Here is a 57,671-nt window from a genome sequence, read left to right as displayed (position 1 = left end):
GCGTGGGCGACCTCGTGCCGAAGAAGATCGTCACGTACGACCACCTGTCGATCGTGCTGAGCGCAGCCGAGTCGGCACAGGGCGTCGCGCTGTGCGCGCCGTTCCTTTGCGCGCAGCGCATCGCGAGCGGCAAGCTCGTGGTCCCGTTCGACATCCGGCTCGCATCGCCGTCGACGTATCACCTGGTCTGCCGGCCTTCGCAGCTCGATGATGCGCGCATCGTCGCGCTGCGTGACTGGCTCGTCGATTCGCTCGCGTAAATGCTCGCGGGGCCTCGTGCGCAGCAGCGCCTCGACCGGGGAAAAGTGCGCCGCATGTCTTGCGCCTCTCGTGTGTCACACCGTAGAGTGCCAGACGTCTCGGGGGAGCAGACGGGCGCGGCGGGCGCTCTGCGGAGGTTCTGCGATGCGACGTTCTTTCGACTACCTGTTCATGGGCGGCGCAGCACGTGCGTGCACGGTGCTCGCATCGATGGCGTGCCTCGGGGTGCTGCTGTCATCTCAGCCGTCCGCGGCCGCGATCTTCTGTACCAGCAGCGCGCAGTGCGATGACGCCGACGCGTGCACCAAGGACTCCTGCAACATCCTTAATCACACGTGCTCGCACGCGGCGAAGAACTGCGACGACCTCGATCCGTGCACGATCGACAGTTGCAACTCGACGACCGGCGCCTGCCTGAACAAGCCCAAGCTCTGCATCGACTTCAATCCCTGCACGAGCGACGCCTGCAACCGCGAGGGTGTCTGCACGTATACGCCGAAGTCGTGCAACGACGGCAACGCCTGCAACATCGACTCCTGCGACCAGTCCACCGGCGCGTGCGAACACGGTATCAAGCTCTGTCTGGACGGCGACCCGTGCACCAACGACGGCTGCGACACCACGACCGGATGCACGTTCACGCCCAAGAACTGCAACGACATCAACGCGTGCACCATCGATTCGTGCGATTCGTCCGATGGCTCGTGCAACCATACGCCCAAGCTGTGCTTCGACTCCAACTCCTGCACGAACGACAGCTGCGACACGCTCGAAGGATGCCGCTTCACGCCGAAGAACTGCAACGACGGCGACCCGTGCACGGACGACCTCTGCGAGCAGGGTCAGTGTTCGAACCCGCCGAACCAGAACTGCGTGACCACGACGCTTCCGGCGGCTGCCTGCGGAGACATGAACGGGGACGCCAACATCACGTCGGCCGACGCGCTGCTGCTGCTCAAGATCGCCGTCGCCACCGACGACTGCGACCACTGCGTGTGCGACGCGAACGGCAGTGGCGATGTCACCGCCGGCGATTCGCTGCTGGTGCTCCGCTACGCCGTGAGTCTCCCGGTCACTCTCGACTGCCCGTGCGCAAACAGCTGAGCGACTGCGTCCGCACAGTCGAGGAGACGCCATCGCATGCACCGCGCGCAAGCGCGGTTGCAGCGATTGCGATTGCTGCGCGGCCCCGAAGTTGCGTAGACCGGGAGCATGCAGCAACTGACTTGTACCCAGCCCGGCACCGTCCTGTGGCAGAACATTCCCGAACCGGCGCTTCTCGGAGATCGTGAAGCGCTGGTCCGCCCGCTTGCCGTCGCGCGCTGCGACATCGACCTGTTCCTGACGTCGGGCTTCATCCCGTCGCAGGGACCGTTCGCCCTCGGCCACGAATGCGTGGCTGAAATCGTCGCGCTCGGAGCGGCCGTGCGCGGCCTTCGAGTGGGCCAGCGTGCAGTCGTTTCCTTTCAGATCAGCTGCGGCGCGTGCGGATCGTGCCGCGCCGGCAGCACCGGCAACTGCGACGAGTTCCCGGTGCTTTCCGACTACGGCATGCAGCCGCTGTCGGGCGTCGAATACGGCGGCATGCTCACCGATCTGGTCCGCGTGCCGTTTGCGGAGGCCATGCTCCAGCCCGTGGCCGACGGCCTCGATTCGGCGGCGCTCGCGAGCGTGTCCGACAACGTGCTCGACGGCTACCGCGCGGTCGCTCCGCATCTCGCCGCACAGCCGGGCGCCGAAGTCCTCGTCGTCTGCCACGGCCTCAAGAGCGTTCCGCTGTACGCCGTGCAGGCTGCGCTCGCGCTCGGCGCCGGCCGCGTCGATTTCGCGTCGGACGATCGCGAATCGCTCGAGCTCGCCGAGCGCCTCGGCGCAAAACCGATCCTTACGGATTATACCAAGCGCGCGGGACGCTACCCGATCGTCGTCGACTCCGGCCTGACGCCGAACGGGCTTCATTACGCAATCGCATCGACGAGGCCCGAAGGCATCTGCCACAGCACCAGCTTTTATGCCGGCGGCAGCATGCCGATGCCGCTCGGCAAGATGTACACGCTCGGCATCCGCTTCTTCATCGGACGCGCGCACGCGGTGGCGCTGCTGCCCGAGGTGCTGCCGCTGATCGAATCCGGCCGCCTGCGCCCGCAGGACGTCACGACACGCGTCGTGTCATGGGATGACGCACCGCGAGCGTGGCTCGAGCCGGCCATCAAGCTGGTCGTCACACGCGCAAACTGAACGGAAAAATCGGGGACAGACACTGATTTCGGGAAATCAGTGTCTGTTCCCCGATTTCCGATTCCTCCGGATTGCCGGGAGGCTTGAAATTCCACGGTATTGTGGGAAAAAAGCCTGTTCATTCCCTTCATCCGGAGCATTCGTGGCGGACTCGCAAACACTGGTCTCGGTGGTTATCCCTGTCTTTAACGGCGAGGGGACGATCCGTCGCGGGATCGAATCGATCTTCAACCAGACCCATCCGAACATCGAGATCGTCGTCGTCGACGACTGCTCGAAGGACTCGACCCGCGAGATCCTGAAGTCCTTCGGGAGCCGCATCAACGCGATCTTCCATCCGAAGAACCGCGGCACCGCCGGCGCGTACAACACCGGATCGCAGGCCGCCAAAGGCCGGTTCCTGCTGCTGATGGCGAGCGACTGCTACCTGACGCAGTCCGATTACATCGAGCGCGGCCTCCAGCATTTCGCCGATCCGACCGTCGCCGGCGTGATCGGCCAGGGCATCTTCGACAATCCGGACCGGCTCGACACGATCCAGCGCATCTTCACGCTCGTCAACGTGCTCGACGTCGTCGAGCAGCACGACGAGGACGTCTTCGAGGTCGCGTTCATCGAAACGCGCTGCGATCTGGTGCGCAAGGAAGCGCTCGAAAAGATCGGCTTCTGGTTCGAAGGCCTCTACAACTCGACCGAAGACCAGGACATTTCCGCCCACATGCGCGAGTTCGGCTACCGCCTGCTGCAGGACAAGCGCATGAAGTTCTCGCTCGATTTCGGTCAGACCGAGGACAACCTCTACAAGGTCTTCAAGAAGCAGTACAAGTACGCGCACGGCCAGGGCTACATCTTCCTGCGCTACGGGCTCGGCCATCACACGATGACCGGCGACCAGCACAACCGCCGCATCCGCATCCGCCACCGCCTGATTCAGATCGCGATGGCGCCGCTCGTGCCGCTGCTGCTGCTGCTGTCGACGATGAGCCCGACCGCAGGGCTGCTTCTTGGCGTCATCGTCGTGGCGCGCGGCGCGCACTACTGGAACTGCGCACGCGGACTGCTGACCGGCATGAACCGCCTCGTCGGTGCAATCGTCGGGATCGGCTGCGATGTCACGTACGGAACGAGCTTCCTGACGTCGCTCGTGTACTGGGCGCTCAAGGATCGCTCGATCGTGCGCTTCGGCAAGCCCGCACCGTCCCAGCCTGCCCGTCCCTGATCGAATCCGGTACAAAGTCCCGGTCCGCAGACGGACTGCAGGACCATAGAGGAAGGGTGACGAAAATGGCGACGACGATTCTGAGAATCGTATCGGTTCCTCTGATCGGATTGTGCGCCCTCGCGGACGTGACGGCGGTTCCGTCGTACGCGGGCCCGCTGAGCTCAGCCGGCCCATCGCTGTCCGAAGTCGTCGACGGCGCGTGCTGCACGCACGAGGGTCTCTGCTACGACTTCACCCCGCAGCAATGCGAGGGTTTCGGCGTCTACCAGGGTGACGGCACGATCTGCGACATCGGCGTCTGTCCGGATCTTTCCAACGGCGCCTGCTGCACGCCGGACGGGCTCTGCTACGACTTCACTCCACAGCAATGCGAAGGTTTCGGCGTCTACCAGGGTGACGGCACGATCTGCGACATCGGCGTCTGTCCCGGAATCACAACCACCACGCTTTCCGATGACACAATCTGCGGGGACGCCGACATGGACGGACAGATCAAGGCGAGCGACGCACTCGTCGCGCTCCGGGCTGCGATCGGCAGCGCGCAATGCATTGTCGAGCGATGTGACTACGACGGCAGCGGCAAGGTGAGAGCTGCCGATGCGCTCGCGATCCTCAAGAGAGCGGTGGGCCAGCCGATCGTGCCGATGTGTCCCGGCGTCTAGAGCCGGGCGGCTGTCGGGGCTAGGCTCGGTCCGCGGTCTGGAGGCCGCCCCGATGCCACCGAGCAACCCTCTCGCCGTCCGTTCCAGCAACCCCGTCCTGAACGCCAGCACGTTCGGCAACCGTTCGACCATTGCCGGCACCGCCGGAGCAATGACGATCGACGGAACGGTCAACAAGACCGCGCTCAGCCTCGTCATCCTGCTCATTACCGCGGCCTGGGTGTGGACGCTCGGAACGGCTCAGACCCTCGAAGGTCCTGCGAACCTCGCTGCCGTCGCGCCATGGACGATGGTCGGCGTCGTCGGCGGCTTCATCGTCGCGATGGTAACGACGTTCAAGCGCGAATGGTCCCCGGCCCTCGCTCCGGCGTACGCCGCGCTCGAAGGTCTCGCGCTCGGCGGAATTTCTGTCGTCACCGAGGCCCGCTATCCGGGCATCGTCAGCCAGGCTGTCTTTCTCACGTTCGGGACGCTCGGCGCGTTGCTGCTCGCGTACCGCTCCGGCTTCATCAAGGTCACCGACAACCTGCGGCTCGGAATTTTTGCGGCTACCGGCGGCATCGCGCTCGTCTATCTCGTCGGTTTCATCATGAGCTTCTTCGGCACCGGCATACCGATGATTCACGGCAGCGGCATGGTCGGCATCGGCTTCAGCCTCGTCGTGGTCGGAGTTGCGGCCATGAATCTCGTGCTCGACTTCGACTTCATCGAGCAGGGCGCCGCGGCGGGCGCGCCGAAGTACATGGAGTGGTACGCGGCATTCGGCCTGATGGTCACGCTCGTGTGGCTGTACATCGAGATCCTGCGCCTGCTCTCCAAACTGCAGGAACGCCGGTAAGGTCACGGATGGCGATCGCCGGCGGACAAGACCCCGCTCCCCCCGGCGCGACCGGCATTGCGATCGGCCAGCGCTACGTCAGTGACGCCGAGCCCGAGCTCGGGCTCGGCGTCGTCGTCCGTGTCGATGAGCGCGTCGTCGATCTCGCGTTCGCTGCCGCCGAAGACGTTCGCACGTACGTCGCAAAGTCCGCGCCGCTGCGGCGTGTGCGCTTTTCGATCGGCGACTCGCTGACGGACGACCGCGGCGCCGTCCACGTCGTCGAGTCGGTCGAGAAGCGCGACAACCTGCTCTACTACCGCACGCGCGACGGCGAGCTGCCGGAGTCGCGCGTAGCGGCAGGAACGACAGTCAGCGGCCCGCGCGAGCGCCTCGCGTCGGGGCGCGTCGATGCATCCCTCTTGTTCGATCTTCGCCGCGAAACGCTGTCCAAGCTCCATGCCGTGCGCAGCTCGCCGGTGCGCGGGTTTGCCGGACCGCGCATCGAGCTTCTTCCGCATCAGTTCTTCGTTGCCGCCGAAGTCAGCTCGCGCCTCGTGCCGCGCGTGCTGCTCGCCGACGAGACCGGTCTCGGCAAGACCATCGAAGCAGGCCTCATCCTGAGCCGGCTCGTGCTCGCCGGGCGCGCGCAGCGCGTGCTCGTGCTGGTGCCCGACTCGCTCGTGCATCAGTGGCTCGTCGAGCTTCGCCGGCGCTTCCAGCTCCGCTTCTCCGTCTACGACGAGGAGCGCTGCACGGCGGCCGAGGACAGCGAGCCCGGCTCGAACCCGTTCACGCAGGAACAGCTCGTGCTCGCCGGATTGTCGCTGCTGACCGGTTCGGAGTCGCGCATGCGCCAGGCGGCAGAAGCCGGCTGGGACATCGTCGTCGTCGACGAAGCCCACCATCTCGAATGGTCGCGCGAGGCGCCGGGGGCGGGCTACGTCGCAGTCGAAACCGTCTCGCGCGAAGCCGGCGGACTGCTGCTGCTTACCGCAACGCCCGAACAGCTCGGCGCCGAGGGGCACTTCGCAAGATTGCGGCTGCTCGATCCCGATCGCTACGGCGACTACGAACGCTGGAAGCACGAAGCCGAAGGATTCCGCGAAGCCGCGCGCGTTGCCTCCGCACTGATCGGCGACCGCCCTGTCGCACCCGAAGATGCAGCCGAGCTCGCGTCGGCGCTCGGCGTCAGCCCGGACGACGTGCTCCGGCGCAGCGAGGACCGTGCGTCGCGCGATCGCCTGCTTGCCGAGCTGATCGACCGCCACGGTCCGGGTCGCGTGATGTTCCGCAACACGCGCTCGGCCGTGCGCGGCTTCCCGCGGCGCGAGGTGCATCTTCATCCGCTGGCCGGCGGCGACGACGCTACCATCGCCGAGCGCCTCCGGCTCGAGATCGCAAGCGATCTCGCCAGCAAAGAGATCGCTCGCGATCTCGCCCGAATAGAGATCGCTCGCGATCTCGCCCGAATGCAGCTCGCGGGCGATCCGGCGAGGCACGACGGCAGCTTCGATCTCCCCGGCGAAAGCGAAGCACCGGACGCATCGCCGTCATTGTTCGGCGACCCGCGCATCCAGTGGCTCGCGAGTCTTCTTGCGCCCGACGGCCCGCGCAAAGTGCTCGTCATCTGCAGCAGCCGCGCGAAGGCCGAAGCGATCGAAGCTGCGCTGGCCGCGCGCATCCGCGTCGCAACCGCGCTGTTTCACGAAGGCCTGACGCTGCTCCAGCGCGACCGCGGCGCGGCGTGGTTTGCCGAAGAGGACGGCGCGCGCCTGATGGTCTGCTCGGAGATCGGCAGCGAAGGCCGCAATTTCCAGCACGCGCAGCACCTCGTGCTGTTCGACGTACCGCTCGACCCGGACGTCGTTGAACAGCGGATCGGTCGCCTCGACCGCATCGGCCAGCGCGGCACGGTCGAAATCCACATTCCGTACGTTGCCGGCAGCGGCGCCGAGGCATTGGTGCGATGGCTCGACGAAGGCGTCGGCGCGTTCCGGCGCACGAGCCTCGCGGGCCGGCCTCTTCTCGAGATGTTCGGTGCGCGCGTGCGCGATCTCGCGCTCGACGATTCGCCCGGCGATCCGCAGCGCTTCACGTCGAGAGTCGACGCGCTGGTTGCCGAAACCGCCGCAGCGGCGAAGGAGCTTGCCGAGCGCGTCGAGCAGGGCCGAGACCGGCTGCTCGAGATGGCCTCGCTCCGGCGCGAGATCGCCGATCCGCTGATCGACGCCGTCCGCGAGCTCGACGGCGACATCGCGCTCGAGGACTATTTCCTGCGCCTGCTCGAGCATTTCCATGTCTACGCCGAAGAGGTTGCTCCGCGCGCGTATCTGCTCAATCCCGACGGCACGCGCAGCCCCGAGTTCCCGAGCCTCGACCACGGCGAGACCGTGCTCGCGTTCGATCGTGAGACTGCGCTCGTGCGTGAGGATCTGGAATTTGCGACGCGCGATCATCCGCTGCTCGGCGATGCCATGGAGTTCCTGCTCGCATCGCCGTCGGGTAACGCGTCGTTCGCGCTGCTCGACGACACGTGCACTCCGCGCATGTGGCTCGAAGCGCTGTACGTGCTCGAGCCGGTCGCGCCGGCGCGTCTTCATGCCGACCGGTTTCTCGCACCGGTGCCGGTGCGCATCGTCGTCGACCAGCATCGCAAGCAACCGGAGAGCACCAGCGAGGATCCGGCCGAAGTCGATCTCGCCGACGGCAGCGGCATCTGGGTCGCCGGGCGCCAGAACATTCTCGCTCCGCTCGTCGCGCGCATGATGGCCCATGCCGAGGAGCTGGCCGAAGCTCGCGCGGCGGAGATCCGGCGCGACGCGCGCCGGGCGATGGATGCACGCCTCGACGAAGAGCTCGAACGCCTTGCGCGGCTTGCCGAAATCAACGACCACATCCGGCCCGAGGAGACCGAAGCGCTGCGCCTGCAGAAGCGCGAGCTCGAAGCGGCGATCGACGGCGCACGGCTGCGCCCGGACGCGCTGCGGCTCATCTGGCAGGGTCCGACGAAGGACGGCGAGCCGCTCATCGCGACCGGCAAGAGATGACGACGCAGGACGCGCGCTGCAGGCAATGGCTTCCGACGACGGCGTCCGGCCCGACGACCATGTCCGGAAACCGCCAGACCCCGGCACGCCGGTAATGTAGAAAGCCCTCATGGATCTCGATCCGGAGCGTTGTTACCAGGCCATCCTGTCGCGCGACCGCCGCTTCGACGGCCGCTTCTTCACCGGCGTCGTCACCACCGGCATCTATTGCCGGCCGGTCTGCCCGGTGACTCCCCCGAAATTCACGAACATGCGTTTCTATGCGTGCGCTGCTGCGGCCGAAGCGGCGGGATTCCGCCCGTGCAAACGTTGTCGGCCGGAGACTGCGCCGGGAACGCCGGCGTGGGCGGGAACTTCCGCCGTCGTCTCGCGCGGCCTCCGGTTGATCGCGGAAGGCGGGCTCGACGACGGCGACCTCGAAGCGTTCGCGGCGCGTCTCGGAATCGGCGAGCGGCAGCTCCGGCGGCTGTTCGCGCAGCATCTCGGCGCGTCGGCGAGCGAAATCGCGCGCGCACGCCGCGTGCATTTCGCGCGCTGCCTCGTCGACGAGACCGACCTTCCGATCGCCGAGATCGCGCTCGCATCCGGTTTCGCGAGCATTCGCCAGTTCAACCACGCACTGAAGACGACGTTCGGAAAACCGCCGACCGCACTTCGCGGCAGCCGCTCGCATCGCAGGAATGCCGAGTCGTCCAATGGCGCGCTCGTGGTCAAGCTTCCGTTCCGTCCGCCGCTGGCGTGGAGCGCGATGCTCGATTTCCTTGCGCTGCGAGCGATTCCGGGCGTCGAGCACGTGGCCGGCGGCAGCTACCGCCGTACGGTCGAGATCGGCGGCACTTCCGGAATCATCGAAGTGCGGCTCGGCTCGGCCGGCGACGATGCGAACGCAACGCCTGCGAGCACGAAGAATTCACGCGACACGTCGAACCGGCCGCACCACGCGGCGCATCTTCTCGTGCGCGTCGAGCATCCGCACTGCCGCGGCCTGATCGACGTGGTCGAGCGTGTGCGGCGGATCTTCGACCTCGGCGCCGACTCTGCGCTGATCGGCGCCCAGCTCGGACGGAGCGCAAAACTGCGTCCGATCGTCGAATCGCTGCCCGGCCTGCGCGTGCCCGGCGCGTGGGACGGATTCGAGCTCGCCGTGCGCGCGATTCTCGGGCAGCAGATTTCCGTGGAAGCGGCGACCACGCTTGCCGGCCGGATCGCGTCGACATTCGGAACGCCGCTGGCCGCGAGCGATGCTTCGCTGACGCATGTGTTTCCGAAGGCGGACGCGCTCGTCGATGCCGACCTGTCGCGCATCGGCCTGCCGCGCGCGCGAGCCGAAGCGATTCGCGGCGTTGCGCGGGCGATCGCGTCCGGCGAGCTTCGCTTCGATGCGTCGCTCGGCCTTGACGAAGCGGTCGAGCGCCTGTGCGCGCTGCCGGGCATCGGGCCGTGGACGGCCAACTACATCGCGATGCGTGCGCTCGCCGAGCCGGATGCGTTTCCGGAGACCGACCTCGGGCTGCGCCACGCACTCGGCAGTCGCGAAGACCCCGCTTCCATCGGCGAAGTGCGCCGCCAGTCGGATGCATGGCGGCCGTGGCGATCGTACGCAACGATCTATCTCTGGCACAGCCTGAAAACCGGCATCGAATCGAAATCGGGGACAGACACCGATTTCCCGAAATCGGTGTCTGTCCCCGATTTTCGCGAGCGGGCGCGGACCGCGATGGTCGCCGCGCGCCACGCGCAGGAGAACAGCAGATGAACTTTGCATGTACCGAGATGGCTTCGCCCGTCGGCGAGCTTGCCATCGCCGTCGCGAACGGTCGGCTCGTCGCACTGTGCTTCGAGGGAATCTGGGACCGGCGCGTACGGTCGCTCGAACGGCGCTTTCCCGGTGCACGATTCGAAGCGGTCCGGGATCCCGCCGGCGTCCGAAGCAGGCTCACGCAGTATTTCGAAGGCGATCTCGACGCGCTCGCGCCGATCGAAGTCGAATGCTGGGGAACGCCTTTTCAACGGAGCGTCTGGGCCGAGCTGCAGCGCATCCCCGTCGGTGAGACGCGCACGTACAGCGAGGTTGCGCGCGCGATCGGCCAGCCCGCTGCAGTCCGTGCCGTCGGAACCGCCAACGGCGCCAATCCCGTGGCAATCGTCGTCCCGTGCCATCGCGTGATCGGGAGCAACGGAACTCTGACCGGCTTCGGCGGCGGACTCCCGAACAAGAAATGGCTGCTCGACCACGAAGGCGCGCAGCTGCGCGTTTTCCCCGCCGACCCCGCGGAACGAAAACGACGCGCGGCCTGAGACGCGGGCCGTGAGAAACCGGGGACAGACACCGATTTCGCGAAATCGGTGTCTGTCCCCGATTTCGTGTAACTTCCGCGCATCGTGCTTCGTGTACACGACGAAGGAGAACTGCGATGGAAACTGCAATTGCGGCAGAACGGATGGCGCGTGGGACGGCAGAGGCTCATCCACGGCTGACACCGATCGCATGGTCGTGGAACCCGCTTCACTGGCTCGCACTGGCAATCTACCGAAGCATCGGCGCTCCGCTGCCCGCGCAGGTGATCTTCGCTCGGGCACCGCGGCTGATCATCGGACACCTGCTCGTCGTGCTGACGTCGGAGTATGGCCTGACGCTCGACCGTCGCGTGCAGTCACTGGTTCGGGTGTTCGGCTCGCGCATCAACGGGTGCATGTTCTGCGACAATCTGGAGACGCGTCTGGCCATCGCGCACGGATCGCTCACACGCGAGGACGCCGACGCGCTGGCCGAGTATGCCGCCAGCGAGCGCTTCGGCGAACGCGAGCGCGCGGCGCTTCGCTACGTCGAAGAGATCAACACCGTTCGCCAGGCGTCGGACGAGACATTCGAGGGACTCCGGCGCCACTTCTCGGAGCGTGAGATCATCGAGCTGACGTGGCTGAACGCTGTCGGCAACTATCTGAATCTGCAGGCGCGGCCGCTCGGTCTTGCGCCGGATGAAGCCTGCACGATCCCGCCGCGCCGCAAGTGAGCGGCCGTTTACGATCCGGCGGCCTGAAGAATTCTATCGATGCCGCGGTCTCGCTGAGGGTCGCGAGTCGTCAGTCCGCGCTGGCCCTCTGGAATGCAGGCCGCTCCGTCAGCCTTCCCAGGTATGAAAGTGTCTTCGGATAGCTCTCGTCGAGCACGCCGAGGAACTGCGCGGCAGCTAGCGTGAATCCGAGCATGATGTCGGCCGCACAGAACTCGTCGCCAAGAACATAAGGCCTCGTGCGAAGGTTATCCTCGACGACCGAAAGCGCAGATCGTGCGCGCTCGGTCGCCGAATCGATCGCAAGCGGGATCTGATCGGCGTTGCCGAGGTAGAGCCGGTGCCAGATGATCACGCCGAGCGGCGGAAACGCCGTGCCTTCGGCGAAATGTACCCACTGCAGGAATGGTCCGCGTTCGGGCGAACCGATCGGCGGCGCGAGCCGCCCGTCGCCGTATCGCTCGAGGATGTATTCGAGGATTGCGCCCGATTCGCCGAATACCACGCCGCCGTCGTCGAGCACCGGGAACTTGCCGAGCGGAGTCGTCTGCGCGAAGGCCGTCGGCTGCGGACGGAACTCCACGCGCTCTAGCTCATGAGGAATGCCAAGCTCCTCGAGCAGCCAGCGGATGCGAACCGAGCGGGTCCGGGGCGCGTAGTAGAGCTTGAGCATGGCGTTCTCCTTTCGCCGGCCGACTTCAACGACATCAGCCGAATGGCCGCCGCAGCAGGCCGGCGGCCGGCACCATCGTTTCTACTCTCCAGACGCGAGGAGACTAAGGTCCAGTTTCAGTCCGTGAAGGGGAGCCAACTACGCTGAAGCGTATGACAGGATAAAGCGGGAGGGGCTGCTGCGCCGAGAAGCGGCCGTTCCATCAACTGGCGCCTCTGCCTCCGACGACTTAGCCGCGTCCGAATCCCGAACTACAGCCCGGACATTCGGCTGACAAACCCGACAACAGAATCTGGCCCAGCGCAGGCTCCTCCGTTTTAACTAGCTGGGCTTGCCGATTCTCGAAAGGAAGTGCTACTCATGATCGGTCATTCGCAGATGTAGCGGAAAACACGCCCGGCGCGTTTGCGAATGGCCGGATGCAATATCCAGCGAGAGGGCGATGAGAAAAACGATCCCAGTCTGCCTCTTTGTCCTGGCTCTGAGCTGCCCGGCGACGGCCGGTGAGTTAACGCCGTCACAGGACTGTGAAGCCGCGCGGCACAAGCTCGTTGGTCGATTGGCGGCCTGCTTCGAGAAGGCTCAAAGGAACTTCGTTCGCGGCGGCTCGACGGACACCAACCGACTCGACGACGACGAATTCCAATGTGTACGCCGGTACTCTTCGTCGTGGCTCGACGACGAAACCCGCGCTGCGGCCGACGGTGACTCCTGCCCGACCGCCGCCAGATGGGAGATCAAGGACTTCGTTGGCGTCTGCATGGGTGCGGTAGACGCGGCACTGCACGGGGACGCGTTGCCGCCCGATGTTGCGACCTGCAATGCCGGATTCAGCGACTGCAACAGTTCGCTGGCGACTTGCCTGTCCGCTTGCGAGCCCGGCCCGAGACCGCCGCTTCAAACCGGACAGTCGATCTGTCTCGATACGATGGGGATCACGATTCCCTGTTCCGGCACCGGACAGGACGGGGAACTGCAAAAAGGCGCCGCGCGCAGCTTCGTGGATAACGGCGATGGGACCATTTCCGACAATGCGACGGGTCTGATGTGGGAGAAATTTTCCTCGGACGGCAGCATCCACGACCAGGAGAATGTGTATTCGTGGTCGGATGCCTTTGACGTCAAGATCGCCGGCCTGAATGCGATGAACTTCGCCGGCCACGGCGACTGGCGCATGCCCAACGCGTTCGAGCTCGAGTCGCAGATGGAATACACCCCAGACGATTTCTCACCCTCCAGCGACCCGACGTATGGGCCTGGACCGTACGCTGTGTTTCGGTCGCCCTGTACGCCGGACTGCTCGGTGCTGACCTGCAGTTGCCTGATCTCCCGAGCAGCAAACTGGTCATCGACCACCGACTGGAAAGACACGACAAGCGCGCTCGCGATGTTCGTTCCCAGCGGAGCTTTCTTTCCGTCAGACAAGAACAGCTCGATGCAAGTGCGAGCGGTTCGCAGTGGCTCGTAGCCGACAACGACGGGATGTTGGTGGTGTACACTACTCTGGAGAGAGCACGATGAAGGTAGTGATTCCGACGGCTCTGTTCCTGCTGGCGCTCAGTTCCGAGGCGAGAACGGCCGAGACTATGGCTGAACGGGACTGTGAAATGGCCCGGCACACACTGGTCGGCAAGTTAGCCGCCTGTTTGCAGAAGGCGGAAGACAAGTTCGTCAGGGGCGGCTCCCTCGACGCGGAAAAGCGCGATGAGTCGATTCTTGTCTGCGTCGGCAAGTTCGACGTGTCCTGGGAGAGTGTCGATAGCAAGGCAGCAGCGTCGGGAACACCGTGTCCGAGCGTCGCCAAGGACGAGATTCGCGACTTCGTGGGTTCCTGTCTGTCGGCCGCAGATGCTGCGTTGGCCGGCGGAGTTCTTCCTGTGGACGCCGTCGCCTGTGACGCCGAGTACGCTGATTGCCGCGATGAGCTGCCTCGGTGCTTGACCGATTGCAGCAATAGCCTGAAAGCGACGCTGCAGACCGGACAGTCGAAATGCTATGCGCCGGATGGCTCTGCAATCGCGTGCGGGGGCACGGGGCAAGACGGAGAATTCCGGAAGGGAGTGTCGCATGCCTTCGTCGACAACAGCGACGGAACCATCACGGACGCGGCGACCAGGCTGACGTGGGAGAAGCTTTCGTTCGACGACAGCCTTCACGACTACAGGGATCTCTACAGCATCGAGGAAGCGGTCACCGTGAAAGTCGCGAATCTGAACGCGGCGAACTTCGCGGGCTTCAGCGACTGGCGCGTGCCCAACTATTTCGAGCTGAGGTCTCTTGTGTCGCTGGCTGGGCCCGCTCCCATGGTGTTCTCGGCGTTCGCGTCGGCGTGTACTCCGGGATGCACGTCCGTAACGTGCGATTGCTGGTCTGGCGATCCCCTCTGGACATCGACATCTTCTCGAGTCGAGCCGTTCATGGGCGTGGGGATAGATTTTTCAACCGGGGATAATGTGCAGCTGTACAAACCGTTTTGGCGTCGAGTGGTTCGAGCCGTGCGCGGAGGTGCATGAGTTAGAGCCAATTGGCGACTCGTCACTGCGCCCGGCACAATCTGCCGCCGCGCCATGGCAAAGCAGAAGAAAGACCGGCACCTCGGCCAGACCCCCGCGACCACATGGCTGCGTGCGCGCAGCGTCGAATTCACCGAACACGGCTACGATTACGTCGATCGCGGCGGCACGGCCGAGTCGTCGCGGCAGCTCGCCGTGCCGGAGCATGAAGTCGTCAAGACGCTCGTGATGCAGGACGAGACCGGCAGCCCGCTCGTCGTGCTGATGCACGGCGATCGCGAAGTCAGCACGAAGAACCTCGCTCGTGCCATTGGTGTGAAGTCCGTCGAGGTCTGCCGGCCCGACGTGGCCGAGCGCCACAGCGGTTATCTCGTCGGCGGCACGTCGCCCTTCGCGACCCGCAGGACGATGCCCGTGTTCGTCGAGTCGAGCATCCTCGAATTGCCGCGCATCTTCATCAACGGCGGACGTCGCGGACATCTCGTCTCGCTCGATCCATCGGTGCTGACCGCCGTTCTCGGTGCCACGCCGGTGCGCTGCGCCGCCTGACGAGCTCGATCGTACCGTCGTCGCTTGCCGAATCGCCGATTTGGTCACCGCAGGCCCCGTGCTACGAACTGCGCGGAATCCTGGCAGCCGGAGGTAACGCATGATTCGGTTTCACTTTGCATCCGGATCTCCGTGGGCATGGCGGGTACAGCTCGCGCTCGAAGAGAAAGGTCTCGCGTACGAGGCGAAGCTGCACAGCTTCAGCGCAGGCGATCTCAAAAAACCCGAGTACCTCGCGATCAATCCGCACGGCAAGGTCCCGGTGCTCGAAGACGGCAACGCGGCCCTCTACGAGTCGCAGGCGATCGTCGAATATCTCGAGGAAAAGTATCCGGATCGGCCGCTGCTTCCGTCCGATCCGGCTGCCCGCGCGCAGACGCGGATCGAGGAGCTCGAGTGCACCGTCTACATGAACGACGCGTTCCGCGGCCTCGCGCAGATCGCGTTCTTCACGCCGGAAGACAAGCGCGACCCGAAGACGATGGCCGACCGGCGCAGCGACGTGCGCGCCGAGCTCGCACGGCTCGAAGCACGGGCTGCCGGGCGCGGCGGCGATTTCCTGATGGGCGGCTCGCTGTCCCGTGCCGATACGACATGGACCCCGTTCGTTGAGATCGCCGGACGCGCGGGCGTAAAGCTCGAGGTCGCCGAGACTCCGTGGCTCGCCGCATGGCAGGAGCGCATGCGCGCACGCGACTCGTTCGAGAAAAGCTACCCGCCGCACTGGCGCAAGACATGAGGACGCAAGAGACGATGACCACTGCGACTACCCGCGATCTCGATGCGATCGTCGTCGGCGCCGGGTTCGCCGGCCTGTACATGCTGCACCGCCTGCGCTCGCTCGGGCTCACCGTACGCGCCTTCGAAGCAGGAAGCGGCGTCGGCGGAACGTGGTTCTGGAACCGCTATCCGGGCGCGCGCTGCGACGTCGAGAGCATGGAGTACTCGTACCAGTTCTCGGACGAGCTGCAGCAGGACTGGCAGTGGACCGAGCGGTACTCGTCGCAGCCCGAGATCCTTCGCTATCTGAACCACGTCGCCGACCGCTTCGATCTGCGCGGCGACATCCAGCTCGAGACGCGCGTCGAGAGCGCGGTGTACGACGAAGAGTCGGCGCGCTGGACGGTGCGCACCAGCGACGGCGGACAGTGGTCGGCCCGCTACTTCATCATGGCGACCGGGTGCCTGTCGTCGACCAACCTGCCGAAATTTCCCGGCCAGGACACGTTTCGCGGACAGACGTTTCACACCGGCCGCTGGCCGCACGAAGGCGTCGATTTTTCGGGAAAGCGCGTCGCGGTGATCGGCACCGGCAGCTCGGCGGTGCAGGCGATCCCGCTCATCGCCGAAGAGGCGGAGCACCTGTACGTGTTCCAGCGCACGCCGAATTTCTCGATCCCGGCGCGCAACCATCCGCTCGATCCCGCCGAGGTTGCCCGCATCAAGAAGGACTATGCCGAGCTGCGCAGCCGCGCGGCCGGAATGCCGTTCGGCTTCAACACGCGAAGCGAAGAGGTCGCGGCGCTCGACGTCAGCGAGCAGGAACGACTGGCCGAATACGAGCGCCGCTGGGAGAGCGGAGGGCTTCCGTTCCTCGGCGCGTTCAGCGACCTGATCACGAGCCGCGAAGCCAACGACACCGCCGCCGACTTCGTGCGTGCGAAGATCCGTGAGATCGTACGCGACCGCGAAGTCGCCGATCTGCTGACGCCGCGTACCGTGCTCGGCTGCAAGCGCCTGTGCAGCGACACGCACTACTACGAGACGTTCAACCGGCCGAACGTGACGCTCATCGACGTCACGTCGCGGCCGATCGAAGCGCTGACGCCCGGAGGCCTCACCGCGGGCGGCGTCGAGTATGAAGTGGATGCGATCGTTTTCGCGACCGGGTTCGATGCGATGACCGGTGCGCTGCTCGCCGTCGACATCCGCGGACGGGACGGCCTCGCGCTGCGGCAGAAATGGTCGGAAGGGCCGCGCACGTATCTGGGCCTTGCGACGGCGGGATTTCCAAACCTGTTCTTCATCACCGGCCCGGGAAGCCCGTCGGTGCTTTCCAACATGGTGCCGTCGATCGAGCAGCACGTGAACTGGATCTCCGCTTGCATCGCGTACCTGCGAAGCAGCGGCAAAAGCAGCATCGAGCCGAACCGCGACGCGGAGAACGCGTGGGCCCTGCACGTCAACGAGATCGCCGATGCGACGCTCTATCCGACGTGCAACTCGTGGTACATCGGCGCGAACATCCCCGGCAAACCGCGCGTGTTCATGCCGTACCTGGGATTTCCCGAATACGTCGAAAAGGCCGACGCGATCGCCGCAAACGGCTACGAAGGCTTCGAATTATCGGCACAAAAATAAAGGGGACAGGTACATTTAAAAAACTGCTGCAAATTCGCCCAGCGCGAATTTGCGCGCAAAAATTAAATGTACCTGTCCCCATTTTCTCTGTCAGGGCAGCGCCGCCGTGAACGGGACGTAGGTGAGCTGGGCGGAAGCTCCGATGCTGATCTGGCCCTTCGATCCGCTGTCGCCGCCGTAGGCGGCGCCCGACCAGATCGTGCCCGAGTTCACGTGCACCTGCTGGCGCGGACAGAAGATCGTACCGCCCCCGGTGTTGCTGAGGCCGAGGGCGCAGTTCTCGATGCCGCTCGTCTTGGCCACGTAGAACAGCAGGTGGTTCGCCGTCAGCCCGTTCGTCAGGTTGAAGATCCAGTTCGATCCGGTGTTCATGCGGTCCGAGATGCGGAAGACCATGACCGTGTTCGCGTTTCCGCCGCCATCCAGCGTGATCGTCACGTTGGCGCCGGTGCCGTTGAGGAACTGCGTGTCGTAGACGTTGACTGCGCCGGCGACCGCCGCCGTCACGTTGCGCGTCGTCCCGTTGATGTCCAGATCCTTCAGAAGCGTGCCAAGGTTGATCCCGCCCGCGAGGCCGTCGAGGTTCGCCTTGGTCGTGGGGATGCTCGCCTGCGCGGTCTGGCACCTGGCGACGCGCGGATCGGTGCCGGTCGTGTCGTAGAACGTCGGGTTCGGGTTCTTCAGCACGTGCTGTCCCGGCGCGATCGTCGATATGCCCGGAACGCCGGGCAGGCTCACGCTGCCGACCAAGGTCGAGTTCACGCGGAAGTTGTTCGTGACGATGTCGCCGCCGTTGACGGTGATGAGGTCGGCAAAGACCATGGCCACGCCCGAGTCGTCGTCGGTCGCGACGATGTCACCGCTGAACGACGAGCTCACGACGAAGTTTCCGGTGTTGCCGCACCAGTCGCCGCCGCCGAGCGACTGCATGGCGTTCAGGCTGATGAGCTCGGTGTTGCCGCCGGTCGCGCCGACGACGGCCCAGTCGCAGGCCGCCCCGACGCCGCCATAGATGCCGACGCAGGAGCCGCTCTGGCAAGTGGACGTGGGAGTGCAGATCGTCCCGTCGTCGCACGTGCCGCCTTCGTTGGTCGGCAGGTTCAGGCACGCGCCGGAAGCGTTGCACTGCGGCGCGACGCACGTCGTTGCCGTACCGGTGCACGACGTACCCGGGAGCGCGTACGTGCACAGCAGCGTGCAGCAGTCGCCGCCGTCGCAGTTTTCGAGGCCGGATCGAACGTATCCGTCGCCGCAGGTCGCGGTCTGGCAGTTGCCGACGCACGCGTCGGTGTTGACGGTGTTGCCGTCGTCGCACTGCTCGCCGGCGAGAAGGTTGAGCGTGCCGTCATGGCAGGTCGGCAGCGTGCAGTCGGCATCGCACGTCGGCGTATTGACGCCGCCTTCGTCGCAGCTTTCACCATTCGCATTGTCGATGACGCCGTCGCCGCAGAACGGCAGCGTGCAGTCTTCTCGGCATGCGTTCGGAGTGGTGTCGCTGTTCGCGTCGCCGTTGTCGCATTCTTCCGCTCCCGTACGGACGAAGCCGTCGCCGCAGGTCGCATCGACGCAGTTGCCGACGCACAGGTCGTTGTTGCTCGCGTTGCCGTCGTCGCACTGCTCGCCCGAATCGACGACGCCGTTCGGACACTGCGGGCAGGTTCCATCGATGCTTCCGTCGTCGAACAGATCGCAGTTACGCGAGAGATCCTGCGCGGCGTTCACCGTCCGGCAGATCCGGCAGCGCATGCGGTTGCTGAGACAGGTCGTCAGCGTGGAAGCGTTGAGCGGGAGCGCAAGGCCGTAGCGGTCGCAGAGCTCGCCCGCACCGTCGAGCTCGGGGAAGAACGGTCCCGGAGCTGCAGGGCAGAGCGACTCGATCTTGCCCTGCGCCTTGGAAACGGCCTTGGCGACCGTCCCTTTCGGATCGGCGGTGATTGCGTCGAGGCATAGAGTCAGGCCGGCGGCATCGGTGATCGAACCGTCCTTCAGGCCGGTTTTCATGCAGCCGAGATACTGCTTGAGCATCGCATCGGAGATCCGCGATGTGGCGCTGAGCGTACCCGCGGAGCACTTCGCACTGGGATCGGCAGCAAGCGGCCCGGCGAGCGCGGCGTCGAGATCACTGCCGAAACAATCCGGAACCAGCGCGACGGCTTCGTCTTCGTGCGCATCGCCGACCAGAGTCGAGTCGGTGTATCCGAAATCGGGCGGCACCGGCGAGATGCAGTAGCTCTGCCCCGCCGAATCGACCTTGAGGCGGGCCTTCGCGATGCGCCCCTTGAGATCGGCGAACAGACAATCCTGGGCGGTGGTTCCCGGAGGCAGGGAACCCGCGGAGCCTTTCTTCATGCAGTCGGACGAGTTGCGAATCGTGCTGCTCGTCACTTTGCGGCCGCCGCCTGAAACCTTGTTAAGACATTTCTGCTGACCGGAAGTCTGCTGATCGGCAAGCGAAGTGCCCGAGACCGCCATCAGCGCAAGGATGGCTCCTGAAACCACACGAGAACGGACCATATTGGATTCCCCCAGAACGTGATCGGACGCACGCAGAACCTGACGATCTACCTTGCCACGGAAGCCCTCCATTGGGGAGCGATTAATCGCCGAAGCGGCAAAAAGTCGCCGGCGTTTTTGAAGATGTTCAGGATGGTGCGGACGTGCGCAGCGAGACCCCGGCGCACCGATTCGCGATCAGGCTCGACGTCGAAATGGAGCGAAAAATCGGGGACAGACACCGATTTCGGGAAATCGGTGTCTGTCCCCGATTTCTTCATGGCCGGTCTACGCCGAATCTCGAGCCCGGCGCGAGACCGAGCGCCGACGCGGCCTCGATCGCCGCGATCTTCTTGCCGTCCACACCGAGCTTCGCGATGAGGACGCTTCCCCCGGCAGCTGCGATCTCGACACCGGAGCTGGTGACGGCGAGCACAGTTCCGGGAGCCGAGCGGTCGCGTGACGACGCGATCTTCGATCCGTACAGGCGCACCGAGCGTTCGCCGATCTCGCTGTGGGCTCCCGGCGACGGATCGCATCCGCGGATCAGGTTGTGCACCTGCCGCACCGAGCGCGCCCAGTCGACGTGGGCATGCTCGCTGCGGCACAGCGGCTCGTACGTCGCGAGCGATTCGTCCTGTGCTTTGCCGTTCGCCTTTCCCGCAAGCACGAGCTCGGCGCATTCGACGGTCGCCGTCACGCCCGCGTCGAAAACCTTGCCGTAGTAGAACGAGCCCGCAGTATCGTCGCATCCGATCTCGAGCTCTTTCTGAAGAAGGATCGGTCCTTCGTCGATGCCGTCGTCGGGACGAAAAAGCGTCACGCCGCTCTTCGTGCATCCGTCGATGATCTGCCAGTTGATCGCCGATCCTCCGCGATACGCCGGAAGCAGCGACGGATGAAAACAGATCGAGCCGAATCGCGGGGCATCGAGCACCGCCGACGGAATGATCTGCGTGACGTACGCGAGCACGGCAAGATCGGCCGACGCGGCACCGGTCTCTGCGGCCGCATCCGCGCCGCGATAGCTCCTGCGTTGCACGACGCGCACGCCCGCGGCGACGGCCGCGGCCTTGAGCGGATCGTCCGGTTTGCCGGCGGCGTCCGGCGGCGGACAGACCGCAACGACCTCGTGGCCGCGGCGAACGAGCTCCTCGAAAACCTTCTGGCCGAACTGTGCCTGGCCGAACAGGAGGATCTTTCCACTGGTGCCGATCGTGCCCATGGGTGCTTCTTTGCGTGCCCGCGTTCGCGAGGCAACAGGCCCAACTGACAGTTGCGTCACAAGCCTTCGCATGGTACCCGCCGCGGGTTCCACTGCGCGGAAACAGCGCCCGGGGACGGCGCCTTTCAACTATCCGAGGAGGCTACTCAGCGTGAAGATTCTGGTCACCGCCAAGCGCGTGCCGGATAACGAATCGACGATCAAGGTGAACCCCGAGGGCACCGGAATCGTCGAGTCTGGTCTGAAATGGGTCGTGAACCCCTTCGACGAAATCGCCGTCGAGGAGGCTCTGCGCATCAAGGAGGCCCAGGGCGGCGTCGAGGTCATCGTCGTGACCGTCGGGCCGTCGGAGGCCCAGGAACAGCTGCGGACCACGCTCGCTATGGGCGCCGACCGCGCGATCCTCGTCAAGGCCGAGCGTCCGGATCCGACGGTGGTCGCGCGAATTCTCGTCAAGGTGATCGAGAAAGAGCAGCCCGCGTTCGTGCTGATGGGCAAGCAGGCGACCGACGACGACTCGAACGAAGTCGGCCAGATGCTCGCGCAGCTGCTGGGCTGGCCGCAGGCCACGTTCATCTCGAAGCTGACGCTCTCGGCCGACAAGACGTCGGCAACGCTGATGCGCGAAGTCGACGGCGGCATGGAAACCGTCGAGGTTCCGCTGCCGGCCATCATCACCAACGACCTTCGCCTGAACGAGCCGCGCTATGCATCGCTGCCGGGCATCATGAAGGCCCGCAAGAAGCCGCTCGAAGAGATCGATGCCGCCAGCCTCGGCGTGGATCTGACGCCGCGTCTTCGCATCAGGAAGGTCACGCCGCCGCCTGCGCGCTCGGCCGGCCGCAAGGTCGATTCGGTGGATGAGCTTCTGCGCGTCCTCCAGAGCGAAGCGAAGGTTCTCTGACGGCTGAGTCGAGCGAAGGTTTGACGGCTGAGTCGGCGACGATTCTGACGGATCCACGATTTCCGGCGCCACGCGATATCCTGCGGGCGCACGACAGGAGACAGAAGTGAGCAACGTTCTTGTTTACGCAGAGCACGCCCACGGAAAGCTGCCCAAGGCGACGGCGGTCGCCGTAACCGCAGCAAAGAAGCTTGCGTCGATGGGCGGCGGACAGGCCATCCTCGCAGTGCTCGGTTCGGGCATCGGCGAAGTCGCGGCGCAGGCCGCGAATCTCGGGGCGGACAAGGTCGTCACGGTCGACAATCCCGCCGTCGAGCATGCGCTCGCCGACGTGACCGCGCTGACGCTGAAGGCTGTCGCCGAAGCGGTCGGCGCCGACACCGTCGTTTTTGCTGCCACCAGCAAGGGCCGCGACATCGCGCCGAGACTTGCCGCTGCGATGGACGCGGCGATCGCGAGCGACGTCACCGAGATCAACGCCGACGGAACGATGGTGCGCCCGATGAACGCGGGCAACGTCCTCGCGACCGTCGAGCTCGTCGCCGACAAGAAAGTGATCTCTGTACGCACGACGGCATTCGAGGCCGCAACGGGATCCGGCGCTGCGGTCGAAGCGCTTTCGATCACGCCGCCGGCTCCGGCCAAGCCCGCGAAGTTCGTCAGCATCGAAGAGACCAAGTCCGACCGCCCGGTGCTCACCGAAGCCACGCGCGTCGTCTCCGGGGGGCGCGGCCTCAAGAACGGTGAGAACTTCACGACCGTGCTCGCGCCGCTGTGCGATGCGCTCGGCGCCGCGATGGGCGCAAGCCGCGCCGCCGTCGACGCCGGCTACGTACCGAACGACCTCCAGGTCGGACAGACCGGAAAAGTCGTCGCGCCGACCTTGTACGTCGCCGTCGGCATCTCGGGTGCGATCCAGCATCTGGCCGGCATGAAGGACTCGAAGGTCATCGTCGCGATCAACAAGGACGCCGAAGCGCCGATCTTCCAGGTTGCCGACTACGGGCTCGTCGCCGACCTGTTCCAGGCCGTGCCGGAGATGACCGAGAAAGTGAAAGGGCTCGCAAAGTAAGTCCCTGCGGCAACGGCGTCCGCGCCACAGCCGCCGTCTGCTCGCCGTAGCATTGCCGCCATGTTGTGGTGGCTGGTGGCATCCAATGTGCCTTCGCAGCACTGAGAATGACCAGCGCCCCGATGCGCGTTTTCGCGTTGGAGTCCTGGCAGCCGTTGCGCTTGGCGCGGCGGTCCGCCTGACTTGCGTATTCACCGACGGGCGACCTTTTGTCGGCGGCGATGGGTTCTCCTACAGCGTCGAGGCGCTGCGTCTCGCGGATGGTCTTGGCTACACATCGGGCTGGGGCGACGTCGGCCAGCCGATCGCGCACCATCCTCCCGCCTGGGTGACGCTGCTGGGTCTCGTCTCGGCGCTCGGCGGCCGTAGCCTTCGTGCACACCAGCTGACGACCGTCGTCGTCGGACTGGCGCTCATCGCCGTGGCCGGGGCGGTCGGACGTCGCTACGCGGGCAACAGGTCCGGCATACTCGCCGCGTTCGCTGCCGCTCTGTACCCGGGGTTCTGGGTCGTCGAGGCCAACGTGCTGTCGGAGCCTCTCGGTCTTGTGCTGATCGGCATCTTCATGCTTCTCGTCGCCAACCTTCGCGATGATCCAACCCTCCATCGCTGCTTAGGCGTTGGTGCAGTCTGCGGGTTGCTGGCGCTGGTTCGCTCCGAGCAGTCCGCGCTTCTCGCCATCGTCGTCGCGCCCGTGCTCTTTCGCGTCCCGGGGCTCGCGCCGAGCCAGAGGATTTCATGGCTCGTCGGCGCCGTACTCGCTTTCGTTACGGTGATCTCACCGTGGACCATCTACAACAGCAGGCGCTTCGCCCAGCCGGTCATTCTTTCGACCAATTCCGGCCCTGCGCTGCTCGCCGGCAACTGCCCGCCATGGACCTATGGCGGCGAGTTCCTTGGATACTTCTACAACGGCATGGCGTTCGACGGATGCGGATGGGGCGAAGCGAAAGGACTCGACCGATCCGAGCAAAGCCCCATCTGTATCCGCGCCGCCCTGCACAACATGTCCGCCCATCTCGATCGCCTTCCCCTCGTGATCGCGGCCCGGCTCGGTCGCACCGTCGGCGTGTATCGTCCGACGCAGACTGTCCAGCTGACGGCGAGCTGGATGGGGATGGGGCTGTCTCCGATCTGGGCGTGGGTCACTTCGTACCTGCTGCTGATTCCCTTCGCGCTGGCCGGAACGGTATGCCTCTATCGCTCGAACGGTTTTCTTCTGCCGCTGCTCGGATCGGTGTTCGTCGCGTTTCTCGTCGTCAGTACCTTTTTCGGAGAGCCGCGCATGCATACGCCGTCCGATCTGGCGACGGTCGTGCTGGCAGCGGCCGGCCTGAACGGACTTCTCAGGTCGCGAGCTTGCGACCCGCCATCACCGTAAGCAGCACAGCAGTGCTGACCGCGACGATCGTCGGCCCGCTCGGCAGATCGGCAACGTACGAGATCGAGATGCCGGCCACGCTGCTCGCGACCCCGACCACGATCGCCGTGGCGAATGCGAACCGGATGCTGCGGCCGAGAACCAGCGCGGTGGCCGCCGGCAGCACGAGGAAATCGAACACGACGAGCGCGCCGGCGGCACGGATCGCGAGCGAGATGGTGACGCCGATCGTCAGGAACAGCACGACGTTCCACAGCCGCGCGTTGACCCCGAGAGCTGTCGCCATGTCGGGATCGAACGATACGAACACGAACTCCTTGAAGAATACCGCGTGCACGATCGCGACCGACAGCCCGAGCATCGCGAGCAGGAAGACCTCGCCGCTGTCGATCGCGAGCACGTTGCCGAACATCAGGTTGAGCACTTCGGACTCTGCGTGGGTGCTGACCGCGACCACGAGGATCGCAAGGCCCGACGCGGCCGCATAAGAGACGCCGATCAGCGTCTCGCGCGGAAGGTGCCCTTCGCGCCGCTGCGCTGCCATCGCCACCGCCGCAACCACCGTCAGCGCGAGCGCGATCGGCTGCGGCGGCAGCTCGGCATGCATGCCGTGCCAGCTCTCGAGGATCCCGGTCAGGAACAGCGCCAGCGCGACGCCGAGCGAGCTGACCTGCGCGAGCGCCGCTCCCACGAACACCGCACGCCGCAGCACGATGAACACCCCGAGGTACGAGCAGATGGCGGCTACGATCATCGTGCCGGCAAGCACGTTGATCATGAAATCCTGCTGGAACATCTCGACGAGCTTGCTCATAGAACGATCACCCGCTTGCCGGCCACCATCTCGACCGCCGCGTGAACGCCGTACATCTGGTACAGCACCTGTGGCGTCAGCAGCTCCTCGGTCGGACCGACCTGCACCTGTCCGTCGTGAAGCAGCAGCAGACGCTCCGCGGAGTCTGCGAGCTCGTTGAGGCGATGCGTGACGTACACGACGCTGACGCCGCTTTCGGCGCGGAGGCGACCGATCAGCTCCAGAATCGCGTGCTGGCCTTCGAGGTCCATGCCTTCGGTCGGCTCGTCCATCAGCAGCACCTTCGCCTCGGCAGCCAGCGCGCGCGCGAACAGCGTGCGCTGCTTCTGGCCTCCCGACATGTCGCGAAACCGCTTGCCGGCAAGCGCGCCGATGCCGACGTGCTCGAGTTGCTGCTCGGCAATGCGCCGGTCCTCGTCGGTCGGACGGCGGCCGGGAGGCAGCAGGCCGTAGCGGCCCATCAGTACGATCTCGCGCGCCGTGAACGGGAACAGCTCGTCGATGTGGGCCTTCTGCGGCACGTACCCGAAGCGCATCCGCTCTTGGCGTCCGGCGAACTCGATGCGGCCTGCCGTCGGAGAGATGATTCCGAGCATCGCGCGCAGGATCGTGGTCTTGCCCGAGCCGTTGGCGCCGACGATTCCGAAGAACTCGCCTTCGTCGATCGCAAAGCTGAGCCCGGACAGCACGACGTGCCGGCGGTAGCCGAGCGTGACGTCACGAAATTCGATGAGGGTGTTCAACAGGATCCTCGCTCCTATTTCTTCAGCGCATCGACGAGCTGGGTCGTGATGCTCCGGCAAAGCGCGGGATAGTCGGGGATGTCGGCGCTGCCGCCGACCTGCGCGGCGAACTCGACGACTTTTGCGCCGGTCTGCTGCGCGACGAGGTCCGGCGTGCGGCGCTCGTGCCACGGCTCCATCAGGATCAGCTTCACGTTCTCACGCTTCATCAGCTCGATCAGATCGGTGATGTGCGACGGCGACGGCGGAATTCCCGGCTTCGGCTCGATCGTTCCGACTTCGGTCAGGCCGAAGCGCTGGCAGAAGTACGTGAGGCTCTTGTGGTACGTGACGACCTTGGTGCCGCGATACGGCTCCATCGCCTGCAGGCACGCGGTCTCGGAATCCTGGATGCGCGCGAGCAGCGTCTCCAGGTTCGCCTGGAAGACCGCAGAGTCGGCGGGATCCACGCGCGCAAGACCGCCGGCGATGTTCTTCGCCATGATCTTCGCGTTCTCCGGATCGATCGAGAAATGCGGATTCCCGCCCGGATGCACGTCGCCCTCGGCGCGCGTGACCGGCGCGGTCGGGATCTCCAGCAGCGGCACGCCTTCGGCCGCGGTCACCAGACCCGGCGCGCCGGCGCGGATCTTCGCGTTGCGGGTCTGGTCGACGAGCGCCGGCAGCCATCCGATTTCCAGGTCGAGGCCGTTCTGGATCAGCACGTCGGCGTTGTTCAGCGTGACGATGAAGCTCGGCTTGGCCTGGATGTAGTGCGGGTCTTCGTTCGGCTTGCCGATGCACTTGACGTCGGCCTTGTCGCCGGCGATCGCCTGCGCGATCGCGGCGAGGTCGGGAAGCGTCGCCACCACGTTCAGCTTCGCCTGCGCATCGCGGCCGCAGGCCAGCATCGCAAGCGCTGCCAGTACGACGCCCGCAATGCGGCATCGCGTTCGAATCGAATTGGAAAGTTTCATGCTCAGGGCTCCTAGAATTTGTGCGCGCCGTGCGCGCCGAGTGTGAATTCGGCCTGCAGCCAGACCGAGTGCTCGTCGCCGAAGGCCTGGCCGTGGTCGTAGTTGTACTGGAGGCGCAGCTTGGAGAACTCGGTCGGATACCACGTGATGTTCGGCGAGATCCTCGTGCGATGGCCGCGCTCGTCGACGTCGAAGCTGCGGTTGTTGGCCGTCACGTATTCGCCGCGCAGCCCCGCGACCCAGTTCATGCGGAATCCCCACAGCAGCTGCGAGTATCCGCCGTAGTCCTCGAGCATCTGGTGCGGAAGCGCGGCGGACAGGTCTTCGGCGGCTTCGTAGCGGCGCAGCATCAGCTCGGTCTGCGACGAGACGAACGGAAAACCCTGCTGCGCGCGCACCGGACGCCATTTCCAGTACAGGTCGGTGCCGTAGATTTCGGTGTCGGTGTGGTGGCCGCTGTCGTTCGGTCCGAATGCGCCCGATGCGCCGAAGACCAGCGTCTGCGTGTCGGTCAGGTCGAACGACGTGGCGATGCGCGGCACGAACAGCAGGTCCGAGAACGCATGGATGCTGCGATCGACGGGCCTGCGACCGTACGTGTTCTCCGAGTCGCGGAAGCTGAACGCGGTGCCGCCTTCGCCGTTGAAGATGCTCAGGAAGAGCTCGGTGTAGAACGGCGTCGGCGCGAGCCACGAGACGCGGGCGCCGACGTTGCGCAGCCCGTCGCCGCCGAGCACGCGACCCATGATCAGCGGCTCGTCGACGAACGCCCACGCGTGCGGGTGCACCGAATTCTGGCGGCCGAATTCGGCGAAGTACTGCCCGGCCTTGACCTGCAGGTTCCACGGAAGCGACGTCGACAGCCCGTAGGCTTCCTCGAGCTCGACTTCGGTCTCGTTGCCGTCGTCGAGCTTGAAGACGACGTTGGCGAACGCCTTGAAGTACGGATCGACCGCGCCGTCGACGGCCAGCTCGGCGTTGCGCAGCGAGAAGCCGCGCTGGTCCGGGTCGTGGTCGCCGAGCTGGAGCTGGTGCACGTGGCTGTCGGTGGACGTGCCGGCGTCGACGATCGTGTCGAAGCTGATGTTCATGTAGCTCGACCCCGCGCTCGCTACGGTGAGCGGCTGGCCGTGAAGCCACGGCGGCAACTGCGATGGTGGCGCAGCGCTCGCGGCCGAAGCCGCCGCAGTCGTGGCCGAAGCGCCGGCAGTCGAAGCGGTGCCGGTCGCCGCCGGTGCACTGGCGGTCGCCGCCGGTGAGCTCACCGCAGAGCCTGCCGGTGAAGCGCCCGGCGCCGGCGTTTGCGCAGACGCCTCCGGCGAAGCCGCGACGGCGGGTCGAATGCCTTTTCGCCGTTCGACCTGCTCGATCTTCTGCTCGATCTGATTCATCTGCTGCTGCATCTGCCGCATCTGCTGGCGCAGCTCGCGGAGCAGGTCGGCATCCGCGTCGGCGCATGCGGCTTGCGGTCGCAGTCCCAATGCGGCTGCGGCGATCAGCGCCGGAAATCTTCCGGCCTTCCACGATTTCCATCGATGGGAGCCAGGCACGATGCCTGCCAACCCACGCACACTCGATGCATGTTGCACGAGAAATCCTCCTCGGGCGGCGAACCACAACGGTACACATCGAACGGCGTGGCGCGCGTTGCGCGCTCCGTCATCGATGCGGGATCAGGCGACTGGTGTGGTCGTGGCGAGCGGAGGAGCGCGGCCGGACAGCGGCCGCTGGAAGACGTGCGCGGGAGCCAGGGCAACCGAAACATCGATCACCGTGGGCGGAAGCAGGATGGAGGCGAGCTGCGGAGCAGCCGCGACAGTCGCCGGCGAATGCTGCGTGGAGACGCAGACTGCGCAGCCGGCGGACGCGGCTGGATCGCCGCTTTCGTGACGGTGGCCGCTGAGAGCCGTCGGAAGCAGAACCAGCGCTGCAACGGCAAACGCCGCGATACGCCTGTTCCACAGTTTCCTCAGCCCTTTGGTCACAGCGGGCCTCATACGCCGGGGATGTGGCCGCAGTCAAGGCAAGCGGCCGAAGTGAGTCGCCGGCTCGTGCGCAGCGATCTGTGAAACCGTGCTCATCGGCGACAGAGGCTTTCGCGCATCAACGCCGTTCGTGCGGCAAGGTTGCGGCGCAAATCCCGCATCCACTTCATCGCGGGCTCATCCCCCATTCGAATCTGCGGCAATGCGTGTGCGGCCTGAAAGAAGTCATCCCTCGCCCGCGGGAAATTTGAACGTCATGTGGGGAATCGAAAACTCGCCCGCGTCGGCGCAGACCCTTTCACGGCGCAGCCAAAAAAAGCCGAAATGCCGCACACACGACGCGGTGTGCATCGATTCGACGACCCTCCCGCCGGGTGCAGCCAGCCTCGGCCGTGGGTCTTGCGAGCATCCTGAGCGCAGCCAACGTTCCCGTGTGTATGTAAACCAACGCGCCGGCCTGGGAGGTACGAATGCCGGCGCTCTTTCGGGTGTTCGCAGCAAACCAATCGAGTCGTCCGCACAGCAACGGGCGACGCGGGGGTAATATGAGAAAGACACGCAACAAGACAAATTCCTGCACTTCTGCACTATTCCGAATCGCACTCGCGTTGGTCGCAGTCGCCGCGCTCGGCGCCGCCAAGCCGGCCTTCGCCGAAGACTGCCTCAAAGAGGCCTACGGCCAGGATGCAAACTGCACGGCCGAGGACATCGCGATCGCGAACATCGAGATCACCAATGTTCCGGACGGCTGCAGCGGCTTCGGCGACACGTTCACGTTCGACGGCTTCCTGCACGTCGTCTCGCATGCGACGAACCGGTACGACGTAGGCTTCTACCTTGGCCCCAACGCCTATACGTCGACCGATTCGAGCTGCACCGTCACGGTCATCGATCCCAACGCCATCGGCGGTACCCAGGACGGCGACGTGTGCGGTGACGTCTCGAGCGCGATGGAATTCCTGGTTCCCGTCACGGGTGTGACTGCGGTGTGTGCGGATACCAACGGGGACGGATTCTTCGATGTCAGCACGTGCTCCACATGGCGCCAGCAGGCGAGCAGCACCGACTGCCCGGATGAAGCCCATGCGCTTCCCGGCACGAAATCGAAGTGCAACTGCGAGCAGGTCGACACGACCCTTGCGGTGCCGCAATGCGCGAGCGATGCCGAATGCGACGACGGGCAGATCTGCACGAGCGACGTGTGCGATCCCAGCAACCCGAATGCCGACGGGTTCGGCTGCGTGTTCCCGAATGCTCCGTCGACGACGATCTGCCGGGCTGCGTCGGGGGTCTGCGACGCCGACGACCGGTGCACCGGCAGCTCGCCGGACTGCCCTGCCGACACTCCGGCCGACAACGGGACGCCATGTCCGGACGATGGGCAGGTCTGCACCGACGATGTCTGCGAGGGCGGCGTCTGCACGCACCCGGACAACAACGATCCATGTGACGACGGCGCGTTCTGCACGACCAACGACGTCTGCTCCGGCGGCATCTGCGCGGGAACTCCACTCGTCTGCGACGATGGAAAAGAGTGCAGCGTCGACACGTGCAACGAGGCCGAAGACAAATGCGACTTCACCGAGTGCGAGCCCGCGATTCCGGACGGCGAGATCTGCCGGACCGCCGGATTCTGGGCCACGCATGCGGGATCGGAAGCGAAGAAAGGCAGCGCCACGAACATCACGCAGGAGCTGCTGGATCTCGTCGGACCGCTGCAGGTCTGCGGCCAGACGATCTCGACCACCAGCAACACCAGCAAGCCGTTCCTCGACGGGCTCGGTCTCACATCGGCTCTCGAGGCGCTGTGCGTGCGCGTACAGGGAGATTCGACGTTGCAGCTGTATCGTCAGCTGGTCGCTGCGGCGCTCAACTGCGCGGTTACCGGTGTCGCGAACTTCTGCAACCTGATCATTCCGGAATTCGACGCGTGCAGTGACGTCTGCGAGGGCACTGCGGATCAGAACGCGCCGACGGAGGGCGAATGCATCGCGCTTCTCGACTGCTTCAACAACGGCGGCGAAATGATCGGCGACCAGTGTTCACTGGGCACCTGCGCGAGCCAGCCGCAGACCAACTGCGGCGGCGACTTCGGTCCGTGTCCGGACTTCAACGGACTGCCGCAGGCGTGCGTACCGCTCGAAGACAACTGTCATGACCAGGAGCTCTGCAACGAGGACATCGGCTTCTGTCCGGACAGCAGTCCGGCAACGAGCGATGCCGCGTGCAGGGAGGCACAGAGCAACCAGTGTACGATCGTGTCGTGTCCGTAGCGTCAGGTTCTCTGGCTGGAGCCTGACGGGCCGGCACCGCAAGGTGCGGACAAGAGGCGGGGTCGCAGATGCGGCCCCGCCTTTTTTTCATACGCGTCTCGATGTGATCGACCGGGTGTCTCAGACCATCCCCGAAACGAGGCGCTATCCCCCGTGCGAAATGCCGCATGTATGTGACAAGTCGGATATTTTCCTCTCCCGCCCGCCACTCATTCGAAAAAATTGAAACTCCATCGCGTGACAGAAGTCGCGCGTCGTCAACGCCGGCGACGCACGACGCTGTTCACAAACTCCGCAAAAAATCTGCACTCCCGCTGCACGGCCTCTTGCCGCAGACACAAAGAGCAAATTGACGAGTCCCCGTTCGTGGGTCTTGCGGCATGACGTCAGCCGCTCATTGTTCCGATTTCAAAACGGTGCATCGCAACGAACGCGTCGCCGGAGCGGCGGCACGAGACGAGAAAAACGAAACCGCAGACTGTCGGACTACGAGATGGAAAGGGCCGACGGGGGATACATCACATGAGACGAGCTATGAACGAAGACATCCCAAAAAATCTGTTTTCACGGTCTGTGCGCTTCTTCGCTGCGCTGGCCACCTTCGCGCTGGTCAGCTCGCCGATGTCGGCGCGCGCCGTCGGAGACGCGTGCCTCGGTGAAGCTGCCGGCGGCGACCTCAACTGCACGGCCGAAGATATCGCGGTCGCGTTCGTCGAGGTCACAGGCACGAGCCACGACTGCCAGTTCATCGGCGACACGTTCACGTTCAATGGAATCCTTCACGTCGAATCGCACGCGACGCAGCGATACGACATCGGTTTCTACCTCGGCCCCGATGCCCTCAACTCGACCAACAACGACTGTACCGTGGCCGTGATCGACCCGGCTCTTGCCGGCGGAACCCAGGACGGAGACGTCTGCGGCGACATCTCGAGCAGCCAGACCATCGGAGTTCCAGTCAGCAATGTCACCGCCGAGTGCGCCGATACCAACGGCGATGGCTTCTTCGACATCAGCGTCTGCTCGACGTGGCGTCAGAATGCGGATGCGACAGACTGTCCGACGCGCCTCGATGCGCTCCCCGGCACCAAGTCGAAGTGCAACTGCGAGACGGTCGAGACGACGCTTCCGATTCCGCAGTGCACGAGCAACGCCGACTGCGTCGACAACAGCGACTGCACCGACGCCGTCTGCGATCCGAGCAACGTGAACGCCGACGGCTTCGGCTGCACGTTCCCGTTCACGCCGTCGACGACGATCTGCCGCGCTTCGACGGGCGTGTGTGATCCGGCCGAGCGCTGCACCGGCTCGAGCGCGACGTGCCCGAGCGACAGCCTGTCGCCGTCCACGACGACCTGCCGCGCGTCGACCGGAGTATGCGACCTGGCTGAGAACTGCACCGGTTCGAGTGCAGCGTGCCCGGCCGACGACCTGTCGCCGACCACCGTCGTATGCCGCGCGTCGACCGGCGTCTGCGATCCGGCAGAGAACTGCACCGGTGCCAGCGGAGCATGCCCGGCCGATACGTTCACGCCGTCCACCACGGTGTGCCGTGCGTCCGGCGGTGTTTGCGACGTGGCCGAAAACTGCACCGGCTCGAGCGGGGCGTGCCCGACGGACACCCTGCTCACCAGTACGACGACGTGCCGGACAACGGCCGGTGTCTGCGACATCGCGGAAGTCTGCAACGGCGCGAGCCCGAGCTGTCCGAACGATTCGTTCGTCGCGTCGACCACGGAGTGCCGCGCATCCGGCGGTGTCTGCGACACGCCCGAGAGCTGCTCGGGCACGAGCGCGACGTGTCCCGCCGACTCCGTGCGCGGCACGGCGTTCGTGTGCCGCGCATCGGCCGGCGTCTGTGACGTTGCCGATATCTGCAACGGCGTCGACAAGACGTGTCCCACCGACCAGTTCACGGCAAGCACCGTCACGTGCCGCCCCGGAACCGGAGTGTGCGACGGCGCCGAGCTCTGCACCGGGAGCTCGGCCACGTGTCCGGACGACAGCTTCCTGACGACTCCGTGCCGTCCATCCGCTGGTGTCTGCGATACGGCGGAATTCTGCACCGGATCGGCCGGCAGCTGCCCGGATGATTCCTTCGTACCTTCGACGACCGAGTGCCGCGCATCGGGCGGCGTCTGCGACACGCCCGAGAACTGCACGGGATCGTCGGCGACCTGTCCGATCGACGCGTTCCAGCCGTCGACGCTCGAGTGCCGCCCGTCGAGCGGCGTGTGCGATACGGCCGAGAACTGCACCGGCAACAGTGCCGGCTGCCCGACCGACGCATTCCGTCCTTCGACGACCGTGTGCCGCGCATCGACCGGCGAATGTGACGTGGCGGAGAACTGCACCGGAAGCGCCGGTGGATGTCCGGCCGACGGCAAACAGCCGAACGGAACGCAGTGCACGGCGGACACCAATGTGTGCACCGACGACATCTGCACCGACGGCCAGTGCACGCATCCGAACAACACGTCGCCGTGCGAGGACGGCCAGTTCTGCACGGTGAACGACGTCTGCACGAACGGAACCTGCTCCGGCACGCCGCGCGTCTGCGCGGACAACGTCGACTGCAACGTCGACACCTGCGACGAGGTCGAAGACCGCTGCGACTTCTCCGAGTGCGAACCGCTGCCGACCGGCGCGATCTGCCGGAGCCCGGGCTTCTGGGCGACGCACAGCGGGACCGAGGGCAAGAAGGGCACGGGAATCAACGTGACGCAGGAGCTCCTCGACGCAGTCGGACCGATCCAGGTCTGCGGCGAGACGCTGTCGACCACTTCGGGCGCGACCCTGTCGTCGGTGCTCGAGGCACTGTGCGTGCGCGTGCAGGGCGTCCAGCAGCGGCAACTGTTCCGCCAGCTCGTGGCTGCGGCCCTGAACTGCGCGGTAAGCGGTGAGCTCGCCGACTGCGACACGATCATTCCGGAGTTCAGCGAATGCAGCGATGTCTGCGAAGGCACGGCCGCGCCGGGCTCGCTCAGCGAAGGCGAGTGCATCGCGCTCCTCGACTGCTTCAACAACGGCGGAACGATCATCAGCGGCCAATGCGCGACCGGAACGTGCGCGAGCCAGCCGACGATCAACTGCGGAGCCGACTTCGGTGCGTGCCCGCTGCTGAACGGGCTGCCGCAGGCCTGCGTGCCGTTCGAGGACAACTGTCACGACCAGGATCTGTGCAACGAGGACATCGGGTTCTGTCCGGATCAGGGACCGGCCTCGAGCACGGAGGGCTGCCGGCTGGCCCAGAGCGACACGTGCACGATCGATTCGTGTCCGTGACCGATTGCCGGGCTTGAGTGCCTGAACGAAGCGGGGTCGCAGCAATGCGGCCCCGCTTTTTTCTGGGCTGTAACGCGCGCTGCGGCCGCTGCGGCAGTCGACGCTGGCGCTTTACTGCGCTGCGCTTCGAATCGCGAAGCGATCGAGAAACGCGCGCACCACGCCGATCTCCTGCTCCGGCGCGGCGACGGCCACATGGCCGTCCGGCCGCACGAGGTAGAGCGCGCCCTGCGCGAAGCCCGCACGCTCGGCGTCGGCGCTCCACGCAAACGCATGCATCCGGATGCCGCACCGGTTCGCATCTGCCACGAGCTGCGGCGACGCCGCGCCGTACAGATGAATCTGCCAGTCGAGCGAAGCCAGCGGTGCGTAGTTGTCCGAGCTCTCGACCCACGGCAGGCGGTCGCCGCCGCGAACGGTTCCGGCGCGGCCTTCGGAAAGCGGGCTGTCGCGATAATGAATGCGCGTCTGCGACAGCGTGCGGAAGGCCAGCAGGCGGAGTGCCGGAATCGCAATCAGGCGCGGTACGACGAACGGAAACAGGACCTGCCGGACGAAGCGTCCGGCGAGCCGCCGGTTGACCGCTCCGGTGAACGCGCGGTCGGTGGTTGCCACCAGCGTTCGCGCGAACGCGATGCGCTCGGGCTCGTAGGTCTCGAGGATGCGCTCGCCGGCGCGCCCGCGCACCACGTCGGCGAGCTTCCATGCAAGGTTGATCGCGTCGCCGATGCCCGTGTTCATGCCCTGGCCGCCGGCCGGGCTGTGCACGTGGCCCGCATCGCCGGCAAGAAACGCCCTGCCCTTGCGGAAATGATCCGCCACGCGGTGATGCACCTGATAGGTGGAAAACCATTTCTCCCGGCCGACGCGGATTCCGATCAGGTTCTCGACATACGGCACGATGTCGGCCAGCCGCACCGACGGCCGCGACCTCAGCTCTTCGGGCACGATTCCGATCAGGCGGAAGCGGCCGGTCGTGCGGATCGGAAAGACCACGCAGAGGGTTTTCGGACCGAGGCTCACGTGCATGTCGCCGTCGGTCGCGACGCCGGTGGCCTCGACGTCGGTGACGTAGAACGTCTGCTCGTAGGTGCCGCCGGGGAATCCGACGCCGATTCCTTCGCGCACCGCGCTGTGCGCGCCGTCGCAACCGCACAGCCACGCGGCTTCCACTACCTCTTCGCGATTGTCCCCGGTGCGGATGGTCGCGCGCACGCGATCGGAGAGGTCGGAAAATCGCTCCAGCGTCGTATTCCACTCGATGCGTACGCCCGCGTCGGCGAGCTTGCGCTCGAGGATCTGCTCGTGCTCGTCCTGCGGAAGACTGAGCACGAACGGGTACGGGCTCAGACCGCGGCCGAAATCGCCGACGGGAATGCATGCGGCTTCACGCCGTCCTTCGCGAAGGTGGAAACGCTCCACCTTGATCCCGTGCGCGATGATCTCTTCGGCAAGGCCGAGCCGGCGGTAGAGCTCGAGCGTTCGCGCATGCACGACCATCGCACGCGAAGCCGAGCCGGCGCGCGGGCTGCGGTCGACGATCCGGACCCGGATGCCGCGCATGGCCAGCTCGAGCGCCAGCACCATGCCGGTCGGACCGGCGCCCGCGATCAGTACGTCCAGTACGTCGTGTTCTGCGACCATGTCGCCCCGCAATGCGGGCCCTCGTTCGAGGACATTTCGCACCCGCCGGCTCGAGTCAAAGACAGCGGCATCCGGAGCGTTTTCGTAGCGACATCACGCCTCGTCGCATGACTCGCCGGTGGGATGCGACGAATGATGGCCCGTTGAGTGATCGTTCGCGCGCCGCGACATTGCTGGCGGCCGAGTACTGTGTTGATCTTCTCTCATGGCCCTGGCTCTGCCCATTCATCTGCCGCGCTCGCGCTGGCAGCGATCGTTCCTCGTCATCCTGGGGCTCATCGTCACCCTTTCGATCATCGCAGCGTTTTTCGTCGAGGAACCCCTGCGCCGGAAGATCGAAGGCGACATGAACGCGAGCCTCAAAGGCTACAAGGTGGCAATCCGCAAGCTCGATTTCCATCCGCTGGGCTTCTCGCTCGACCTCGAGGACTGGAGCGTGCGGCAGGATGCACATCCCGAGCCGCCGCTGGCCTTCGTGCCGAACCTCACGGCGAGCGTCCAGTGGCTGTCGCTGCTTCGCGGCAAGCTGGTCGCGAACTTCCGCATCGACCAGCCGAGGCTTCACCTCGACCAGGCCCAGGGCGAACAGGAAATCGACAACAAGATTCCGGCGAACGAGCGCGCAAAAAGCTGGCAGCAGGCGTTCGAACAGATCTACCCGCTGAAGATCAACGAGATCAAAGTGAACGGCGGCGACGTCGTCTTCAAGCCGGACGGCGATTTCAAGCCGCTTCATCTGAGCAACGTCAACGTGCTGGCGACCAACATCCGCAACATCAAGTCGCGCGACCACGAGTATCCGTCCGACCTGCACGCGGATGCCGTCGTCTTCGACAACGGCTCGCTCGAGATCGACGGCAACGCGGATTTCCTTGCCGAGCCGTATGCCGGCATCAAGACCGCGGTCGAGATCGACAAGCTCCCGCTTTCCTACCTTACGGGAGCCATCCACGACTACGCGACGATCCGCAAGGGCACGCTGTCGGGCAAAGGGCTCGTCGAATACGCGCCGAAGATCAAGCAGGTGAACCTCGACGACGTGACGGTCGCAAGCGCCGACATGGACTACACGATGACCAAGGCGAACGCCGCCGAGTCGAAGCAGATCAAGAAGCAGACCGTCCAGAAGGCGAAGGAAGTCAGCAACGATGCCGCCGTTCAGCTGCGCGCAAAGAACGTCAAGCTGACCGACAGCACGCTCGGCTGGATCGACAAGACCGCCACGCCGAACTACCGGATCTTCTTCTCGAGCCTCGACGTCAACGTCAAGGACTTCAGCAACCAGACCAAGGAAGGAATCGGCACGGTCGATGCCAAGGGCCGCTTCCTCGGCAGCGGTCCGAGCACGCTGACCGCAAAGTTCCATCCGCAGACCGGAAGCCCCAACTTCGATCTCGACGTGCGCATCAACGAAACCGATCTGCTCAAGATGAACGACCTGCTTCGTGCCAAGGCGAACATCGACGTGACCAAGGGATTCATGGGCTTCTATTCGGAGCTCGGCGTGCGCAACAACGCCGTCGACGGTTACGTCAAGGTGCTGTTCCACGATGTCGACGTCTACGACAAGGCGCAGGACAAGCACCGGCCGCTGATGAACAAGGTCAAGCAGTTTGCCGCGGACGTGGTGGCCAACGTGCTCGAGAACCGCAAGACCGACGACGTCGCGACCAAGGCCTCGCTCAGCGGACCGATCGAGAATCCGAACGCGAGCATCATGGAAATCATCGGCAAGCTCGTCGAGAACGCGTTCTTCAAGGCCATCCTGCCGGGCCTCGACGAGACGCAGAAAGACTGACGCCTGCGGCCCCTGGCCCTGCCTTTTCTCCGCTCCTGCGGATCGCCTGCCCGACCGTGCTTCCGTCAATTCCCGCGACCTGATAGCGGGCGTTTCCGTCGCGGTCGCGCAACCCTTTCGCACGGCCGCAGGAGACGCTCATGAGAATCTCCATCCCGATCGTTCTCGTCACGACGTTGTTCGCTTTCGGGGCCGCGCCTGCGGCGGTCGCGGCGCTCGGCGACTGCGGTCAGCCGCAATCGACCGGCAACGGGCCGAAAACGGCCGATGCGCTGGCCGCGCTGAAGAAAGCCGTCGGGTCGCCGTCGGCCTGCGACGCCAAACCTTGCATCTGCGACGTCGACGGCAGCGGAACCGTCACGACGACCGACGCGCTGCGCCTGCTTCGCGCGGCCGTCGGACAGTCCGTCGAGCTGAGCTGCAGCTGCGTCGAGGAATGCACGCTGCTCAGCGGCGTGCAGGCGGTGGGTTCGACGAGCTTCCCCCGTCTCGACGCGCCGCCGAAGCAGGTCGACATCGACGTGCGGATCGTCGCGGTCGACAAGGATTTCATCAAGAACGCGGGCCTCAGCTTTGCGCTGGCGACGCCGCTCGTAAGCGCGGTGCCGACGCCAGGCGGGACCAACGGCGAAGGCAAAACCTTGGCCGTCAGCTCGAACGCGACGGGCGGACCGCCCGATCTCGATTACCTGCTGTACGCCAATCACCGCCCCGAAGGCGCGCTGCCCGTGCTGAACAAGAACTTCGTCTCGCCGTTCACCGCCGTGAAAACCTTCTTCCCGCTTCCGACCACAGGGTGCGTCGAGTTCGAACCGTCGGACGTGACCGAGCCGCAGGGATTCCCCGGCGTCACACCGGTCGAGAACGTCCCCGCCGGCAACGCGGTCTTCACCGGCGGCCAGATCGTCTACGACGTGCTCTCGCCGTCGGCCGCTGCGTCGCTGCTGACGACGATCCAGAACGACAATCGCAACAAGGTCCTTACCGCTCCGCGAGTGGTCGTCTATTCCGGCCAGACGGTCTTTCACATGGTCGACGACATCACTGCGTCGACCAACCAGATCGCCGAAGAGTACCGCACGCGCGTCCAGGCGGTCACCCAGAATCCGTTCGGCACCTTCACCGGAGTCGCCCTCGATATCACGCCGATCATCGGCATCGACGGGAACATGACGATGGACGTGCGTCCCGAATCGAAACTGCTGTCGTTCTTCTTCTCGACGGCGTTCACGGTGAAGGGCACGCAGGTCGACGCCGAAATTCCCGTCCACGGCCGCGGAATGAACGTTGCGAGCATGGCCATACCCGCCGGACAGACGCTCGTCGTGGGAGGCATTATCCGCCAGGGTCAGCAGACCGCGGAGATCGGCCTGCCGGTGCTCGGACAGGTTCCGCTCGTCGGAAGCCTCTTCACGCACAAGCAGGTCGATCCGCAGAAACAGAACCTGATCATGTTCGTGACTCCGACGATTGTGACGCCGGAGTGATGCACGACATGCGCGTCCGAATGCGCTGCCGACGCAGCTAGCGGCGAGTGCGCTGCGGCGCGACGGCACCGGACGCCGCGTCGAGGACCTTCGCGAGCGACTGCGGCGCAAGCTTCGCCTGCTGCCACGGATCCTTCTTCATGCCGCGAAGCCGATCGGCAAGGTTGCGCACGTTGAACATGTCCGGCCTCAGCTTCGGTGACAGCTCGTCCCACGAAATCGGGACCGCAACCGGTGCACCGGCGCGCGCGCGCGTCGAATACGGCGCGACTGCCGTCGCTCCGCGCCCGTTGCGAAGATAATCGATGAAGATCACGTTCTCGCGCCGGTTCTTGGCAAGGTGGGCCGTGTAACGCCGCGGCTCGAGGCGAACGACCGCCTGCACGAGCGCGCGCGTGAAACCTTTGACGGTCGGCCAGTCGAGCTCGGGCACGACGGGAACGACCACGTGCAGCCCCTTGCCGCCGGTCGTCATCACGAGCGACTCGAGCCCGAGCTCGGCGAGCGTCGAGCGGACCAGGCGCGCGCCGTCGAGCACGGCTTCCCACGTCACTCCCGGTCCGGGATCGAGGTCGAACGTGATGCGGTCGGGCAGCTCGAGCGTTTCCTGACGCGAGCCCCAGATATGGATTTCGAGCACGCCCATCTGCAGCAGCGCGACAAGGCCTGCAGCGTCGTCGACGTACAGATACGTCGAGCCCACGTCGCCTTTGAGGTCCGGAATCTCGACGCGCCGGATTTCCTGTTCCGGCGCGCCCTCGGCGTTCTTCTGGAAGAAACAGGCCGAGTCGTATCCGTTCGGGCAGCGAAGCAGCGTCAGCGGCCGGCCCGTCACCTGCGGCACCATCCACGGCGCCACCATTTCGTAGTAGCGCGCGATCTCGAGCTTGGTCAGCCCGATGTCGGGGTACAGAACTTTCGATGCGTTGCCGATCTTTACCCCCGCAACGCGGGTAGACGCCCGCGCCGTTTCCGTGTCGTCCGTCCCGGCTTCGATTGCGGCGGCGGGAGCCGCCTGTTCGATCGTCACGTCAGCGGCCGACCTGTCGTCGCGAATGCCGCGGAACGACGGGTGACGCACATGCCCGCCTGTCGTCCACCCCATGAACGCAACTTCCGCGACGAGCTCAGGTTCGACCCAGTGCGCACCATGGCGGCGATCGGCGGGCACGGAAAGAAACGGCATCTGTGCGCGTTCCAGCCGCTTCAGACGGCGCGAAAGCTCGCGCAGCGTCACCTCACTGAACCCCGTGCCGACGCGGCCTGCGTAGCGCAGGCCGCGTCCAGAGGGCACACCAAGAAGAAGCGCTCCGAAGCCGGTCCGCGTGCCCGACCCCTCACTGAATCCTCCGATGACGAACTCCTGCGTCTGCACGCATTTCAGTTTCAACCAGTCGCGGGTGCGCCCGTTCGAGTACGGTGCGTCGGCCCGCTTGCTGACGATTCCCTCCAGCGAGTGCCGGCACGCTTCCCGAAAGAATTCCGGACCGCGCCCGCGCACGTGGTCGCTGTAATGAATGACCCCGTCCGTATCCGAAGCGGCGATCAGCTCGGCAAGGACGGCCTTGCGGTCTTCGAGCGTGGCACCGGTCAGGTCGCAGCCGTCGAGGTGAATCAGGTCGAACGCTGCATACGTAAAGCGCTCCTGGCTGTCGCGGGTGACGGCATTCTGCACTTTCTGAAAGCTGGTCGTGCCGTCGGGCTCGAGAATGATGACTTCGCCGTCGAGCATCGCGCTGCGCGCGGCAAGCCGCGTCGCGGCACGGGCCACGCGGGAAAACTGCCCGGTCCAGTCCTTGGCGCTCCTCGACAGCAGCCTTACCTCGCCTGCGTCGACGCGCAGGAGCATGCGGTAGCCGTCGTACTTGATTTCGTGCAGCCAGCCGTCGCCGCGAGGCGCATCGGTGACGAGCGTGGCGAGCTGCGGAGGAATCCAGTCCGGCAAAGGGCCGGGTTTTGCGCCGTTCGCGCGCGAAGCACTGGCCGACGCAGCGCCGGAAGGTTTGCGGCGCGATCCTGCAGCGGCCTTTTTGCGGAGCTCTGGCGCGCGCGCCAAAGGACGCGATGTCGCGGCGCGCTTCACGCGCTCTTCGCGCGCGCCCTCTTTGTGGCCTGACGGCTCCCGCGATCCGTTTTCGATCGTCCGCCCTGGCGCGACTCGACGCTCTTTTTCAGGAGCGGCATGAGATCAACGACTTCGCGCTTCGGCGCGGCCTCTTCTTCCTCTTCCGCCGGCTCCTCGATCACGTGCGTCTGTCCGGACTTGATCTTCTTCTCGATCATCGCCATCACGTCTTCGCGATAGGTGTCCTTGTACTTCTTCGGGTTCCACTTCGCCGTCATGTCCTTGACGAGCCGCTCGGCGAGCTTGACCTCGCGGTCGCTGATGCCGAGCTTTTTCACGTCCTCGTCGGGGACTTCGATGCCGAGCTTCTTCGGATCGCGAAGCTCGTACGAATAGCGAAGCATCTCGAGGACCAGAAAGCCTTCGCGCACCATCAGCGCGGCCATGCGCTGGCGCGTACGCAGCACGACGCTCGCAATTCCGACCTTGCCGGTGCGTGCGAGCGTCTCGCGCAGCAGCGCGTAGCTCTTGCTGCCTTTCTTCAGCGGCTCGAGATAGTACGGTTTTTCGTAGTAGACCGGATCGATCTCCGACTGATCGACGAAATCCTCGATTTCAATGGTCTTGGTGGCCTTCGCGTTGGCCTTGCGCAGGTCTTCGTCGGTCAGCACCACGTATTCGTCGGGCTCGTACTCGTAGCCGCGAACGATCTCGCTCCACGGCACTTCCTTGCCGGTGTCCTTGTTGACGCGATTCATGCCGACGCGCGAGAACGTGCGCTTGTCGATCTGATGGAACGCGAGCTCGTTGGCTTCCTCGCCGGTGACGATCCCGACCGGGATCTCGACGAGACCGAATGAAATGCTGCCTTTCCAGATCGAGCGTGCCATGGCGGTACCTTGCGGCTCAGCCCGCCGTCGTCTCTCCCCCGAGAAGCGTCAGCACCTCGCCGGTGATGTAGCTGGCGTCGCCTTCGGCGGCGAAAAACACGAACGCCGGCGCGACCTCTTCCGGCTGCGCCGGACGCTTCATCGGCGTGTCGTGTCCGAACTTCGCCACTTCCTCGGCCGGTTTGTCCGACGGGTTGAGCGGCGTCCATACCGGCCCCGGCGCAACGCAGTTCACGCGAATGCCCTTGTCGATGAGGTTCTGCGCGAGCGACTTCGTGAACGCATGGATCGCGCCCTTGGTCGCCGAATAGTCGAGAAGCTTCGCGCTGCCCTCCAGGCCCGTGATCGAACCGCAGTTGATGATGGCGCTTCCGCGTTTGAGATGGGGAAGCGCGGCGCGCGCCATGTAGAAGTAACCGAAGATGTTGGTGCGGAACGTATGCTCCCACTGCTCGTCCGTGATGGCGTCGAGGCTCTCCTGATGCTGCTGGAACGCGGCGTTGTTGACGAGGATGTCGAGTCGGCCGAGCGCGCGGATCGTTCTTTCCACCGCGTCGCGGCATGAGGCCGGATCGGTGACGTCGGCCGGAATGAGCACGGCGCGGCGACCCTCGCGCTCGACGGCGTCGCGGGTCTCCTCCGCGTCGGACTGCTCTTCCGGAAGGTACACGATCGCGACGTCTGCGCCTTCGCGTGCATAGAGCACCGCAACCGCTCGACCGATGCCGGAGTCTCCGCCGGTGATCAGCGCGGCCTTGCCTTCGAGCTTTCCGGAGCCCTTGTACAGTGGCGCCAGATATCTCGGCCGCGGATCCAGCTCGGACTCGATCCCGGGCTTGTCCTGGTGCTGGGCAGGAAACGGTGGCTTCGGCTCGTGCTGTTGCTGGGTTCTCATCTCGGTTCTCACAGGCTCGAAGCCACCGTCATCGGGTTGCCGGGTTTCTTCCGTCGTCGGCGCGCTGCCTTACTGCTCGTCTTCATCCTCGTCTTCGTCTTCCATGTCCTCTTCGTCGAGGTCTTCGTCCTCTTCGTCTTCCTCGCTGCTGCCCTCGTCGGCCTTCATTCCCTGAAGCTCGGCCTTGCGCGCTTCCATCCTCTCGGCGAGCTCGCGCAGCTCGTCCTTCTCGAAGACCTTGCGCGCACGCGAAAACATTTCCTTCTCTTCCTCGTCGGCGTGGTGCTCGATCACTTCCTTGAGAACTTTGGCCTTGGCGGAGAAGACTTCGGTTCCGGGGTCGGTCTCTTCGATCTCGGGCATCACGAGGTCCACGACGTGGTGTTCCTCGAGAGCTTCCTGGTAGAGCTTGCGGTCTTCCTTCTTTTTGACGGCGTCGCGATACGCCGGATAAAAAATTTCTTCCTCGATCGTGGTATGGATCTCGAGCTCAGCGGCAATCTTGTGCAGCAAAGCCTCCCGCTTCTGCGAGGAGCGCTCGCTCGAGTTTTCGAGCTGCGACAATAGCCCGCGCACCTTTTCGTGATCCGCTTTCAACATTGAAATGGCATCGGTCTGACTTGGCATGGGGCACTCCTTGAGGTTCGGGAATTTCGGCCTCTCATCGGACGTTGGCATGTCCGAGCCATTCGAACTACGGGCGCGAACCGATTTACCCCGTAGAGCTTGCGCGCGTGCATCCGCATGAGGGAGATCAAACCGGCGACTCGTCTCGGGATAAAAAATGACGGGAACAATGGCGCATGCGTCCAACCTGCGGCCACGATGGAAATCCAAGCCGTGCGCGGATGCGCGGCGGGCGGAACAGAGCGCGCAACGGAGATCGAGCAATGGCAAGCACCAGGCAGAAAGCTGCATCGTCGCAAAGTGCGAAACGTGCAACGCGCGATGCAAAGAGCTCAACGGCAAGCAAAGCAACGACGGTCAAGCGCGCAGCCGCCGACACACCGGCTCCGCGCACGAAGAAGGCCGCCGTCACGCGCACGAAGAAGACGGCCGTCGCCCCCACGAAGAAGCCAGCCGTCGCGCGCACGACGAAGCCCGCAGTCGCACGCTCGACGAAGCCGGCCGTCGCGCGCACGCGATCCGGCGACAAGCTCGCCGTCTACCGCAGCAAGCGCGATTTCGGCAAAACGCCCGAACCGCAGGGAACCTCGCCCAGCCGCTGGAAGAAGAACGACAATCCGTTCTTCGTGATCCAGAAACATGCCGCGAGCCGGCTGCATTACGACTTCCGGCTGGAGGTCGACGGCGTGCTCAAATCGTGGGCGGTTCCGAAAGGTCCGTCGATGGATCCGGCCGACAAGCGTCTCGCGGTCGAAACCGAGGATCATCCGATGGATTACGCCGACTTCGAAGGAATCATCCCCGAGGACGAATACGGCGGCGGTACCGTGATCGTCTGGGACGCCGGGCCGTACCGCAACCTGAAGGAGGTCGGCGGCAAGGAAGCTTCGCTTGCCGACAGTTACCGGCGGGGAACCATCGAAGTCTGGCTCGAAGGAAAAAAGATCCGCGGCGGTTTCGCGCTCGTTCACAGCCGCATGGGCGAGAACGAAAAGAACTGGCTGCTCATCAAGATGAAAGACAAGGCTGCGAACCCGGAGGACGATCCGGTCAGCGAGCGCACCGAGAGCGTGATTTCCGGACGGACCATCGAAGACGTCGCGCGTTCGCCGAAGAAAGTGTGGTCGTCGAAATAGACAGCCCGCTGCTGCGCGCGGTGCCGGCCGCCGAGCGCAGCAGACTTCGCCGCCAATCGCAGCCGCGCCGGCTCGCACCGATGCTCGCGACGCTGACCGCGAAACATTTTTCCGACCCGGGATGGATCTTCGAGCGCAAGCTCGACGGCGTGCGCTGCGTGGCACTGCGCCGCAGCAACCACGTGCGCCTGTTGTCGCGCAATGGCCTGGAGATCGGCGCTGCCTATCCCGAGCTCGTTCACGCCCTGGCTCGCGAGCGCTGCGACGACTTCATCGTCGACGGCGAGGTCGTCGCCTTCGACGGAAAGCAGACGAGCTTCTCGCAGCTGCAGCGCCGCGTCGGCGTACGCGATCCGGACAGCAGGCTCGTCGCCGCCACGCCGGTGTACCTCTATCTGTTCGACGTGCTCCATGTCGACGGCTGGCGCACCACTGCGCTGTCGCAGCTCGCACGCAAGGATCTGCTGCGACGGATGTTGCGTTACCGCGATCCGGTTCGTTATACGGAACATCGTGCGCAGCACGGCGAGCGTTTTCTCGCCGAGGCGTGCCGCGAGGGCTGGGAAGGGCTGATCGCGAAGAAGGCCGACGCGCCGTACGTGCACAAGCGCTCGCGCTGCTGGCTCAAGTTCAAGTGCGTCGCCGGCCAGGAGCTGGTGATCGCGGGCTACACCGATCCGCAGGGGTCGCGCGAAGGGTTCGGCGCGCTGCTGGTCGGCTACTACGAGCGCGGCGCGCTTCGCTATGCCGGCAAGGTCGGCACCGGCTTCGACCACGAGACGCTCGCCAGGCTCACGGCGAAATTCCGCCGCCTGTCACGCAGCACCTGTCCGTTCGACGAGGTTCCGCGCGAACCGCGCGCGCACTGGGTCTCGCCGGAGCTCGTCGGCGAATTCGGATTTACCGAGTGGACTCGCGACGGCAAGCTTCGCCATCCGCGTTTCCTCGGGCTTCGCGCGGACAAGAAGGCGTCGAGCGTACGGCGCGAGGCGCCGAAAAGTGTCTAGCAGTCCGGCGCACGACGCAGTCCCGCCGTACACACCTGTTCGCGGCGTACACGACCTGCTTTGATCGGCAGCGCGCAGTCACGCCCTGCGGGCGGTCGCGTCGCCATCTTTGACCTCGACGATCGCATCGACCTCGAGGCAGATGTTTGCCGGCAGCGACGAGACCCCGACCGCGAGGCGCGCGTGCCGCCCCGCCTCGCCGAAGACTTCGACGAGCACGTCGGATGCTCCGTCGATGACCCGCGTGTGCTGCGTGAAGTCCGGCGCGGCATTGACGAGGCCGCTCACGCGCACGATGCGGCCCACAAGGTCGAGCGTCCCGAGCGTTTCGCGAATGGTGACGAGCATCGCGAGCGCCGCTCCGCGAGCCGCCGCGTAACCGGTTTCGACATCGACGTCGAGACCGAGCTTGCCGAATGCGACGCTGCCGTCGGGGTGATACGGAATGTGGCCGGCCAGGAAGACCAGCGAGCCGCTTCGAACCGCATTCACATAGGTCCCGGCGGGCGGAAACAGGCGCGGCAGATCGACCCCGAGGGCGGCGAGTCTCGATTCCGGAGTAGGCAGTGTGTTCATCGGACGGTTATAGCCCGGCAGTGAGCCTGCGAGGAGAGCCGCCTGCCACACCCGCGCGGGTACCATTTGAAGCCGTGCGGCGGCGGACAGCGCCATCCAGTTGAAAGCCGCTGTCGTGTACGAACATGATCCCGCCGCCCGCTCGCGCAGCCGGCAAAAGGAGACGCCCGTGACGAACCGCACGCAGCCGCAGGAACAGCCGGGCATCGTCCCGCCGCATACGCCGCTTCGCGAGTACTACGGAACCGACCAGAACCGGCATCCGTACGTCATCGATCTGTTCAACCGGACGGCGAAGCACTACAACACGATCGAAGGCATCTTCCTGAACGGCGGGCTTCTGTACCGGCGCCTGTCGCTCAAGTTCAACGGTCTCAAGCGCGGCATGAAAGTGCTCGATGTCGCAATCGGCACCGCAGCCGTCTCACGCGGCGCGGTCCAGTTGGTCGGCCCGGAAGGCCTGGTGATCGGGTGCGATCCGAGCCCCGGAATGCTCGCGGAGGCGCGCAAGCATTTTCATGGACCGCTCAGCCGCGGCATCGCCGAGCAGCTTCCGTTTCGCACCGACAGCTTCGATTTCGTGACGATGGGAATCGCGCTGCGGCACGTAGCCGACCTGCGCGCCGCGTTCAGCGAATACTTCCGCGTCCTCAAGCCGGGTGGTACGGTCTGGATCCTCGAGAGCCACGTGCCCGAATCGCGCATCGGTCACAGCATTACGCGCTTCGTCTGGAAGCGGATGATTCCGGGGCTCACGCTGCTGACCACGCGCGACCCGGAAGCCAAGGTGCTGATGGATTTCTACTGGGACACCGTCGAGAAGTGCGTGCCGCCGGCGACGATCGTCGAGACCATGCGCGACGTCGGCTTCCTCCAGGCGCGTTCCAAAGTGGTCGTTCCCGGAGCGTTCTGCGAGTACGTGGGCCGAAAGCCGCCGCTCTGACGGCCGGTCGCGCGAGATGGCTGGTTCATCGCGATGACCACGAAAAAGCTCGGGCGACGCACCGTCGAGCTCTCGAACGAGAACAAGGTCCTGTTTCCCGACGACGGGATCACCAAAGGCGACATCATCGCCTATTACGAAAACGTCGCCGACCGGATCCTTCCGTTTCTCAAAGGCCGCCCGCTCGTCCTCGAGCGTTTTCCGAACGGCATCGGCGCATCCGGCTTCTACCAGAAGCAGACCGGGGCCTACTTTCCCGACTGGATCCGCACCGTTCGCGTGCGCAAGCAGGGCGGATCGCAGGATCTCGTGGTCTGCGACGACGTCGCGACGCTCGTCTACCTGGCCAACCAGGCGGCGATCACGCTGCATCCGTGGCTGAGCTGCGCGGACCGCATCGATTGCCCCGACCTGTTCATCGTCGACCTCGATCCGCCCGCCGGAAAATTCGACCAGGCAAGATCGGCCGCGCTCCAGTGCCGCGCACTGCTCGACGAGCTTTCCATGCCGGCGTTTCTCAAGACCACCGGCTCCAAGGGCCTGCACGTCGTCGTGCCGCTGGCCGGCAAGGAAAGCTTTGATACCGTGCGCGCGGTCGCGACCAGACTCATGGCCGTGCTGGCTGCGCGGCATCCCGACGAGCTGACGACCGAACACCGCATCGACAAGCGCCGCGGGCGCGTCTACCTGGACATCGCACGCAATGCGTATGCGCAGACGGCGGTGGCCGCGTATTCGGTGCGCGCCGTCCCCGGCGCGCCGGTTTCGATGCCGATCGACTGGAAAGAGCTCGCGCAGAAGAAATTCGACGCGCGCTCCTACACGATCCGCAACGCACTCCAGCGCCGCGGCGCCGATCCGTGGGCGGACCTGCGGCGGCGCCGCTGCACGATGTCGACACTTCAGAAGAAGCTCGACCGGCTGGAGCACTGAGTCAGCTTTTCTTCGTGCTGCGCTTCTTCGCGCTGCGCTTCTTCGTGGTTCGCTTCTTTGACGTCTTCTTGCGCGTGGTCTTCTTCGATGCGCTCTTCTTCGTGCTGCGCTTTTTGGCGGCTTTCTTGCCGGCTTTCTTGCCACCTATCCTGCCACCCTTTTTTGCGGGTGCCTTGTTCACCTTCTTGCCGCGACCCGAACCGGACTTCTTGCCGCCGCCGCCCATCGCGTTGACCGTGGCCCATGCCCGGCTCTTCGCGGTCTTCTTGCTCTTGCCGCGCTTCGCGTAGCTTTCCGCGATGTGTTCGGCCTGTCGTTTCTGTTTGTCGGTGTATTTTTTCTTCGAGCCTCTTGCCATGTTTCTGTCTCCTTCGCCCCTCTCCTCTTGAACCGTCTCACCCGCCCCGCCCGGCCGAACGGACGGCGGCAGACGACATTTCGACAGCTTCGAGTGCGCGCGGTACGTGCTCGTCGCAAAGCGCCAGCGCATCGAGCGCGGCGGCGCCGTACTTGGTATTGTCGAACACGCACCAGGTGGCGGCCGATCGCGCGCAGTCGCAGAGCCGCCTGGCGATGCCCTCGAGACGTTCGGCGCCGTAGGCCGATTCGTACATCAACGGGGAGCCGTGAAGGCGGTAGTACGCAAGATTCTTCCAGCCGCCCGGCTCGGCGGCGGACGGCGCGACGCATGGGTCCACGGCTGCACGCGCGATACGAAACGACTCGAGCTGCCGCTCGGCAGCATCCGAGAACCAGCTCACGTGCCTCGGCTCGAGAACGACGGCGCCATCGAAACGACCGCGCAGGACCTCGAAGAACCGTCCGGAAATGGCGCGGCAGTACTCCATCGTCGGAGGCAGCTGCAGCAGAATCGGTCCAAGACGGTCGCCAAGCCCGGAGATTTGTTCGAGGAACAGCTCGAGCGGGACTACCGCATTCATGAATCGCAGGTCGTGAGTGATCTCCTTCGGCGCCTTGACCGCGAACTTGAAATTTTCCGGCACCGATGCCGCCCAGCGCTCATACGTCGAGCGGCGGTGCGGACGGTAGAACGACGAATTCAGCTCTACGGCGTGAAGCCGGCGCGCGTAACGGGCGAGGTGGGAATCCTCGCCGGGAAACAGCGTCGCGTGCTCACCGCGAATCGACCAGCCGGCGCAGCCGATCGCGAAACAGGACTTGTCGCGTGCAGTCACCATCAAAACGGACCACTCGGAGATGCCGGACAGCTACTCCTCGTACTCGTCGGAGCCCTGCACCCAGAGGAACGACTGGATGTCGATCATGTCGCGGGGGCGCATGTCGCGCAGGTCGCGCCGCACGGTCGCTGCGAAGTCGAGCAGACTCGCGTACGTCTCCCATGACGGTCGCGACGTGTAGCGGAAGTCGAAGCCGTAGGCGGCCGCAGCCAGTTTTGTCACCGTGGGCTTCAGAAAGACGTGCTCGTCCGGCAGAGCGATAAAACCGAACACCGTGACGATCGGCCAGGTCAGCACGCGTGTCTGCCTGCGCGGAAGGGCGGCCACCGCTTCGCACCAGCGTTCGAACCGGCGCTCGGGGTTTCCGCCGCCGTGGCAGAAGTCGTAAAGGCCGGTCGCGAACGTCTTCGCTCCGGCCGGCGACGCAACCGCGTCGCGCAGAGCCATTTTTTCGAACGAGAACAGAAGATTGGTTCGCGACTCGATCCGTACCGCTGTCGCAGCAACCTCTGCGAACTTCCCGGCGGCAAGCATCGCGCGCCACTGGCCGCGCTCGAGCAGCTCGTTCCATCGCAGATGCGCCTGCCATTTGTAGTCGCGCTCCCAGTCGATGTACGTCTCGTCGCGGAAGCCGCCGCGGAAAAAGCGCAGGAACTTGCGGCGGCAGCGCAGGACCCTCGCCGCAGGCGATGCGGTCGCGCGTGGAGTGCGTGCGCGGCGCGTGGTTGACCTGCTGGCTTCTTTTGGAAACGCCATCGAAGACTCCGCCCGGGAGCGACTGCGAACTGCCACGTGTCTCGATGGTGGCTGCCGCATTCGTCACGGGCATGATCCCGGCTAACACGCAAAACGCGGCTGCGGTAGACAAAACCCGCCTGCGGCGCCGATCACTCGCGCAGTGGGGTCATGATCGAGGGAATGTGGGTGTGTGCGGCGTCAGCGAAAGCGGCGAAGGATCGTGCTCGACGCAGGGGCGCGGAGCATGTCCTCGAGCGCCGGCGCAGACTCGGCGTCGGCAAAGTTGCGAAGCCGCAGGCTCGCTTCGGCTGCAGTCGGCCGCTTTGCCGGATCTTTCGCGAGACAGTCCGCGATCAGTCGCGCGAGCTCTTCGGATACTCCGCTTGCAACGCTTCGGACGTCGGGCGGCGCGACTGCGACGTGGCTCATCATCACGCGACTCGCGCCGTCGACCTCGAATACGAGCCGTCCGGCAAGAAGCTGGAACAGCAAGAGGCCGCTGGAATACACGTCGGCTTTGCCGGTGACGTCCTGTGCCATCACCTGTTCGGGCGCCATGTAAGCCGGCGTCCCGACGACGAGCCCGGTGCTCGTGCGCGTGATCGCATCGGCGGAAACGTCGTCGAACAGCTTGGCCAGCCCGAAGTCGAGAAGCTTGAGCCCCGGCGGCTTGTCGATCAGCATCACGTTGGCGGGCTTGACGTCGCGATGGATCACGCCGTGAACATGGGCGGCTGCGAGGGCGTCGCAGAGCACCTCGCCGAAACGGGCCACGCGAGCCTGCGGCCACGGCCCGCTCTGCATCTGGTCCTCGAGCGTCTCGCCCTCGAGCAGCTCCTGCGCCTGATAGAGGAATCCGTCGGCCGACAGGTCGACATGGATCATGCGCACGACCGCCGGATGCGTGATCGCGGCAACCATAGCCGCTTCGCCGACGAAGCGCCGCATCGCATCGAGCTCGACGGCCGTCGTCGGATGGATGACCTTGATCGCGACCTTCGCGCCGGTCGCGCGGTCGCGGCCGGCATACACTTCGCCCATCGCGCCGGCGCCGAGCTTGTCGCCGATCTCGAACCTGTCGCCGAGCACCGATCCGGCGCGCAGCTTGTCGTCGCCTTCCTTCAGTTTGGCCAGCCGCGCGAGCGCCATCGAGAGCTCGCTCGAGCGTGCGCGGATCTGCGAGCGGAGCTGCGCATTGAGCTGGCTGACTTCCTCCGCGCGCCGGATGATCTCGGCTACCTGCTCGGCAACGCGCCGTTCGAGATCGCTGTTGAGCGCGGCGAGCTCGTCTCTCTGGCGCGCGATCGTGCGCCGCTGCGTGAAGTCTCTCTGACGCGCAATCGACAGCAACCAGCTGAGCGCCAGGCTGATGACGACGACGGTGGCCACGTTGAGAATGCTGGAGGTTCGCACCGCCGCATCGGCCTGGAGAAGAGAGATCGACACGACGACGACTGCCGTGCCGAGGCCGTAGACCCAAAGGCCCGCCCTCAGCGGAAACGCGCAGATCACCGCAATCGCAAAACAGTAGCCGGTGAACGCAGAAACGTTGGTGAACATGAGCTGGTCGATGCCCGTCGCCAGCGCTCCGTGGACCAGATAACCGGCTGCACCGACGTAGATGAGCGAACGCGCGCCTCGGGACCTTGGCCACCACCAGGCGACGGCGGCAAGAAAGATGGCGAGAGGAATCGTCGCGGCATGCATCGCGACGAGGCTGCGATGCCATTTGAACGCCTGCGCGCTCATCGAAGCGCGTGCGGCGGACGGCACCTGGTACAGAGCGATGTGCACCAGGTGCACGAGCAGCATGAGCGGCGCCAGAACGCGCTGCCGCCGGATGTCGCGCTCGACGGCCTCGTCGGCAAAGGCCGCCTGCTCGGCGGGCGCGAGCTTGCCTCCGGACCAGTCCCGGATCAGCGATTGCCAGAATTCATGGAGACGTCGCGTCTCCGTCTTTGGAATCTCCCCCACGGAGTTCCCTCCGGACCGTTCGCTCTTCTCAGCGCAGCATAGCACGCCGCATTCGGCTCGCCTTCATTTCGGTGTGAAACGCGCGAGATCGCCCAGGTCGACGAGCTTCTCGATGGCCGCAACCTCGGCCACCGTGCGTTCGAACCCGCCTTGCCCGAGCCTGCGCTCTTCCTGCTCCTCGGCTTTTTCGCCGAGCTCGGCAAGATCGTGGGTCGCAACGACGCCGTAGATCGCGGGAAACACGATCGTCTCCTCGAAGGCTTCGTGCGGACGATACATCCTGACGAATGCATCGATGGACGCGGCCAGCTCCGCGCGGCTTCGCGGCTCGGCATACGCAACGGAAGTCGTTGTCCGAAGGATCGCATCGGTCAGGCGGCGGCCGGCCGCATGCTGCGAAACGAGCACGTCGACGAGCTCCTTCAAGCGTCCGTGGCGCATGAGCTCGGGAAAGACGAGCTGCTCTTCGACCTGCTCGTGATAGTCCTCGATGAACGTGCGGATGACCTGCGCGCTGCGCTGGAACGCCTCTCCGGGAACGTCTCGTTTTGCGCGAAGACGGCGGACACCTTCCTCGTAGACCAGCAGCAGGCGGTCGAGAACGCCGTGCTCGCGCATCAGATCCTCGGGCGCCGAGATGCGCGGCTCCTTGCCGCCGGACGGCTTCGACGCTTCGGCGCGGGCGACCGCCGGCCATCCCGCAGCAAGCGCCGCCATTCCCACGGACCCCGTCATTGCAAGAAATTCGCGGCGTGATCGGGCCATCTCGATTCTCCCGGTAGCGTCCTCTCCGGGAATCAAAGTGGTCCTCGACCGTTGTCGCCGCAAACGCCGCCGTGCCGGCACCTGCCGGTTCGATAACGAGCGGCGCGCCGCATACAGACGCGGACGGGCTATGCGGCTTTCGCTTTTCGAGTTCGAAGACCAACCGTGGTGCCCGCCCGTGCTCCGCAACGCGATCACGGGTTACCTGCGCATCGTGGTCGCGATGACCCGTCAGGTGCGGCCCGTGGTCCCCGCACTCGTCGAGCTGCTGCGCCGTAGCGGCGAGACCAGCATCCTCGACCTCTGCTCGGGCAGCGGCAGCATCGCGTGCGAGGTCGGCCAGTCTCTCGCCCTTCGCGGCGCGCCGGCGCCGATCACGCTGAGCGACCTTTTCCCGGACGAAGCGCGCCTCGAGCGGCTCGCGAGCGAGCTGCCCGGCGTGCTTCGCGTGCATCCGGCTCCGCTCGATGCCACGCGCGTTCCACCGGCGATGCCGGGGCTGCGCACGATGTTCAACGCGTTTCACCACTTCGATCCTCCGGCGGCGCGGGAGATTCTCCGTGATGCAGCGACGGCCGGCCGTCCGATCGCAATTGTCGAATTCGTCGAACGTACCCCGCTGACGCTGCTCGGAGTTCTGGTCACGCCGCTCCTCATGCTCGTAGTTGCTCCGTGGCTGCGGCCGCTGCGCTGGCAGGCGCTGCTGCTTACGTATGTGATTCCGATCGTGCCACTGGTCGTGTTCTGGGACGGGCTGGTTTCGTGGCTTCGCGTCTATTCGGTTCGCGAGCTCGGGGCGCTGGCAAGCGAAGTTGTCGTACCGGGATACTCGTGGTCGGCCGGACGCTGGCGCGTGGGGCCGGTGCGCGTGACGTATCTTCTCGGGTACCCGGCGTGAGTAACGACGAACGCGGCGCGCCGGAGCCGGCCGATGCCGACGTTCACCGGCTGCGCAAGGACTACGCCGCGAACGTCGACAATCGTGTGCAGGCGGCGCTGCTCGCCGTGCTCGCGCTCGGCGCGATGCTCTATCCGGTTCTGATTCGCCGGCTCGCGGATCATTTCGGCGTTCGGATCGTTGCGGCGATCTTCGCAGTTGCCGGCGGGCTCTCCGTGCTGCGGGCTCCGGAAAGACGTTCGTGCGCGCTTCGAGCGGCTGCAGCAGCCGTGCCCGCGTCGGCGGTGATCACCGGCACGGTTACACCGCTGCTGTGGGTGCCCGCCATTCTGTACGCGAATCTCGCGCTGCTCTTTCTCGCGAGCCTTGCGACACCCGTCCCGCTCGTGCTGCGCGCGGCGCGGGCAATCCAGCCGGCCGTTCCGGAATTCGTCGCCCCGTACTGTCGCCGCGTGACGTTGCTATGGGGAGTGATCTTCGCGCTGAACGCCGTCGTGCTGGCGATTGCGCCGTGGGCCGTTTCGCCGGCGGCGTGGGAGCGTCTTGCCGGCTACGGAGTCTGGACGTGGATGGGAGCGGTCACGATCGTCGAGTTCCTGGTGCGAAAGACGTACTTCCGCAACTACTGGTACCGCGGACCGTTCGAGCGTTTCTGGTCGCGGCTGTTTCCTGCCGAAGCGACGCCTATGGGCCGGCGCTCGGCCGAATACATCCGCGAGACGCGCCGCAAGCTCGGGCTTGACGATTGATTCGCCGAGCTCTCTCACGCTGCCGCCGAGGGGCGTGAGCCGAACGTCCGCCGGCTCGTCCGAACGACTAGCTGATCCTGAGCATCTCGGGATCGTTGTTCCACAGCGCATGCTGCGCCATGAACGTGAGCAGCCCGAGGCTGTATGCGTTGGTCACGCCTTCGCCGGTAAAGATGCGCGGCATGTGCTTGCGGAAGTGCCAGTCCATCATGCGGCCGGGAATGGTCCGCCGCATGTGGTCGCCCATCTTGAACAGCGTCAGCAGGCGGCCGTTGTAGAAGATGTCGACGACCCGGCGCCACGCGTGAAAGCGCCGGTGCATCTCGCTCTCCCACTCGCGCAGCGATTCCTCTTCGCCGGACAGTAGCGCACCGGCAAGGTCGCGCGCGCTCTCGAAAGCGATCAGCGTGCCGCTCGAGAACACCGGATCGATGAACCCGAATGCGTCCCCGACGAGCGCCCAGTTCTCGCCGAACCCGCGCGCGGTCGACAGCTGGTAGTTGCTGTAGCGCACGACGGGCGTCACGCGCGTCGCCGGTGCGATCCAGCGCGACATCACCGAGTCTTTGCGCAGGAACGTATCGTACTGCTCTTCGAGAGTGTCGCCGCATCCGGCCAGCCGGCTGCCATCGACGACGATGCCGACCGACACGCGGCCCGGCAGCGGAATGCGCCACGCCCATCCGAAATCGAGCCGGTCGGTGTGGACGTTGCCTTCGATCTCGACGTCGACTCCGGTGTGATGGGCATGCAGCGCGACGTCCTTGCGCGGGCCTTCGTCGAACGCGAGATCGAGCAGGCGCGCGCCGATGCGCTTCCTGCCGGCCGCGTCGACGATGAAGTCCGGCGGCGCTCCGCCGAAAACAGCGGATGCCGCCGCGAGTGAATCGGCGGCAAGCTCGAGCCGGTCGCTGCCCGGCACGCGCACGAGGTGCGCCGGGTGCTCGATGACCTGCGCACCCGCCTTGACGGCCGCATCGAGCAGCGTCGCGTCGAAGCGGTCGCGAGGAACGTTGTACGAGTATTCGGTGCGCGCGCCGCGAACGTCGTCGAAGCGGATGTTCAGGCGTTCGGTGGCGTTGAAGCAGAACGTCGCTCCCGTCTTGCGGATGCTGTAGCTCGCCACTTCCGATTCGACGCCGAGGTCGCGCAGGATCGGCACGATGGCGGGCACCAGCGATTCGCCGATCACGATCACGGGGCGTTTCGGCTGCGTGAAAAGGGCGACTCGGACTCCCGCGCGGGCGAGGTACGTGGCCAGGGCGGAGCCGCCGGGGCCGCCGCCGACGATCGCAACGCTGGAGGGTGTGGATTTGCCCACGGGCGCGAAAGCTACGCGAGCGCGCGCCGAGCGTCAACGAGCCTGCCGCAAGCAGCCACCGTGTGATCCGGATCGTCGGGAACGCGACGAACGTCAGCCGCGTCGCCGAGGCCTCAGGCCCTGAGCCCCTCGGCCGCGAGCTCGAGCACGTCGCGATTGCGCACGCTCTCTTCCTTTTCTTTCGCCTTCACGCCGTCCGACAGCATCGTCATGCAGTACGGGCACGCCGAAGCGATGGTCTTCGGCGCGGTCTCCAGGAGCTGCTCGACGCGCAGCACGTTCACGCGCTGTTCGGGGCGCTCCTCGACCCACATGCGGCCGCCGCCGGCGCCGCAGCACATGCCGAAGTTCTTCGTGCGCTCGGGCTCCTTCAGATCGACGCCCGAGAGCGATTCGAGGATCCGCCTCGGCGCATCGTAAAGGTCGTTGTAGCGGCCGAGATAGCACGAGTCGTGGTAGACGACGGCACCGAGCGGTGCGCCGCCGCTCACGTCGATGCGTCCCGACGTGATCAGGTCGGAGACGACTTCGGTAGCGTGCACTACCTGGTAGTCGCCGCCGAACTGCGGGAACTCGTTCTTGATCGTGTTGAAGCAGTGCGGACAGCTCGTGATCACTTTCTTCACGTGGAAACTGTCGAGCGTCTCGACCGCCATCTGCGCCATCGACTGGTACAGGTATTCGTTACCGAGGCGGCGCGCGGTGTCGCCGTTGCACGGCTCGTCGCGGCCGAGGATCGCGAACGAGATGTTCGCGGCCTTGAGCAGCTTGGCGACGGCCTTGGTGATCTTCTTGGCGCGATCGTCGAACGAGCCCGCGCAGCCGACGAAGAACAGGTATTCGGCGTCGGGGTTCTCGGCGATCGTCGGGATGTCCATGCCTTCGGCCCAGTCCGCACGCTTGTCGGCGCCGATGCCCCACGGATTGCTCTGGCGCTCCATGCCCTGAAACACGCGCGTCAGCTCGGCGGGGAAGCGCGCGGCTTCCTGCACGAGGTGGCGGCGCATGTCGACGATCTTGTCGACGTACTCGATGTTGACCGGACAGGCCTCTTCGCACGCGCGGCAGGTGACGCACGACCACAGCACTTCGTCGGAGATCACCTCGCCTACGCCGGTCTGTTCTCCGGTCGTCACGATACCTTCGACGTTCGGGTCGGTCACCGACTGCGGGTTCGCGTACAGGTAATCGCGAAGGTTCAGCATGAGCTGGCGGGGCGCGAGCGGCTTGCCCGTGGCCGTTGCCGGACAGACCGACGAGCAGCGGCCGCACTCGGTGCACGAGTACATGTCGAGCACCTGCTTCCAGGTGAACTGGTTGATGTACGACGTACCGAAGGTCGTCGCGTTCTCGAGATCCTGCTTGCTGAGCTGGCCCATCGGTTCCAGCTTCTTGAAGAACACGTTGGGGACGGAGGTGATGATGTGGAAGTGCTTGGAGATCGGCAGCAGGTTCATGAAGGTCAGGATGATGCAGTTGTGCAGCCACCAGCCGACGTTGCTGGCCAGTTCGGCGAGCCCGACCCCGCCGATCGA

At 65.3% G+C, this 57,671-nt stretch carries 49 protein-coding genes (1 of these 49 running past the window's edge); 28 read left to right on the top strand and 21 right to left on the bottom strand.

What is annotated here, in order from left to right:
• The 10 genes from gcvA to VN634_05470 all read left to right on the top strand — a co-directional run.
• Positions 1-260, top strand: the 3' portion of a protein-coding gene (gene gcvA, locus VN634_05515) for a transcriptional regulator GcvA (protein HXC50324.1). Its footprint begins 622 nt before the window's first position; the window shows 260 of its 882 coding nt (coding positions 623-882); its start codon lies off the left edge, out of view; its stop codon occupies positions 258-260.
• 145 nt (positions 261-405) lie between these two features.
• Complete coding sequence (locus tag VN634_05510) at positions 406-1,365, top strand: dockerin type I repeat-containing protein (protein ID HXC50323.1); 960 nt, start codon at positions 406-408, stop codon at positions 1,363-1,365.
• Between the two features lie 108 nt (positions 1,366-1,473).
• Positions 1,474-2,499: an alcohol dehydrogenase catalytic domain-containing protein gene (locus tag VN634_05505; GenBank protein HXC50322.1), complete on the top strand. Its 1,026-nt coding sequence runs from the start codon at positions 1,474-1,476 to the stop codon at positions 2,497-2,499.
• Between the two features lie 142 nt (positions 2,500-2,641).
• Positions 2,642-3,718: a glycosyltransferase family 2 protein gene (locus VN634_05500; GenBank protein HXC50321.1), complete on the top strand. Its 1,077-nt coding sequence runs from the start codon at positions 2,642-2,644 to the stop codon at positions 3,716-3,718.
• Between the two features lie 65 nt (positions 3,719-3,783).
• Positions 3,784-4,383 (top strand): hypothetical protein, encoded by a 600-nt coding sequence (locus VN634_05495; protein HXC50320.1) that lies wholly within the window; start codon positions 3,784-3,786, stop codon positions 4,381-4,383.
• A gap of 52 nt (positions 4,384-4,435) precedes the next feature.
• Positions 4,436-5,221 carry a Bax inhibitor-1/YccA family protein gene (locus tag VN634_05490; protein ID HXC50319.1) on the top strand — a complete coding sequence of 262 codons (786 nt, stop codon included), beginning with the start codon at positions 4,436-4,438 and terminating at the stop codon, positions 5,219-5,221.
• A gap of 8 nt (positions 5,222-5,229) precedes the next feature.
• On the top strand, positions 5,230-8,250 hold the full coding sequence (gene rapA, locus VN634_05485) for an RNA polymerase-associated protein RapA (GenBank protein HXC50318.1): 3,021 nt from the start codon (positions 5,230-5,232) through the stop codon (positions 8,248-8,250).
• 109 nt (positions 8,251-8,359) lie between these two features.
• Entirely contained in the window at positions 8,360-10,006 is a 1,647-nt protein-coding gene (locus tag VN634_05480; GenBank protein ID HXC50317.1) for an AlkA N-terminal domain-containing protein, read from the top strand.
• Entirely contained in the window at positions 10,003-10,548 is a 546-nt protein-coding gene (locus VN634_05475) for a methylated-DNA--[protein]-cysteine S-methyltransferase (GenBank protein HXC50316.1), read from the top strand. The genes VN634_05480 and VN634_05475 overlap by 4 nt, the downstream gene beginning before the upstream one ends.
• Positions 10,549-10,664: 116 nt before the next feature.
• Positions 10,665-11,264, top strand: a complete 600-nt coding sequence (locus VN634_05470; protein HXC50315.1) for a carboxymuconolactone decarboxylase family protein — start codon at positions 10,665-10,667, stop codon at positions 11,262-11,264.
• A 70-nt stretch (positions 11,265-11,334) separates the two neighbouring features.
• On the opposite strand, the gene VN634_05465 is transcribed toward VN634_05470, so the two are convergent.
• Positions 11,335-11,937 carry a glutathione S-transferase family protein gene (locus VN634_05465; GenBank protein HXC50314.1) on the bottom strand — a complete coding sequence of 201 codons (603 nt, stop codon included), beginning with the start codon at positions 11,935-11,937 and terminating at the stop codon, positions 11,335-11,337.
• Between the two features lie 442 nt (positions 11,938-12,379).
• On the opposite strand from VN634_05465, the gene VN634_05460 reads away from it, so the two are divergent.
• The 5 genes from VN634_05460 to VN634_05440 all read left to right on the top strand — a co-directional run bounded on the left by VN634_05460 (position 12,380) and on the right by VN634_05440 (position 17,360).
• On the top strand, positions 12,380-13,405 hold the full coding sequence (locus VN634_05460; protein ID HXC50313.1) for a DUF1566 domain-containing protein: 1,026 nt from the start codon (positions 12,380-12,382) through the stop codon (positions 13,403-13,405).
• Between the two features lie 49 nt (positions 13,406-13,454).
• Positions 13,455-14,450 carry a DUF1566 domain-containing protein gene (locus VN634_05455; GenBank protein ID HXC50312.1) on the top strand — a complete coding sequence of 332 codons (996 nt, stop codon included), beginning with the start codon at positions 13,455-13,457 and terminating at the stop codon, positions 14,448-14,450.
• Positions 14,451-14,504: 54 nt separating this feature from the next.
• The gene (locus VN634_05450; protein ID HXC50311.1) at positions 14,505-14,999 is read left to right on the top strand and encodes an aminoacyl-tRNA deacylase; all 495 of its coding nucleotides are present in this window, start codon (positions 14,505-14,507) and stop codon (positions 14,997-14,999) included.
• A 100-nt stretch (positions 15,000-15,099) separates the two neighbouring features.
• A complete protein-coding gene (locus VN634_05445; GenBank protein ID HXC50310.1) occupies positions 15,100-15,738 on the top strand; it encodes a glutathione S-transferase family protein in 639 nt (212 codons plus the stop codon).
• 14 nt (positions 15,739-15,752) lie between these two features.
• Complete coding sequence (locus tag VN634_05440) at positions 15,753-17,360, top strand: NAD(P)/FAD-dependent oxidoreductase (GenBank protein HXC50309.1); 1,608 nt, start codon at positions 15,753-15,755, stop codon at positions 17,358-17,360.
• A 90-nt stretch (positions 17,361-17,450) separates the two neighbouring features.
• Here VN634_05440 and VN634_05435 read toward each other — a convergent pair whose 3' ends face one another.
• Positions 17,451-19,874 (bottom strand): ice-binding family protein, encoded by a 2,424-nt coding sequence (locus VN634_05435; protein HXC50308.1) that lies wholly within the window; start codon positions 19,872-19,874, stop codon positions 17,451-17,453.
• A 256-nt stretch (positions 19,875-20,130) separates the two neighbouring features.
• Positions 20,131-21,078, bottom strand: coding sequence for a methionyl-tRNA formyltransferase (locus tag VN634_05430; protein ID HXC50307.1), 948 nt, complete (start codon positions 21,076-21,078; stop codon positions 20,131-20,133).
• Between the two features lie 151 nt (positions 21,079-21,229).
• Here VN634_05430 and VN634_05425 point away from each other — a divergent pair, with 151 nt between their 5' ends.
• From VN634_05425 to VN634_05415, 3 genes are all read left to right on the top strand, one after another.
• A complete protein-coding gene (locus tag VN634_05425) occupies positions 21,230-21,982 on the top strand; it encodes an electron transfer flavoprotein subunit beta/FixA family protein (GenBank protein HXC50306.1) in 753 nt (250 codons plus the stop codon).
• 106 nt (positions 21,983-22,088) lie between these two features.
• Positions 22,089-23,054 carry an electron transfer flavoprotein subunit alpha/FixB family protein gene (locus tag VN634_05420; protein ID HXC50305.1) on the top strand — a complete coding sequence of 322 codons (966 nt, stop codon included), beginning with the start codon at positions 22,089-22,091 and terminating at the stop codon, positions 23,052-23,054.
• A gap of 85 nt (positions 23,055-23,139) precedes the next feature.
• The gene (locus VN634_05415) at positions 23,140-24,435 is read left to right on the top strand and encodes a glycosyltransferase family 39 protein (protein HXC50304.1); all 1,296 of its coding nucleotides are present in this window, start codon (positions 23,140-23,142) and stop codon (positions 24,433-24,435) included.
• Here the strand turns inward: VN634_05415 and VN634_05410 are convergent.
• The 5 genes from VN634_05410 to VN634_05390 form a co-directional block, all read right to left on the bottom strand.
• On the bottom strand, positions 24,401-25,249 hold the full coding sequence (locus VN634_05410; GenBank protein ID HXC50303.1) for a metal ABC transporter permease: 849 nt from the start codon (positions 25,247-25,249) through the stop codon (positions 24,401-24,403). The two genes, VN634_05415 and VN634_05410, sit on opposite strands and share 35 nt — an antisense overlap.
• Positions 25,246-25,992 (bottom strand): metal ABC transporter ATP-binding protein, encoded by a 747-nt coding sequence (locus VN634_05405; GenBank protein ID HXC50302.1) that lies wholly within the window; start codon positions 25,990-25,992, stop codon positions 25,246-25,248. Before VN634_05405 ends, VN634_05410 begins: the two co-directional genes overlap by 4 nt.
• Before the next feature lie 14 nt (positions 25,993-26,006).
• Positions 26,007-26,948, bottom strand: a complete 942-nt coding sequence (locus VN634_05400; GenBank protein ID HXC50301.1) for a metal ABC transporter substrate-binding protein — start codon at positions 26,946-26,948, stop codon at positions 26,007-26,009.
• Between the two features lie 11 nt (positions 26,949-26,959).
• Positions 26,960-28,498 (bottom strand): hypothetical protein, encoded by a 1,539-nt coding sequence (locus VN634_05395; protein HXC50300.1) that lies wholly within the window; start codon positions 28,496-28,498, stop codon positions 26,960-26,962.
• A gap of 123 nt (positions 28,499-28,621) precedes the next feature.
• Entirely contained in the window at positions 28,622-28,933 is a 312-nt protein-coding gene (locus VN634_05390; protein HXC50299.1) for a hypothetical protein, read from the bottom strand.
• Between the two features lie 608 nt (positions 28,934-29,541).
• Between VN634_05390 and VN634_05385 the strand changes: the two genes are divergently transcribed.
• Complete coding sequence (locus VN634_05385; GenBank protein ID HXC50298.1) at positions 29,542-31,206, top strand: hypothetical protein; 1,665 nt, start codon at positions 29,542-29,544, stop codon at positions 31,204-31,206.
• Between the two features lie 534 nt (positions 31,207-31,740).
• The gene (locus tag VN634_05380) at positions 31,741-34,491 is read left to right on the top strand and encodes a hypothetical protein (GenBank protein HXC50297.1); all 2,751 of its coding nucleotides are present in this window, start codon (positions 31,741-31,743) and stop codon (positions 34,489-34,491) included.
• A gap of 111 nt (positions 34,492-34,602) precedes the next feature.
• Here VN634_05380 and VN634_05375 read toward each other — a convergent pair whose 3' ends face one another.
• Positions 34,603-36,135, bottom strand: a complete 1,533-nt coding sequence (locus tag VN634_05375) for an FAD-dependent monooxygenase (GenBank protein HXC50296.1) — start codon at positions 36,133-36,135, stop codon at positions 34,603-34,605.
• A gap of 205 nt (positions 36,136-36,340) precedes the next feature.
• Between VN634_05375 and VN634_05370 the strand changes: the two genes are divergently transcribed.
• Entirely contained in the window at positions 36,341-37,933 is a 1,593-nt protein-coding gene (locus VN634_05370; GenBank protein HXC50295.1) for a DUF748 domain-containing protein, read from the top strand.
• Positions 37,934-38,073: 140 nt separating this feature from the next.
• Positions 38,074-39,420, top strand: a complete 1,347-nt coding sequence (locus tag VN634_05365; GenBank protein ID HXC50294.1) for a hypothetical protein — start codon at positions 38,074-38,076, stop codon at positions 39,418-39,420.
• Positions 39,421-39,457: 37 nt separating this feature from the next.
• Here VN634_05365 and ligD (VN634_05360) read toward each other — a convergent pair whose 3' ends face one another.
• The 4 genes from ligD (VN634_05360) to VN634_05345 all read right to left on the bottom strand — a co-directional run bounded on the left by ligD (VN634_05360) (position 39,458) and on the right by VN634_05345 (position 43,897).
• Positions 39,458-41,365, bottom strand: a complete 1,908-nt coding sequence (ligD, locus tag VN634_05360) for a DNA ligase D (GenBank protein ID HXC50293.1) — start codon at positions 41,363-41,365, stop codon at positions 39,458-39,460.
• A gap of 134 nt (positions 41,366-41,499) precedes the next feature.
• Positions 41,500-42,375: a Ku protein gene (locus VN634_05355; protein HXC50292.1), complete on the bottom strand. Its 876-nt coding sequence runs from the start codon at positions 42,373-42,375 to the stop codon at positions 41,500-41,502.
• Between the two features lie 16 nt (positions 42,376-42,391).
• Positions 42,392-43,270, bottom strand: coding sequence for an SDR family oxidoreductase (locus VN634_05350; GenBank protein HXC50291.1), 879 nt, complete (start codon positions 43,268-43,270; stop codon positions 42,392-42,394).
• A gap of 69 nt (positions 43,271-43,339) precedes the next feature.
• Positions 43,340-43,897: a hemerythrin domain-containing protein gene (locus VN634_05345; protein HXC50290.1), complete on the bottom strand. Its 558-nt coding sequence runs from the start codon at positions 43,895-43,897 to the stop codon at positions 43,340-43,342.
• 263 nt (positions 43,898-44,160) lie between these two features.
• Between VN634_05345 and VN634_05340 the strand changes: the two genes are divergently transcribed.
• Positions 44,161-45,033, top strand: a complete 873-nt coding sequence (locus VN634_05340; GenBank protein ID HXC50289.1) for a DNA polymerase ligase N-terminal domain-containing protein — start codon at positions 44,161-44,163, stop codon at positions 45,031-45,033.
• The gene (ligD, locus tag VN634_05335) at positions 45,018-46,040 is read left to right on the top strand and encodes a non-homologous end-joining DNA ligase (GenBank protein ID HXC50288.1); all 1,023 of its coding nucleotides are present in this window, start codon (positions 45,018-45,020) and stop codon (positions 46,038-46,040) included. Before VN634_05340 ends, ligD (VN634_05335) begins: the two co-directional genes overlap by 16 nt.
• Positions 46,041-46,118: 78 nt before the next feature.
• On the opposite strand, the gene VN634_05330 is transcribed toward ligD (VN634_05335), so the two are convergent.
• Entirely contained in the window at positions 46,119-46,616 is a 498-nt protein-coding gene (locus VN634_05330) for a RidA family protein (GenBank protein HXC50287.1), read from the bottom strand.
• Between the two features lie 169 nt (positions 46,617-46,785).
• On the opposite strand from VN634_05330, the gene VN634_05325 reads away from it, so the two are divergent.
• Entirely contained in the window at positions 46,786-47,559 is a 774-nt protein-coding gene (locus VN634_05325) for a class I SAM-dependent methyltransferase (protein ID HXC50286.1), read from the top strand.
• A 33-nt stretch (positions 47,560-47,592) separates the two neighbouring features.
• The gene (gene ligD / locus VN634_05320) at positions 47,593-48,492 is read left to right on the top strand and encodes a non-homologous end-joining DNA ligase (GenBank protein HXC50285.1); all 900 of its coding nucleotides are present in this window, start codon (positions 47,593-47,595) and stop codon (positions 48,490-48,492) included.
• Between the two features lies 1 nt (position 48,493).
• Here ligD (VN634_05320) and VN634_05315 read toward each other — a convergent pair whose 3' ends face one another.
• The 5 genes from VN634_05315 to VN634_05295 form a co-directional block, all read right to left on the bottom strand.
• Positions 48,494-48,850 carry a hypothetical protein gene (locus tag VN634_05315; GenBank protein HXC50284.1) on the bottom strand — a complete coding sequence of 119 codons (357 nt, stop codon included), beginning with the start codon at positions 48,848-48,850 and terminating at the stop codon, positions 48,494-48,496.
• Between the two features lie 37 nt (positions 48,851-48,887).
• The gene (locus tag VN634_05310) at positions 48,888-49,691 is read right to left on the bottom strand and encodes a DUF72 domain-containing protein (GenBank protein ID HXC50283.1); all 804 of its coding nucleotides are present in this window, start codon (positions 49,689-49,691) and stop codon (positions 48,888-48,890) included.
• A gap of 30 nt (positions 49,692-49,721) precedes the next feature.
• Entirely contained in the window at positions 49,722-50,447 is a 726-nt protein-coding gene (locus VN634_05305) for a hypothetical protein (protein HXC50282.1), read from the bottom strand.
• A 180-nt stretch (positions 50,448-50,627) separates the two neighbouring features.
• Complete coding sequence (locus VN634_05300; GenBank protein HXC50281.1) at positions 50,628-52,403, bottom strand: protein kinase; 1,776 nt, start codon at positions 52,401-52,403, stop codon at positions 50,628-50,630.
• A gap of 63 nt (positions 52,404-52,466) precedes the next feature.
• A complete protein-coding gene (locus VN634_05295; GenBank protein HXC50280.1) occupies positions 52,467-53,138 on the bottom strand; it encodes a hemerythrin domain-containing protein in 672 nt (223 codons plus the stop codon).
• A 160-nt stretch (positions 53,139-53,298) separates the two neighbouring features.
• Here VN634_05295 and VN634_05290 point away from each other — a divergent pair, with 160 nt between their 5' ends.
• Complete coding sequence (locus tag VN634_05290; protein HXC50279.1) at positions 53,299-54,066, top strand: hypothetical protein; 768 nt, start codon at positions 53,299-53,301, stop codon at positions 54,064-54,066.
• The gene (locus VN634_05285) at positions 54,063-54,815 is read left to right on the top strand and encodes a hypothetical protein (GenBank protein HXC50278.1); all 753 of its coding nucleotides are present in this window, start codon (positions 54,063-54,065) and stop codon (positions 54,813-54,815) included. Before VN634_05290 ends, VN634_05285 begins: the two co-directional genes overlap by 4 nt.
• Positions 54,816-54,882: 67 nt before the next feature.
• Here the strand turns inward: VN634_05285 and VN634_05280 are convergent, their stop codons facing one another.
• On the bottom strand, positions 54,883-56,136 hold the full coding sequence (locus VN634_05280) for an NAD(P)/FAD-dependent oxidoreductase (protein HXC50277.1): 1,254 nt from the start codon (positions 56,134-56,136) through the stop codon (positions 54,883-54,885).
• A gap of 113 nt (positions 56,137-56,249) precedes the next feature.
• Positions 56,250-57,671 (bottom strand): (Fe-S)-binding protein (locus VN634_05275; GenBank protein ID HXC50276.1); only part of this gene is annotated, 1,422 nt, incomplete at its 5' end.

This window comes from Candidatus Limnocylindrales bacterium (assembly GCA_035571835.1).
Lineage (GTDB): Bacteria > Desulfobacterota > Binatia > UBA1149 > CAITLU01 > DATNBU01.
This window is presented reverse-complemented; position numbering and strand designations above follow the sequence as displayed.

Excerpts from the sequence above, each read along its gene's own strand:
- VN634_05510 (HXC50323.1), top strand. The coding sequence starts at position 406 with ATGCGACGTTCTTTCGACTACCTGTTCATGGGCGGCGCAGCACGTGCG.
- VN634_05505 (HXC50322.1), top strand. The coding sequence starts at position 1,474 with ATGCAGCAACTGACTTGTACCCAGCCCGGCACCGTCCTGTGGCAGAAC.
- VN634_05495 (HXC50320.1), top strand. The coding sequence starts at position 3,784 with ATGGCGACGACGATTCTGAGAATCGTATCGGTTCCTCTGATCGGATTG.
- VN634_05490 (HXC50319.1), top strand. The coding sequence starts at position 4,436 with ATGCCACCGAGCAACCCTCTCGCCGTCCGTTCCAGCAACCCCGTCCTG.
- rapA (HXC50318.1), top strand. The coding sequence starts at position 5,230 with ATGGCGATCGCCGGCGGACAAGACCCCGCTCCCCCCGGCGCGACCGGC.
- VN634_05480 (HXC50317.1), top strand. The coding sequence starts at position 8,360 with ATGGATCTCGATCCGGAGCGTTGTTACCAGGCCATCCTGTCGCGCGAC.
- VN634_05475 (HXC50316.1), top strand. The coding sequence starts at position 10,003 with ATGAACTTTGCATGTACCGAGATGGCTTCGCCCGTCGGCGAGCTTGCC.
- VN634_05470 (HXC50315.1), top strand. The coding sequence starts at position 10,665 with ATGGAAACTGCAATTGCGGCAGAACGGATGGCGCGTGGGACGGCAGAG.
- VN634_05465 (HXC50314.1), bottom strand. The coding sequence starts at position 11,937 with ATGCTCAAGCTCTACTACGCGCCCCGGACCCGCTCGGTTCGCATCCGC.
- VN634_05460 (HXC50313.1), top strand. The coding sequence starts at position 12,380 with ATGAGAAAAACGATCCCAGTCTGCCTCTTTGTCCTGGCTCTGAGCTGC.
- VN634_05455 (HXC50312.1), top strand. The coding sequence starts at position 13,455 with ATGAAGGTAGTGATTCCGACGGCTCTGTTCCTGCTGGCGCTCAGTTCC.
- VN634_05450 (HXC50311.1), top strand. The coding sequence starts at position 14,505 with ATGGCAAAGCAGAAGAAAGACCGGCACCTCGGCCAGACCCCCGCGACC.
- VN634_05445 (HXC50310.1), top strand. The coding sequence starts at position 15,100 with ATGATTCGGTTTCACTTTGCATCCGGATCTCCGTGGGCATGGCGGGTA.
- VN634_05440 (HXC50309.1), top strand. The coding sequence starts at position 15,753 with ATGACCACTGCGACTACCCGCGATCTCGATGCGATCGTCGTCGGCGCC.
- VN634_05435 (HXC50308.1), bottom strand. The coding sequence starts at position 19,874 with ATGGTCCGTTCTCGTGTGGTTTCAGGAGCCATCCTTGCGCTGATGGCG.
- VN634_05430 (HXC50307.1), bottom strand. The coding sequence starts at position 21,078 with ATGGGCACGATCGGCACCAGTGGAAAGATCCTCCTGTTCGGCCAGGCA.
- VN634_05415 (HXC50304.1), top strand. The coding sequence starts at position 23,140 with ATGTGCCTTCGCAGCACTGAGAATGACCAGCGCCCCGATGCGCGTTTT.
- VN634_05410 (HXC50303.1), bottom strand. The coding sequence starts at position 25,249 with ATGAGCAAGCTCGTCGAGATGTTCCAGCAGGATTTCATGATCAACGTG.
- VN634_05400 (HXC50301.1), bottom strand. The coding sequence starts at position 26,948 with ATGAAACTTTCCAATTCGATTCGAACGCGATGCCGCATTGCGGGCGTC.
- VN634_05380 (HXC50297.1), top strand. The coding sequence starts at position 31,741 with ATGAACGAAGACATCCCAAAAAATCTGTTTTCACGGTCTGTGCGCTTC.
- VN634_05375 (HXC50296.1), bottom strand. The coding sequence starts at position 36,135 with ATGGTCGCAGAACACGACGTACTGGACGTACTGATCGCGGGCGCCGGT.
- VN634_05370 (HXC50295.1), top strand. The coding sequence starts at position 36,341 with ATGGCCCTGGCTCTGCCCATTCATCTGCCGCGCTCGCGCTGGCAGCGA.
- VN634_05365 (HXC50294.1), top strand. The coding sequence starts at position 38,074 with ATGAGAATCTCCATCCCGATCGTTCTCGTCACGACGTTGTTCGCTTTC.
- VN634_05355 (HXC50292.1), bottom strand. The coding sequence starts at position 42,375 with ATGGCACGCTCGATCTGGAAAGGCAGCATTTCATTCGGTCTCGTCGAG.
- VN634_05350 (HXC50291.1), bottom strand. The coding sequence starts at position 43,270 with ATGAGAACCCAGCAACAGCACGAGCCGAAGCCACCGTTTCCTGCCCAG.
- VN634_05345 (HXC50290.1), bottom strand. The coding sequence starts at position 43,897 with ATGCCAAGTCAGACCGATGCCATTTCAATGTTGAAAGCGGATCACGAA.
- VN634_05340 (HXC50289.1), top strand. The coding sequence starts at position 44,161 with ATGGCAAGCACCAGGCAGAAAGCTGCATCGTCGCAAAGTGCGAAACGT.
- VN634_05330 (HXC50287.1), bottom strand. The coding sequence starts at position 46,616 with ATGAACACACTGCCTACTCCGGAATCGAGACTCGCCGCCCTCGGGGTC.
- ligD (HXC50285.1), top strand. The coding sequence starts at position 47,593 with ATGACCACGAAAAAGCTCGGGCGACGCACCGTCGAGCTCTCGAACGAG.
- VN634_05315 (HXC50284.1), bottom strand. The coding sequence starts at position 48,850 with ATGGCAAGAGGCTCGAAGAAAAAATACACCGACAAACAGAAACGACAG.
- VN634_05310 (HXC50283.1), bottom strand. The coding sequence starts at position 49,691 with ATGGTGACTGCACGCGACAAGTCCTGTTTCGCGATCGGCTGCGCCGGC.
- VN634_05305 (HXC50282.1), bottom strand. The coding sequence starts at position 50,447 with ATGGCGTTTCCAAAAGAAGCCAGCAGGTCAACCACGCGCCGCGCACGC.
- VN634_05295 (HXC50280.1), bottom strand. The coding sequence starts at position 53,138 with ATGACGGGGTCCGTGGGAATGGCGGCGCTTGCTGCGGGATGGCCGGCG.
- VN634_05290 (HXC50279.1), top strand. The coding sequence starts at position 53,299 with ATGCGGCTTTCGCTTTTCGAGTTCGAAGACCAACCGTGGTGCCCGCCC.